Source organism: Saccharothrix sp. CB00851 (assembly GCF_001905065.1).
Classification (GTDB): Bacteria; Actinomycetota; Actinomycetes; order Mycobacteriales; family Pseudonocardiaceae; genus Actinosynnema.
Genome location: NZ_LWLC01000010.1, coordinates 115344 through 171914 on the forward strand (window position 1 = coordinate 115344; position 56571 = coordinate 171914).

Below are 56571 nucleotides of genomic sequence, written 5' to 3' on the forward strand. Positions count from 1 at the left end.
CGTCGGCGTCGAGAACCGATCGAACGGCCTCGTGGTTCAGCACGCACACGACGGTCAGCGGGCTCGCGGCGATCGCGCCGGCGGCGGTGTCGGCGATGGTGGCGTCGAGGTCGTCCCCCTTGCCCGGAGTGCGGTTCCACACGGTGGTGGGGTGGCCGGCGGCGGCGAACGCGGTCGCCAGCGCCCGGCCCATCGGGCCCAGTCCGAGGACGGTTACGGGTGTCATGCCGGCTAAGCTAAACCTTGACGTTGACGTCAGAGTCAAGCCTGGAGTCGGGATGCGCATCGGGGAACTGTCGCGACGGACCGGCGTCAGCGAGCGCGCGCTGCGGTACTACGAGGAACAAGGCTTGCTGCGCCCGCAACGGCGGCCGAGCGGCTATCGCGTGTACGGCGACGCGGACGTGGCGGCCGTGCGGCGGATCCGGGTCCTGCTCGCGGCGGGCCTCACCCTCGCGCAGATCGTGGCGGCCCTGCCCTGCATGGTGGACGACGAGGGCCTGCTGCTGCCCAGCTGCCCGGAACTGGTCGACGAGCTCGTCAAGCACCGGGACCGGATCGGTGAGGCCATCCGCGAACTGGAAGCCACCCGCGCCAACCTGGACACCATCATCGCCGCCGGACGGCGAACGGGCTGACCGGGTGGGCGAGCCGTCCGCCGGCGGGACCCCGTAGGCGCGCGAGGCGAGATCCGCACGAGTCCGCAGGTGCCCGTTCGGTCGTCACGCGCGCGAACGTCGATTCGGGGTGGTTCGGCCCGGATGCGGGTAACGGTCGACCTCCATGCCGGTGCCGGGCGTGCCGGAGGCTCACCCGTCCGGCACCAGCGCGTTCGGACGTCCGAACGCGACGAGTTCGCGTCGTGGCGTTGGACGCGACCCGGTCGGCCGGTCGCCCTATAGCCGTGGTCGCGCGCGACCGGGCAGGCTGCGGAGGCGCAACGTCCTGGGGGGACATGGCATGTGTCGTTTGCGTCCTTCTTCGGTGGCGGTGCGCCGATCCGTTCGTCGAAAGGAAACCGCAGTGCCGTCATCACCGCTCTCACCGTCACGTCGTACGCCGTTGCGCCGGGCGGCCGTCGCGCTGCTCGCCGCCGGCGCGCTCCTGGTGCCCACCGTGCCCGTGTCGGCCTCCGCGGCGGAGCAGTCGGCCCCGGTCGCGCAGCCGACGCCCGACTCGCCGATCAGCGGCGAACGCGTGCCCGCGCTGCGCGGTGACGCGGCCAGAGCCGCGGCCGGCGGGAAGCTCAGCGAGCAGGTCCTCAAGCGGGGCGAGGCGTTCCAGGCCGACCACGAGCGGCAGCGGGAGGCCGCCGTGACGCTGCCGCCGTGGAGCGGTTCCCTGCACACCGTCTGGGGCGCGTTCCCGACCGTCGTCTCTGACGGTGCGCAGGCGACCCACACCATCAACCCCGGCATCAGCATCCCGCCGGGCAACCCCGACGTGGTGTACGCGCCGACGCTCGTGCCGAGCGGCAAGACGTGCATCGAGGTCACCACGTTCTACTGGCAGGGCGGCAACGGCGTCGGCGCGTGGGACTGGTGCGCGGCCTCGCCCGGCTTCGCCGCGGTGGCCTGGATCGACGCCACCTTCCTGAGCACCTACACCACGACGTTCCAGGGCCTGCCCGCGTACACGGTGCTCGACGTGCAGACCGACGCCACGACCAACTCGTGGACCGCCTACCTGTACAACTACACGACCTCCACCTGGGACGCGCTGTTCACCAGCGCCGACACGAGCAAGCTCGTGGACCCGCACGGCGGCTGGAGCATGTTCGAGGTCTACACCGAGTACAACCCGGCCACCGGGGAGGGCTACTACTGCACCGAGACCTACGGCACCCAGTTCCACGCCGCCAACCTCCAGATCAAGGTCAACGGCACGTGGACGACGTTGACCACCGGTAACTCGTCGGTGACGCCGCCGGGCAGCGTGTCCAGCACCGACTTCGGCTGCTACGGGCTGTCGTTCACGCTGCAGACGGCGAACAGCCACTGGCAGGTGTCGCACTGATCCGACCCGGACCGCCGGCGGTGCGGACGGCGGTGACCGCCCGCACCGCCTCCCGGACGGCAACCGCAAGGCGATCGTCAGGTTCGCCGCGCCCTCCGCGCGCGATCCTGGGACGTGTGCTTCGAGCTTCCACCCGATGACCCGGCGACCCTCCGGTCGGACGCACCGGAGGGTCGTCGGTGAGCGCGGGCCACGACACCGTCGCCCTGGTCATGGACGACCACGACGCCCCGTCACGGGCCGAGGTCGAGTCGTGGTTGCGCGACCGGGTCGAGGGGTGGCCCGGTCCCGACGCCCTGCTGATCGGTGTGGTCGTCGGTGAGCTGCTGGACAACGCCTGGCGCTACGGCGAGCCGCCGTACGTGCTGGAACTCACCATGGACGAGTGGACCGACACGCTGACGATCCGCGTCCGCAACCACGCGCCACGGCACAGCGGGCGGTGGTCTCCCGGTGGTGGGTTGCTGATCGTGGACGGCCTGACCCAGCAGTGGGGTGTCGTGTCGGCAGCGGCCAACACGACCGTGTGGGCCAAGCTGCGGTTCGAGGACTGACCGGATCCCGTGGCCACTCGATCGGGTCCGCCGCGGCGGTTGTCAGACTCACGTCCATGGCACGAACCAGGCGGGCGCCCTCCACGCCCGAGCACGGGGTGAACCCGTTCGCGGACGTAGCGGACATGGCCAGCCGTGACGCGCACGGCGTACCCGGCGACCTCCTCGAGGGCTACCTCGAGGAACTGGACGAGGTCAGCACGACGGGGCGGCCGTTGCGGCCGGACCAGTTGCGGGCCCGTCGTGAGGTCGGTGCGCTGGCGGCGGAGCGCGGAGTTTCCCTGCACGGGGTGATCGACCTGCACCTGAGCGCCACCTGGCTGGCGTGGCGGTCGTTGTCCGGCGTGCGGCAGGCGACCGGTGCCGACGCGGTCCGCGCCGCGGGCGAGGCGGTGTTCAAGGCGGCCGACGTGGCCGTCACGGCGATCGCCGAGGGGTACGGAGAGGCGCAGCGCTGGGCCGTGCGCCAAGAGGAGTCGTTCCGCCGGGAGTTCGTCGACGACCTGCTCGACGGGCGCAACCTCGGGCACCTGGCCGAACGCGCGGAGCGGTTCGGCCTCCGGTTGGCCGGCAGCAACGTGGTGGCGGCCGTCCGCACGACGCGGCCGGTGGTCGACGGCGGTGAGGTGGCCCGGGCGGTCGAGACGTCGCTCGGCCTGCGCGTGGACTCCCGCGACGTGCTGGTCACCACCAAGGACGGCCTGCTGATCTGCGTCGCACCCGACGCGCGGACCGACGTGCCGGACGAGTTCATGCGCCAGGTGTCCGCGGCGCTGGGGCCGGACACCACCTGGCGGGTCGGCCTCGGCCGGGCGCACTCCGGTCCCGGCGGCGTGGTGCGCTCGTTCGAGCAGGCCAGGTCCGCCTTGGACCTGGCCGAACGGCTCGGTCTGCGCGGACGCCTCCACAAAGCCGTCGACCTGCTGGTCTACCAGGTGCTGCTCAGGGACAGCGCCGCCTTGCAGGACCTGGTGTCGGTCGTCCTCCAGCCCTTGCGCACCGCGCGCGGCGGGCCGGAGCCGTTGCTGGAGACGCTGTCGGCCTACTTCGCCAACGGTCACGTGGCGGCGGCGTGCGCACGTGAGCTGCACCTGGGCGTCCGCACGGTGACCTATCGCCTGCAACGCGTCGCGGAACTGACCGGGTACTCCGTGGACGATCCCGCCCAGGCGCTGTCGCTCCAGGTCGCGGTGCTCGGCGCGAAACTGCTCGACTGGCCCGCCTGACCGGGTCCCGAACCACCCTCCCGAGAGGACGCGTGGGCAACCGGGCGCCCCGCGATTCGGCGGGCGCCCGGTCGTGCGCGTCCTCAGGCGGCCGCGGGACCCCGGTAGGTGGCGCTGCCGAAGGCGAGGATCGGGTAGCCGATGAAGCCGAACAGCCAGAGGCCGACGACGCCGAATCCGCTGCCCTTGCCGAACGACTTCGCCAGGTCGATCGCGATGATCAGGCTGATGACGATGTTGACGAACGGGATCAGCAGCAGGATCAGCCACCAGCCGGGACGGCCCACGATCTTGAGCTGCACGTAGAAGTTGTAGAACGGGACGATCGCCGCCCACCCGGGCTTGCCCGCCTTCGTGAAGACCTTCCACATGGTGGCGATCACGAAGATCCCGACCGCCAGGGCGATGAGCGCGGGGATGAGGGCGACGGACGAGTCGGTCTGGTTCACCGCAGGGTTCCTTCCGGCAACCGGTGGAGGTGCGTGCGCTGGTCGCACGCGACGGGATTCCCCCGACCGGTCGTGGCGCGGGACTTTCCCAGCTCGACGAGTCGCGGGCAGCGGCGGTGATCGATTCGTGAGCCGTTCGAAACCAATTCAGTGGTCGACGCGTGCCCCTCGGACGGTTGCCGGTACCCAGAACACGTCCACATCGGACGGAACCGGGTGGCGTGAGCCCGGCGCGCCACCCCGTGCACGGCCGTCCGAGCCGGTGGGGCACCCTGTCCTTCGGCCCTGTCGTGTCCGCGCGGGGATTGCCCACGCCCACGACCGAGGATCCACCCGTGACACTGCCCTACGAGTCCGACGACGACCAAGCCGCCGACCGCTACATCAACGCCGCGCTGCGCAGCCGTGACGCCGAGGCCTGGCGGTTGCTGGCCTCCGACGCCCGCGTCGAGCAGACCGACCGGGTGCTGCGGGCGATGCTCGACCGGATCGCGGTGGCCCGCACGCACCGCACGGCCGAGCGCGCCACGGCTCGCGCGCGGGCGTTGGACGGCGAGATCAGCCAGGCCGAGTACCAGCGTGACGCGGCCGAGGACGCCACCCGCGCCACGAAGGCCGCCCACTTCGAGACGTTGGTGCGCGAACACCACCGGCTGATCGCGGCCGCGGCCCGCAAGCTGCGCGGTGACGACGTCCGCGACGAGCTGACGGACCTGGTGCTCGCCCTGGGCACGGCCATCGACGCCCACCGGGCCGCCGTGCTGGCGTCCGGTGCCGAGCCGAGCCCGGCCGACCGCGCACTGTGGGCGCGGCTGACCACGCTCGACGTGCCGGCCACCGCCGACGGCGAGGGGCGCACGTCCGTGGAGGAGCTGGTCGGGCGCCACGCGGCGAAGCAGGACGACTTCGGGCGCGTGCTGGCCGAGATCATCCTCGACACGGCGGGCGACGAGACCTCGGTACCGCGCGCCGCCCTGCTGACCGCGTGGAAGAAGGCGGTCGGACCCACCCTGGCCGCCGAGGAGAAGACGGAGTTCGCGGCCAAGGGCAAGGGTTCCCTGGCGACCGAGAAGCTCCGCAAGACGATGGGCCACCTGGAACGCAAGGGCCTGGTCAAGCGCACCGGCCCGCAGGACGGGCAGCGCCTCGACGTGCTCGACCGGCAAGGCCTGGAAGAACTGGCGGGTCGGGCGCGGTGAGCACGGGAACGGCTACCGGCGGCCACCGGAGCTGACGAAGGCGACCACGGCGAGCACCACCAGGCACCCGGCCAGCTGCGGCACGCTCGGCCGCTCGTGCAGCAGCACGACACCCATGAGGATCGCGCCCACCGGTTGCAGCAGCATCATCGTCGCGCCGGTGGCGCTCGACAGTCGGGGCAGCGCCGTGGAGATCAGCAGCCAGCCCGCGATCTGGCCGATCAGCGCCAACGCCACGAGCCAGCCCAGCGCGGGCCACCCCGGCGACAGGTCGAGCCGGTCCGCGGGCACGCCGATCGCCACCGCCACCACCCCGGCCGACACCGTGGCCAGGAACAAGGTGTGGTCCCGGGCACCGGGGCCGGCGCTGTGCCGCATCAGCACCAGGTAGGCCGCGAAACCGACGCCCGCGCCCAACGCGAGCACCGCGCCCAGCACCGGATCCGGCCCGAACGCGGGCGTGCCCGCCAGACCTCCCGCGAGCACGATCCCGCCCAGCAGCACCGGGGCGGCGAACACGAACCGGTTCGAGGGCCGTTCCCGGAACACCAGGTACGCCACCGCCGGCACGATCACCACCTGCACGGACAGCAGCACGGTCGCGATACCCGCACCCACCAGCGCGATGGCGTCGCCCCACAGCACGAAGTCCACGCCGAGCCCCACGCCCGCGAGCAACGGCAGCAGCACGCGCCGCCGTGACGTGCCCCGCCGCCGTTCCCGCCACACCAGGACGGCCAGCACCGGCAGCGAGAACAGGCACCGCCAGAACGCGCTGGTGCTGCCGCTGGTCTCGGACACCTTGATGAAGACCGACGACAACGCGATGCAGAAGCTGCCCGCGAGCGCCAACAGCACCGGGTTCACCTTCGTGGGCGGCGGCGTCACGGTCGCGGGACGGGCTTCGGTCGTGGTCACAGGTCCACCCTGCGGTGCCCCACCGTCAAGGACAAGCGAATTGTCGTGAGCGGAACTCGGTAGCATCTCTACCGTGTTCAGTCTGGAGCGGATGCGGGCCCTGCACGCCGTGGCGACCCACGGGACGGTCGCGGCGGCGGCGACGGCGCTGCACGTGACCCCGTCCGGCGTGTCCCAGCAGCTGGCGAAGCTGGAACGCGAAGCCGGGCAGCGGCTGCTCGAACCGCACGGCCGCACCGTCCGCCTCACCACCGCCGGGCACGTGCTGGCGGGCCACGCGGCGGCCATCCTGGCGCAGGTCGAGAAGGCGCGGACGGACCTGGAGCTGCTGCGCGACGACATCACCGGCCCGCTGCGCATCGGCGCCATCCCCACCACCGTGCACGCCCTCCTGCCACCCGTGCTGGCGACGTTGCGCGCCCAGCACCCCGGCCTGGAGGTGACCCTGCACGAGGGCGAAGCCGAGGAGACCATGCCGCTGGTGGTCGACGGCAGGCTGGACGTGGCGATCCTGGAGAGCTGGGAACACCGCCCCACCACCGTGCCGCCGTCGACCTCGTGCACCACGCTGCTGTCCGACGTGGCCGACCTCGCCCTGCCCGCGAGCCACCGGCTGGCGCACCGCAAGGTGGTCGACCTGGCCGAGGTCGACGACATACCGTGGATCGCCTGGAGCGCGGGGTCGAGCTGCCACGCCTGGCTCGCGCGGGTGCTGCGGCAGCAGGGCATGGCCGGGCGGATCAGCTGCACCGTGGGCAGCTACCCGACCCAGCTGGCGCTGGTGGCGGGCAACGTGGGCGTGGCCGCCGTCCCGCGCCTGGGTCGTGACGCGGTGCCCGAGGGGGTGCGGTTCGTGACCACCCGCCCCGCCCTGAACCGCACCATCTACGCGATCAACCGCGCCGAGGACGACGACCGCGGTGCGATCAGGGCGTGCGTGGACGCGCTGACGGCGGAGGCGGCCGGTTTCCACCACCTCGCCTGGTGACCGCCCGTCGGGCGGGACCTACCGGTGGGCCTGCTCGGGCAGCGGTCGCGGTGCGGGCGGGCCGACGTAGCGGGCCGCCGGACGGATGACCTTGCCGCCCGCCGCCTGCTCCAGCACGTTGGCCGACCAGCCGATGACCCGGCCGACGGTGAACGTGGGCGTGAACATCGACCTGGGGATGCCGCACTGCTCCATCACGACACCGGCGTAGAACTCCACGTTGGCGTACAGCTCGCGACCCGGCTTCAGCTCGGCGAGCACCTCGACCACGCGCCGTTCGACGGTGGTGGCGAACTCGGCCAGTTCCGGGCGGAAACCCCGGCGGCCGAGGTCGAGCGCGATGTCGCGCAGCATCCGGGCGCGCGGGTCCTCGGTGCGGTACACGGCGTGCCCGAAGCCCATGATCCGGTCGCCGGACCGCACCTTGTCCCGCACCCACGCGTCGACGCGGTCGGGTGAGCCGATCTCGTCCACACCGTCCAGCGCGCGATCCGGCGCGCCGCCGTGCAGCGGGCCGACGAACGCGCCGATGGCGGCGGCGACGGCGGAGACGACGTCGGAACCGGTGGACGTGACGACCCGCGCGGTGAAGGTCGAGGCGTTGAACCCGTGGTCGACGGTGGCGACGAGGTAGCTCTGGACGGCGGCGACCCGCGCCTCGTCGGGCACTTCGCCGGTGATCAGGTAGAGCCAGTTCGCCGCCGCGGACAGGTCCGGGCGCGGCTCCAGAGGCTCCAGCCCGGCGCGCAACCGGTGCAGCGCCGCGAGGATGGTCGGCGTGACGGCGCTGACCAGCACCGCGTCGGCACGGCGGCGGGCGGGCGTGGCGTCCCAGACCGGCGGCAGGCCGCGGGCGGCGGCGAGCAGCGACAGGGCGGTGCGCAGACCGGCCAGCGGGGTGAACCGGTCCCCGGCGCGGGCGATGGCGGGCAGCACCTCGCGCACCTCGTCCGGCAGGTGCCGCAGGGCGGCGACGTCCTCGGTGAAGCGGGCGCGTTCGGCCGGGTCGGGCAGCCGCCCTTCGAGGAACAGCGACCACACGTCCTCCACCGTCCGGGTCCGGGCCAGCTCGATCGCCGAGTAGCCGCGGTAGTGGTAGAAGCCCTCGCCGCCGCGCACGTCACCCAGTTCGGTGGTGGTGACCACGACATCGCGCAGGCCCGCCGGTACGTCCATGACAACCTCCTTGTCGACCGGCTCCACTGTCGATTCGGCAATCAACTATTGTCAACGTTGATGCAGTCAACCTGGACCGAGGAGCCGCAGGTCGTGCCGACCGGGAGTGACGAGCGTTACCTGACGACCGCAGAGGTGGCGCTGCGGCTCGGGGTGAAGACCCAGACCGTCTACGCCTACGCCAGCCGCGGCATGCTGCGCAGCGTGCGCCTGCCGGGACGGCGGGGGAGCTTCTTCGCGCAGTCCGAGGTCGACGCGTTCGTGGCACGCGGCCGCGACGAACGGCAACCGTCCGGGGCCGTCGAGCGGATCCGCACCGAACTGACCCTGCTCGACGACGACGAGCTGCGCTATCGAGGCCACCGCGCCACCGACCTCGCGTCGTCGCACACGTTCGAGTCGGTCGCCTCGCTGTTGTGGACCGGCGAACCGGCCGGCGAGCCGTTCCCCACCGACGAAGCCCTGGTGCGCACGGTGCGCACCGCCCTGACCGCCTTGCCGGACGCCGCGCGCACGACGGACCGGTTCAAGGTCGCCGCCGCCGTGCTGGGCGCCACCGACCCGCTGCGGTTCGACCTGTCGCCGGGCGCAGTCGTCCGGGTGGGCAGTCGGCTCATCGGCGTGTTCGCCGACGCCCTGCCCGGCACGGCGGGCGACGGCGACCTCATCGCCCAGCGGCTGGCGGGCAAGCTCGGCGACCGGCCCGTCGACCCCGCGTTGCTCGACCTGGCGCTCGTCCTGCTCGCCGACCACGACCTCGCCGTGTCCACGGTAGCCGTGCGCGTGGCCGCCAGCGCCCGCGCGCACCCGTATTCCGTCGTGTCCGCCGGTCTGGGCGCGGTCGACGGCCAGTACCACGGTGTCGCGAGCACCCTGGCGTACCGGTTCCTGCGTGACGCCGCGGACGACCCGTTCGGCGCCCTGGCCGAACGGCAGCGCACCGGCGGCGTCCCCGGCTTCGGGCATCGGGTCTACCAGCGCCGCGATCCGCGGGCCGAGGCGCTGTTCACCGCACTGCGCCGGCACGAGGCCGCGCGGGAGGTCATGGCCACCGTCGACGCCGTCACCCCGGGCGTCGGCACGTTCCCGAACGTCGACCTGGCGTTGGCGGCGCTGATGCACACCTTCGGCCTGCGCCCGGACGCCGGCGAGGCGATCTTCGCGCTGGCGCGCTGCGCGGGCTGGCTCGCGCACGCGATCGAGGAGTACCGCGAACCGGGGCTGAGGTTCCGCCCGATCGGCGTCTACACCGGCGAGCGCCCGCAACGGTGACCGGGGCCGGGCGTCACACGGCGGCGAGGACCGCGTCGAGCGGACGGGGCAGGGTGTCCCAGGCGAGGGCCGCGCCGGGACCGGTGCGGCCGCTGCGGCGTTCGTGGACGACCTCCAGCAGCCCTTCGGCGACCAGTCGGTCGAGGTGGAACGCGACCGTGGTGCGCGGCACGCCCACGGCCTCGGCGGCTTCGTCGCGGCTCACCGGCGCGTGCCGGCGCACGACGAAGTCGTACAACCGGCGTCGGGTCGGCTCGTCCAGCGCCGCGACGGCGGAGATGTGCGGCGAGGAGTCATGGCCACCGAGGTGTCCGGAGTACCGCCGGCTGTCCGATCCGACCCGGCCTACCAGGCGTTCCTGCTGCTGCGCACTGTGTTCACGGTGGCGCCGGTGCTGTTCGGGCTCGACAAGTTCGCCAACCTGCTCGTGGACTGGCCCCGGTACTGGGCGCGCTGCGTGACGACGCCCGGACGCGGCAGGAGTTCTTCGCCCCGACGGGCGTGCCGGGGTAGTCCCCGCTCCGGGTTCGACCGATCCGGCCGCCCTGGATTCGATCAGGGCGGCCGAAGCGGTGCGGTCAGGCGCCGTTCATGGTGTCGGCTACCTCCTTGAGGAACTTCCGCTCCAACCCGGTCGGCAGCATGACCACGATGCGGTCGACACCGGCCGCCTGGTAGTCGTCCAGCCGGTCGAGGTGGGCGAGGAAGACGGTGACCTCCATGTGCCCGCGACCGGCCGCGGCGGCACGTTCGCGCAATTCGGTGACCCGCGCCTTGAACAGGCCCGCGTCGGCGTGGTGACCGGGCATCCACCCGTCACCGAGCGCCAGCACGCGGTCGAGCACGGTGGGGCCGTCACCGCCGAGGAACACCGGCGGCCGCGGCCGCTGCGCCGGCTTCGGCCACGAGTAGATCGGGTCGAAGTCCACGAACTTGCCGTGGTACTCGGCCTTGTCGTTGGTCCAGATCCGCTGCATCGCCTCCATCCGCTCGGCCATCAGCGACATCCGGGTGCGGTACTCGGTGCCGTGGTTGCGGATCTCCTCGTGGTTCCACGGCGAGCCGACGCCGACACCGAAGATCAACCGCCCGTTGGACAGCTGGTCCAGGGTGGCGACCTGCTTGGCCAGCCAGATGGGATCCCGTTGCACGACCAGGCAGATGCCGGTGCCGATGCGCAACGTCGAGGTGACCGCGGCCATCGCGGTCAGCGTCACGAACTGCTCGCGGTTGCGGTAGAAGTCGCGGGGCATGTCGCTGCCCGCTTCCTCGAACCCGTCGCTGAGGTCCTTGCGCTCCGCGATGTTGACCGTCTTCTCGTTGCCCGTGCCGAACCGCAGCGAACGGGTCACCGGCACGTGGCTGTGGTCGGGGACGAACACCGACTCGATCCCGAGCCCCTCGGCCTCACGGGCGAGTTCGAGGGGGTCGAGGCCCTCGTCGGAGTTCATCGAGAACACACCGAACTTCATTGTTCCCACCTCAGAGGAGTGCCTTGCCGGGCTCGTAGTCACCGGCGTGCGGCAGCTGTGCGATGACGTTCACGCGGTTGAAGGCGTTGATGATGGCGATGAGCGCCACCATGGCGGCGAGCTGCTCCTCGTCGTAGTGCTTGGCGGCGTTGGCCCAAACCTCGTCCGGGACACCACCGGCCGCGTCGGCGATCCGGGTGCCCTGCTCGGCCAGCTCCAGGGCGGCGCGCTCGGCCTCGGTGAACACCGTGGCCTCCCGCCAGGCCGCGACCAGGCTGAGCCGCACCGGGTCCTCCCCGGCGTGCAGGGCCTCCTTGGTGTGCATGTCGACGCAGAACGCGCAGCCGTTGACCTGGCTGGCGCGCAGCCTCATCAACTCCGCCGTCGTGGCCGGCAGCTTGGTGCCCACGACCACGTTGTGCGCCGAAGTGAGGTACTTCAGGACCTTGACCGCAACCGGGTTGCCGAAGAGGTCCAGGCGAGCTTCCACGGTGATGCTCCTCTACAGGTGCTGGTGTGTGCACATCTCCGACGGAGCAGCCCGACGGGATGTGAGGAGCGAGTGGACGGTCAGGCGGCTTTCCGCGCGGACAGCACGGCCTGCAGCGGCAGCGCGTCCGCCGGGATGGCGGCCGGGTCCTCGACGGTCACCTTGGTCACCTCGAACCCGCACTCCTGCAGCCAGGCGCTCCACGTCGACAGCTTCTGCGGCCCGCCCTGGCCCATCGCGCAGCCGAGGAAGAACGCGGGGTAGAAGTCGACCGAGCGGGAGTCGTGCTCGCGGACGTCGTCCTGGTACACCGGGACCAGCACGTTCACCTGCCCGCCGACGTCCAGCGACTTGTTGACGTTGCGCAGGATCCTGAGCACCTCGCTCTTGTCGAACAGGGTGAAGAAGTGCCTGATCAGCACGATGTCGAACCCCGTCGGCACCTCTTCGAAGACGTCACCGCCGAGGAACGAGCAGTGCTCGGCCACGCCGTGGGTGCGGAAGTTCTCCAGGCACTCCCGCTCCTTCTCCGGCAGGTCGAACGTCGTCACGCGCAGCCCGGGGGAGGCCTTCAGCCGGTAGGTGTTGATCGCGCCGAGACCCGTGTTGCCGGCGAGGTCGAGCACGCGCGCGCCGACCGGGATGTCGACGTTGTCGAAGAACCAGGGGTCGACGCGGGCGGTGCCGGCGTCCATCGCCGTCGCCCACGACTCGCGCAGGTCCTTGTGCTCGGCCACGGCGCCGAACAGGTTCCCGTCGTAGCCGTAGAACTCCTTCAGGCCGACGACGGTGCCCTCCCGCACGCTCTCGGTGAGGTGGAACAGCTGCCTGAGCATGGTGACCTTGACCAGGTCCAGGAAGACGAGCACCCGCTGGAGGTCGGCCTCCGGCAGGCGGGCGAGGGCGTCGAGGGAGTAACCGCCCGTCGCCGCGTCGTAGGCGACGAAACCCTCCTTGACCGGCAGGTGCAGGAGCTGTTCCACGGCGTCCGGCTTGGCGCCGACGGCGTTGCCGAGCGCCACCGCGTCCAGGCCGGGCTGCTCCCGAAGCGCGTCGATCAGGCCGAGCTCGAAGCAGGACAGCAGGTTCATGAACCGCGCGGGTCCCACCATGTAGTCGCGGAATCGGGCGAGCGTGGCTTCAGGCGTCATTCGACCAATCCTTCGAGTTTGTCGTCTCCACCGCCGCGCCGGGCGTCGCTCGCTCGGCGGGTGCGGGAGGGCCCGCGACGGTTGCCGGCACGACGGCTGCCCGGCAACCGCTCCGCCGCCGAACCGGGCCGTGGCACCCGCGCACCGCCTCGGGCGCGGCAGCAGCATCGGCCACCGGACTTGGCCCGGACTGGTCAGCGGCTTGGCGACGGCTTGGCGGCTCCCGGCCAGGGGCGGAGCTTCTCGGGGTTGCGCACGGCCCAGATGTGCTTGATCCGGTCACCCGCCACGTCGAACGCCATCACCGTCACGGTGACGCCCTCGTGCTGCGTGACGAGTCCGGGCTGGCCGTTGACCGTGCGCTCCAGGACCGTCAGGCCGGGCACCCGGTCGAAGAGGTCCGCGAAGTAGCGCGCGACCCGCTCGCCGCCCGCGACGGGGTGTGGTTCGGCGCTGGCCAGGCCGCCGCCGTCGGCGACCGTCGTGACGTCGGGGTCGAGCAGGCCGATGAGGGCGTCGATGTCCTTGGCCTCCCACGCCTGCTTGAAGTCCCGGACGACGCCGGCACGCCGGACCGCCGCGCCGGCGGGTGCCTGGGCCGCGCGCACGCGTCGCCGGGCGGAGGTGGCGAGCTGGCGGCAGGCGGCGGGCGTGCGTCCGACGATCTCGGCCACTTCGGTGAACGGGTAGCGGAACACGTCGTGGAGGATGAACGCGACCCGCTCCGCCGGCGTCATCGACTCCAGCACCACCAGCAGCGCCATGTTGATCGACTCGTCCAGGGTGACGCGGTCCGCCGGGTCGACGGTGGCACCGCCCGGCCGCCCGCCGACCCACTCGGTGTGGTCGGGCAGCGGCTCCGGGATCCACTCGCCGACGTAGCGCTCCCGGCGGGACCGCGCCGACCGGAGCTGGTCCAGGCAGATCCGGCTGGCGACCCTGGTCAGCCAGGCGCCGGGGGAGTCGATGGCGTCCTGCTGCGACGGTGACATGGCGTACCAGCGGGCGTAGGTCTCCTGCACTACGTCCTCGGCGTCGGCCAGCGAGCCCAGGAGCCGGTACGCGAGGTTGATCAGCAGGCGGCGCTCGCTCATGATCGCGCTCAGGCCCGGGTCGGTCGTGCCGTCACCGTGCTCGGCCCGCGTGCTCATGTCGAACCCCCTCGCCTCGCGCCTCCGCCTGGACGACGAGGCAACGTACTGGAGTGAGCCGCGTCACCTCACACTACGGGGGATCGCGTCGTCGTACTGGTGGAGACCGGTCGTGCCCCGGGGTCGGAAGTCCCTCCCGCTCGGCCGGCCGCACCCTCCGGCACCGCCCACACGATCAACCCGTGAAGGACGAAAACCGATCATGGATTCCGTGAACGTCGCCATCATCTACTACAGCGCCACCGGCACCGTACACGCCTTGGCGCAGGCAGCGGCCGAGGGCGCGGAGAAGGCCGGCGCCCGGGTGCGACTCCGCAGGGTGGCCGAGACGGCCCCTGAGCAGGCGATCGCCGCCAACCCGGCGTGGGCGCAGCACGTGCAGGACACCGCGGACGTCGTCCAGGCGCAGCACGACGACCTCGACTGGGCCGACGCGGTGCTGCTCGGCACCCCGACCCGGTTCGGCAACCCCAGCAGCCAGCTCCGGGCGTTCATCGACACGACCGGTCCGCTGTGGTTCGCGGGCAAGCTCGCGAACAAGGTGTACTCGGCGTTCACCGCCTCCAACACCGCCCACGGCGGTCAGGAGTCCACCCTGTTGGCGCTGTCGAACACCTTCTACCACTGGGGCGGCATCATCGTGCCCCCCGGCTACACCGACCCGATCCAGTTCCAGTCGGGCAACCCCTACGGCGCGTCCCACGTCGGCGGCGCCGAGGCGCCCAACGACGTGGCCCTGCAGGCGGTGGCCTACCAGGCCCGCCGGGTCGCCGAGACGGCCGCGGCACTGAAGGCCGGCCGCGCCGCCTGAGCCTCCGCACCTCGCGGCGGCGACCCACCCGGGTCGCCGCCGCGAGGTGCTGCCCACACGGCACCACCTCCACCGCCCGAACCGCCCCCGGGGCGCCGCCGTCATCCCGTGCGCCAAGTCGACCCCAAGCCGGTGGCAAGCCCGATGAGCGACGGTACGGGCGCACGGCCCCACCGGACCCAGGAAGGCGGCATGGACGACACCCAACCGACGCCGGATCGGATATTGCAGCTCATCAACGGCTACTGGGCCACCGGCATCCTCGGCGCGGCGGCGAGCCACTCGCTGTTCACCCACCTCGACGCGGGCACCGACACCGCGGACCGACTGGCCGCCGCGGCCGGGATCTCCGAGCGGGGCGCGCGAACCCTGCTCGATGGCCTGGTCAGCCTCGGATTGGTGGACCTGAGCGGCGGGCGGTACCGCAACACCCCTGAAGCGGCCGCGTTCCTGGTCGAGGGGCGGCCCGCCTCGCTGAGCGAGTTCGCCAAGCTCAAGCTGGGCCACATGGGTGCCCTGACGGCCCTGCCCGACGTGGTGCGGGCCGGTGGACCGGTGACCGACGCGACGGTCGAGGTGGCCGACAACCCGCACTGGGAGAGGGTGGTCACCGCCATCGCCGCGCAGTCCGTCCCGGTGGCGAAGATCGCCGCCGAGGTGCTCGGGCTGGCCGACCGCGGCGAGATCTCGATCCTGGACGTGGGCGGCGGGTCGGGCGTCTACTCGGCGAGCTGGCTCGCGCTCAACCCGGCCGCGCGCTCGACCCAGCTCGACTGGGGCCCGATCAACGCGATCGCCCGCCGACTGCTCGCCGAGAAGGGCGTGGCGGACCGGTTCACCTGCGTCGACGGCGACCTGCACACCACCGACTTCGGCCTCGCCGAGTACGACATCGCGGTGTACTCCCACATCGCGCACCAGGAAGGCCCGGAGGACAACACCGCGACCTTCACCAGGCTGCGGGACGCCCTCAAGCCCGGCGGCACGCTGGTCGTCAACGACTACGTGGTCGACGACGACCGGAGTGGCCCGCCGTTCGCCCTGCTGTTCGCCTCCGAAATGCTGCTCAAGAGCAAGCAGGGCGGCACCTGGCGGCGGGCGGACTACGAGGCGTGGCTCACCAAGGCGGGCTTCGAGGACATCACGTTCCAGCCCACCGGGTCGCCCGCCACCCTGATCTTCGCCCGATAAACCCGACAACGCCGAACGCGGCCGTCCCACCGGGGGACGGCCGCGTTCGGCGTTCGGCTCAGGGGTTCTTCGTCGCGGACAGGATGCCCGGTACGGGGATGACGTCCTTCGGGATCTCCGCCGGGTCCTTGGCGATCGCCTGCGTGACGGTGAACCCGCGCTCCTCCAGCCAGCGCCGGTAGGTCGACAGCTTCTGCGGCCCGCCCTGGCCCATCGTGGCGCCGAGGAAGAACGCGGGGAAGAAGTCCACGTTGTAGTTGTCGGTGTCCGTGATGTCCTCGGGGTAGACCGGCACCATCACGTGGACCTGCCCGCCGTCGTTGAGCGACCGGTGCACGCCGTCGAGGATGCGGAACACGTCGTCCTGGTCGAACATGTCCAGGAAGTGCTTGATCAGCACCACGTCGTAGCCCCGCGGGATGCTCTCGAAGACGTTGCCGCCGATGAACGAGCAGTGCTCGGCCACGCCGTTGGCCCGGAAGTTCTCCAGGCACTCCTGCTCCTTCTCGGGCAGGTCGAACGTGGTCACGTGCAGCCCCGGCGACGCCTTGTGCCGGTAGGTGTGGATCGCGCCGAGCCCGGTGTTCCCGGCGAGGTCCAGCACCCGCGCACCGGCCGGGATGTCGACGCTGTCGAAGAACCACGGGTCGATGCGCTCGGTCACCTTGTCCATCAGCGTCGACCACGCGTCGCGCAGGTCCCGGTGCTGTTCCACGGCGCCGTACAGGGTGCCCTCGTAGCCGTACAGCTCCTTGAGGCCCACGACCGTGCCGGTCCGCACGCTGTCGGTCAGGTAGTACAGCTGCCGCAACGCCACGACCTTGATCAGGTTCATGTACGCGAGCGCCCGTTTGAGGTCGGGCACGGGCACGTCGGCGAGCGCGTCGAGGGTGTAGCCGCCGGACTCGCCGTCGTAGGCGATGAAGCCCTCCTTGACCGGCAGGTGCAGCAGCTGCTCCACCGCGTCCGGCTTGGCGCCGACGGCCTTGCCGAGGTCGACGGCGGTCCGGCCCGGCTGCTCCCGCAGCGCGTCGACGATGCCGAGCTCGAAGCAGGACAGCAGGTTCATGAACCGCGCGGGTCCCACCATGTAGTCACGAAGTCGCGCCAGCGTTGCGTCCGGTGTCATCGCGCCGATCTCCTCGGTTGGTCGTGTGTCGCGTAGTTCGGCCGGGTCACGCGCGGTGCCCCAGCTGGTCCTGCAGCCGGCGGGACAGCTCGATCCGCTGGACCTTCATCGTGGCGGTGCGGGGCAGCTCGGCCAGTGGGATCTGGATCGGGTCGGCCAGCCGCGGGAAGTCGGCGGCGGCCGCGCGCCAGCGGTCGCGGTCCAGCGGCCGGTCGTCGTGGGTGCACACCACCGGGATCGCCTCGCCCTTCGGGCCGGTGACCACGACCAGCTCGTTCAGCTCGCTGATCCTGCCCAGCAGGACGTCCTCGACCTCCAGGCTGCTCTGCACGCCCGGGATCATGTCCACCTCGCGGTCGAGCATGTGCAGGCAGCCGAGCTTGGTGAAGTAGCCGACGTCACCGGTGCGCCACCACTTGCCGCGCAGGTTCTCGTCGAACCGCTCCTGCTCGCCGAAGTAGGTCTTGGCGTTGCCCTTCCAGCGGACCTCGATGAAGCCGGGGTTGTCCTTGGACGGCCGCTTGCCGTTCCGGCTCACCACGCGGACCCGCGCGCAGCCCGGCATGGCCCAGCCGACGCAGCGCCCGTCGGCCTTGTGCGCCGACCGCGGGAAGTACGGCCTGCCGACGGCCGGGCCGACCTCGCTCTGCCCGTAGATCTGGAAGAACAGCGGCGAGCGCCGTTCGGACGACTTGAGCAGCCTGCTGATCGTGCGCGGGTGGATCGCGTCGAACGTGGTGCTGAAGTACTTGATCGACGCGAACGGCTTACGCTCGTCCTCGGCGAGGTCCTCCCACTCCATCAACGAGTTGGGCAGCACCTCCAGGAACCCGGGCCGGTGCTCGCGGAACAGGTCGGTGACGGCGTCCGGGTCGGACTGCTTGACCAGCAGCACGGGCATCGCCCGCACCAGCGCCAACGCCATCGCGGCGAACATCCGCGAGTGCACGAACGGGATGTGGATCGCGACCGTCTCCCGGTTGCGCATCAACGCCAGCAGCACCTGCTGCGGCCGCAGCCGCAGGCGCATGCTCTGCGGCGTGTGCACGACGAGCTTGGGCAGACCGGTGGTGCCGGAGGTGTGCGTGATGAGCGCGGGTTCCTCCGGGACGCGGAACACCGGTCGCACGCGCGGCGACCCGGCCAGCTCGGACAGCGACTCCGTGCCCGGCCTGCTCCCGGCGACGATGATGACGCTCGCGGTGCGCTCCGCCGGCGCCACCTCGGCCAGGGGTCCGTCGAGCTTGGGCACGTCGGTGAGCAGGTGCGGCCGTTCCAGCCGGTCGAGCAGAGCGCCCACGGTCGGGCCCTTCAGGGCGGGCGACAGCATCACCGGTACCGCCCCGATCCGGGACGCAGCGGTGGCGAGCACCCAGGCGTCGAAGTTGGCGGTCTTGTAGATCGCGACGTGCTCCGCGGGCCGGACACCGGCCGCCCACAGGCGCCCGGCCAGGTCGTCCACGTGACCGGCCAGCTCGGCCACGGTCATCCGCCGACCGGCCTCGGGCAGCACGTCCAGGTCGTGGTCGAGGGTGAGCGGCGTCGAACCGTTCGCGGCGGCGGCCACCTCCGGCACGAGGCCGGGGTAGAGACCGCGCTTCCACATCGAGTCGTGGATCATGGACCCCTTCATCCAGACTTGCTCCTTCCGGGTGTTCGACGAGGAGTCGGGCCGTCACCGGCTCGGCGGAGCGCGAGGGCACGCGCGGGCGAGCGCCGAGGTGCGGCCGCACACCGTTCGCCGAGGACCGGGCACGACGTGATCGCGGCGACCCGGCGGCACCACCCCGCGCACGGCAACAGCATCGACACCCGGACTTGGCCGGGACTGTCGAACGGGTTGGCCCCGACTTGGCGGCACCTTGGCGTACCGGCCGCGACCGGCCGAACAGCTCACCGCGCACGGTGCCCGGCGGCCTTGCCGCGCACCGGAAAGCCTTGGCGGCACGAGAAGCCCGCGCCAAGTCGATCACAAGCGCCATGGTGGACAGTCAGGGCGTATGCCCGAGCCGACCCTCGAACCGCGCCGTCGCAGCCACACGCTGTCCGCAGACGGTGGCGTCGGGGTTTCGAGGACCACTCTTACGTGCAGGGGGTTGCGGCCAGACATGCCCATCTTGTGCAAGCCGTCGGTGCGCGTGCCGGAACACGTCATCACCATGGAACAGACCCTGGAGTTCGCCGAGAGGGTGCACGCCGGGAAGCCGCAGCTCCCGCTGGCGCTGAGGTTGATCCAGAACACGGGCGTGCTGAAGCGGCACATCGTGCAGCCCATCGAGGAGACCCTGCGCCACCCCGGTTTCGAGGAGCGCAACCGCATCTACGAGATCGAGTCCAAGAAGCGCTGCCCCGAGGTCATCGAGGAGGCCCTGGCGAACGCGGGCATCGTGGCGCACGACGTGGACGCCATCATCTACGTGTCGTGCACCGGTTTCCTGATGCCGTCGCTGACCGCGTGGCTGATCAACACCATGGGCTTCCGGTCCAACACCCGCCAGATCCCCATCGCGCAGCTGGGTTGCGCGGCCGGTGGCGCGGCGATCGGCCGGGCCCACGACTTCTGCACGGCCTACCCCGAGGCCAACGTGCTGATCGTCTCCTGCGAGCTGTGCTCCCTGTGCTACCAGCCCGATGACGACGGCGTGGGTTCGCTGCTGTCCGACGGGTTGTTCGGCGACGCGGTCGCGGCGGCCGTGGTGCGGGGCAGCGGCGGCACCGGCGTGTCGCTGGAGCGCAACGCCTCGTACCTCATCCCGAACACCGAGGAGTGGATCTCGTACGCGGTGCGGTCCACCGGCTTCCACTTCCAGCTCGACCGCCGCGTGCCCGGGACGATGGAACCGCTCGCGCCCGTGCTGCGCGAGCTGGCCTCCGACCACGGCTGGGACGTCGCCGACCTCGACTTCTACATCATCCACGCGGGCGGCCCGCGGATCCTGGACGACTTGAGCAAGTTCCTCGGCGTCGACCGCACCGCGTTCCGGCACAGCTGGGCGACGTTGACCGAGCACGGGAACATCGCCAGCGCGGTCGTCCTGGACGCGCTGCGCAGGCTGTTCGAGGAAGACCTGGTCACGCCGGGGGCGACCGGCGTGATCGCGGGGTTCGGGCCGGGCATCACCGCGGAGATGGCGGTGGGCCGGTGGGCCGTCGACATCCCGGGCCGACGCGGCGCGTCGGCATTCCACTCCGAGCGGGACTTCGCGCACGAAGCAGGGAGGCAAGCCACATGGACGGCCTGATCGTCCCACCAGGTCAAGGTCGGAGGCTGACCACGAAGGCGCAGGACGTCACCTTCAAGGTCACCGGGGCGGACGGCTCCGCCATGTCGACGTTCGAGGTGGTGGTGCCGCCCGGGTTCGACGTCGGCGCGCACGTCCACGAGCGCACGGGCGAGTTCTTCTACATCCTCGACGGTGAGCTCGAACTCCTGGCGTTCGAACCGGTCGAGCGCAAGGGGGACCGTTGGCAGGACTGGGAGTCGCCGAACGGCGACCGGGTCGTCCGGGCGGGCGCGGGCAGCTGCATGTTCGTCCCGACCAACACGCCGCACGCGTTCCGCAACCCCACCGACAAGCCGACGCGCATGCTGTTCCAGAGCTACCCGGCGCCCGACCACGAGCGGTACTTCGAAGAGATCTGCGAGATCTTCGCGGCCGGTGACGACGTGGACCCCGAGGCGGTGCAGCGGCTGCGCGACCGTTACGACGTCAAGCAGATCACGCCGCTGCGCTTCGAACCGCCCGTGCTCCAGCACGTCGGCACGCCACTGGCGAGCGAGAGGTGACCGCGGTGGACCCGATCCCCCTGGTCAAGGCGAGCCTGGGCGAGCAGGAACTGGCGGCCGTGGCGGAGGTGTTCGCCTCCGGCTGGCAGGCAGGTCAGGGCCCGAAGGGCAAGGCGCTGGAGGCCGCGCTGATCGAGCGCTACGGCGTCGGTGACGCGGTCGCGCTGAACAACTGCGGCTCCGCGCTCCACCTGGCGCTGCTCGAACTCGGCGTCAAGCCGGGCGACGAGGTGATCGTCGCCGACTACTCGTTCCCGGCTCCGGCCCACGCGGTGCACTACGTCGGCGGGGTCCCCGTCTTCGCCGACGTGCGCGCCGACACCGGCACGGTGGACCCGGCGGCGGTGGAGGCCCTGATCACCCCGCGCACGGTGGGCGTGATCGCGGTGGACACCGTGGGCCTGCCCGCCGACTACGCGGAGCTGACCGCGATCACGGACCGGCACGGGCTGTTCCTCGTGGAGGACGCCGCCTGCGCGGTCGGCGCGACGTACCGGGGACAGGAGGCGGGTGCGCTGGCGCCGGTGGCCTGCCTGTCGTTCCACGGGCGCAAGGGCATCACCAGCGGCGAGGGCGGTGCGCTGCTCACGGCCGACCCGGCACTCGCGGCCGGTGCGAGGCTGCGGTCGTCGTTCGGCATCGGCAGCATCTTCGACCAGGCACGGGTGGTCGGCCTGCCGATCCCCGAGTTCACCGCGCTCGGCTACAACTACAAGCTGTCCGACATCGCCGCCGCGATCCTGCTGGTGCAGCTGGGCCGCATCGGCGAGCTGCTGGAGCGCAGGCGCGCGGTCGCGGCCCGGTACGCCGAACTGCTCGCCGACGAGGAGCTCGTCACGCTGCCGCACGTGCCGTCGGACCGCACCCACGCCTGGCAGTCCTTCCTGCTGACGCTCGACCCGGACGTGGACCGCGCCGGGGTCGCCGCCGACCTGCGCGCCCAGGGGATCGGCTGCGGGCACGGCACGTGGGCCAGTCACCTGCAGCCCGTGTACGAGGCCAAGCAGGACTGCCCGACCTCGGCGGACCTCTTCCGCCGCCAGTTCGCCGTCCCGATGCACGCCGAGCTGACCCTGGACCAGGTGGACCGCGTCGTGGCGAGCCTGCGCGTCGCGCTCCGCGCCCACGCCTCGACCCGGGTGTAGTGCCCCGCGGCCGGTGACCGTGCCGAGCACGGTCACCGGCCGCGGTCAGCAGGGTGCGGAGACCGCCTCGAACCGGTGGGCCAGCTCGACCGCGCCGCGCACCCTGGCCAGCCACGGCACCGCGCCGATCCGCCGGATCGTGTCGGTGGCGACGGCGAGGTCGGCCAGGGCCGCGTCCGGGTCACCGAGCGCCAGGGCCGCCTCGGCGGTGAAGTAGGCCACCGACCCGCTGATCACCAGATCGGGCGCCGAGCACGTCAGGTGGCGGTACGGCAGCAGCTGGGCCCGCCACCGGGCCACCAGTTCGGTCTCGCCGAGCCGTGCCGCGGCCAGCAGGGCCCAGCACCGGCCGTAGAGCCACAAGTGGTCCTCTTCCGGCCCGCGCGGGAAGCGGTGCAGGGCGATGCGGGCATCACGCATCCGGCCCGCCTCGACCAGCGCCATCACCAGCACCGCCTGCAACGCGGGCCGACCGGACGATTCCGCGGTGGAGCGCAGCTCGTCGACCAGGTGCCGCCCGTCGCCGGTCAGGTACGCGGCCTCCCAGCGCTGGATCGCGCGGTTGAACCGGGCGTCGGCCCACGACGTCCGGGCGCACCGGTCGTAGGTCGCCAGGCTCAACTCGTCGGCTTCCGCCCAACGACCGCCGAGCAGCAGCAAACCGGCCCGGGACCAGCGCAGCCGGGTCGCCAGGGCCGGATTCCGCCGCTCCGCGTACTCGGCCGCGAGGTCCAGTTCGGTGGCGGCCTCGCCGACCCGGCCGAGGGTGACGAGCACCTGCGCCCGGATCCGCCTGGCCCGCGCCGCGGTCGACGGCGGCAGGTCCGGCAGCGCCAGCAGCTCGGTGGCCGCCTGGAGGCGCTGGTCGAGGTGGTCGGGCCCGTCGAGCGCCACGGCGCGCAGGTGCAGCAGGTGGGCGAGTTCCGCGTTCTCGGTCGAGAGCCACGCGATGGCCAGCGCCTCGTCCGACAGCGCGGCCCGGCCCGCCGCGTCACCGTCGGGGCGGCGGGCGACGGCCAGGCAGGACAGCAGGAGCGCGTGCTGGACGGGGTCCGTGACGTGCGGCCGGGCGCGGTGCAGGACGTCGACGAGCCGTCGGTCGACCTCACCCCGGTCGGTGGACCCCAGGTCGAGCTCGCCCACGGCCGCGAGCGCCGTGGTGACCAGCCGGGACGTGTCCGGTGCGCCGGGCGCCGCGAGGAGCGCCTCCATCGCCTGGACGAACACCGCCAGCCCGTCGCGGAAGTTCTCCGTCCGGTACAGGGCCGTGCCCAGGCCGACGAGCAGCGGGTGCCGGTCCACGTCCTCCCGGTCGGCCAGGTCGGCGGCGGCCACGGCCTGCCGCCACAGCCGTGCCGCGTCCTCGGGTGCGAGCTCGGTGTCGGCGACGCGGGCCGCGGTGGCGGCGTGGGCGGCGGCCTGCGCGGCGGCGGTCGGGTCGAGTTCGGCGGCGGGCAGCCAGTGCCGGGCGATCTCGGCGGCCCGCTCGGTGCTGTCGGTCCACACCTTGGCCGCCGCCGCGCCGATCCGCCGGTGCACCAGTGCACGGCGCAGCCGGCCGGTCGTCTCGTAGAGCACCTCGGCGGTCAGGGCATGGGTGAAGCGGAACCAGCCCAGCCGTTCGTGCTCCTCGACCACCAGGCCCGCCGCGACCGCCGTGTCGAGGGCTTCCAGTGCCGCCTCGATGTCGACCGAGGCGACCTCGGCGACGACCTCGATGTCGAACTGGCGACCGGCGATGGCCGCCACCCTCAACAGCTCGGCCGCCGTCCGGGGCAGCCGGGCGACGCGCCGCAGCACCACTTCGCGCACCGGCACGGGCACTGGCACCGGTTGGTCCTGGCGCTGCTCGCTGGTCGACAGCTTGACGAGTTCCCGCAGGAAGAACGGGTTGCCCTCGGTGCGTGCCCACAGCTCCTGCGCGGTGCGCCCGTCGACCTCGCGGCCGAGGACGGCGCACGCCAGGCTCCGGGTCTGGCGCAGGTCGAGGCCGGTGAGCTCGATCCGGGTCATCTCCGCGCGGGCCAGCGCGGCCAACGTCCGGGACAGGACCGCCGCCTCCTCCGACCGGTAGGACACGACCAGCAGGAGCCGGCTCGCCGGCACGGACTCCGCCAGGTGCGCCAGCAACCGCAGCGAGCACGGATCGGCCCGGTGCAGGTGGTCGAGCACCACCGCGAACGGCGCCTCGTCCGACGCGGAGGTCAGGTAGTGGACGATCGCCTCGAACCGGCGCAGCTCGGCGCCGGCCACGTCCGCGTCGTCCGCCGGCCGCCGGTTGTCACCGTCCAGCAGCCGTGCGACCGGCTCCGGCGTCGGGGCCAGGGGGAAGCGGGTGACCGCGGCGCGCAGCACCTGCTCCCAGGGCCACAGCGGCGGAGCGTCGACGTGCTCCGGGCAGGTGCCCCAGAGCACCGGCACGCCCACCCGTTCGGCGAACCGCCGCAGCAGGCTGGTCTTGCCGATCTCCGGCTCGCCGGACACCGTGACCACCCGACCGCTTCCGGTCGACGCCGCGGCCAGCGCGTCGGCCAGTTGCCGCAGTTCCGCCTCACGGCCGACGAAGACCTCGCCGTCCGCGACCGGCGGCGAGGGCGCGCTGGTCGTGACGATCGTGACCGGCGCCGGCGGCGTGGGCCGCGCGACCGGCGCGTCGTTGTGTGCGACCACGGGCTCGTCGGCGGCGACGAGGGTCGGGGTCGGCCTCCAGTCCAGCGCGGGCGACTGGTTCAGGATCTCGTGTTCGAGCTGCTTCAGCGCGGGCCGGGGATCGACGCCCAGCTCCTCCGCCAGCCGCGTCTGGATGGTCCGCAGCACCTTCAGCGCGTCGGCCTGCCGGCCGGCCCGGTACAACGCCAGGGTGAGCAGTTCACAGCCGTATTCGCGCAGCGGGTGCGCCTGCACGAAGGCTTCCAATTCGGCCACCGCGACTTCGTGCGCACCCACCGCGAGCAGTGCCGCGCAACGCGCTTCGACCACCGATAATCGCAATTCGTCCAGGCGCGCCACTTCGGGTGCGACCCACGTGGTACTGGCGACTTCCGAGTAGGGCCGCCCACGCCACAGCGCCAACCCGGTCTCGAACTCGCGCAACGCCTGCCCGGATTCACCCCGTTCCAATGCCTGCCAGCCGGCCGTGGCGTGTTCACCGAACCGGTGGACGTCGACGTCCACCGCGTTGGCGTCGAGCAGATAGCCCTGGGCGCAGGTGCGCAAAACGGTCGCCGGTGTCCGCGGCGCCCGCTGCGGTTCCAGCACCTTGCGCAGATTCGCCACGTACGCCTGCAGCGAGGTGATGGCCGAGGGCGGCGGGTGCCCCGCCCACAGCGCCTCCAGCATCACGTCCACCGCTACCGGTTGGCCGACCCGGCTCACCAGCAGCGCGAGGAGCGCGCGTTGCTTGGGCGTGCCCAGGTCCACCAGTTGTTCGGCGACCACCGCTTCGAGCGGGCCCAACGCGTACAGCTCCACTGCGGCGCGCGCGGCACCGCGTCGGCTCGGCGGCTGCGCCTCGGTCCACCGGACGGAGCCGGGCAGCGTGCCGCGGGTCGTCCCGGCCACTGTCACGTCGGTCGTGCGTCGGGTCCTCATCCAAATTCCGGGGCGTTTTGGCAGAGCGGTCGGGGTGTCGCGTCGCGGGTTTGCCGGCAAGTGCGGAACCGGTGACGGTAATCGGTGCCCGCGTGGTCTGAGTGCACGGAATTGGTCCTACCTTTCCCATGACTCCACAACTCGTCGTCAACGACTCGGCCGGGGCGACCGCGGCAAGGAGCGAGTCGCCCGTTTTCGCCTCACCTACATCTATAGCATCACATCGGCCTGGGCGGATACGACGTGCCGAACCTGACCGAACCTCGACAATGCCGATACGGGCGCCATTCGACGATTCGAATGGGGTCATCGGTGCGACCGGGACCGGATCACCCGCCGATTGGCGTGGGAATGTGCACGTCGCGCACGAATCACCCGCGATCGGCCGGTTCGGCGCACCCGTCAATGCGGGGTTCGCCGCGCCACTCGCGGGTTCGGTTCGAGTTCGGACGTGCCTCGGGTCAGCGCCCCGCCGGGTGCCCTACCACCGCCCGGTCAGGCACGTCGGTCTGCCGGCACGGGTGCGATACGCCCGGTGGCCCAGGGCGCACCCGCCCGTGTCAACCGCTTCGCCCGTCCGCTTGGCTGTCACCAGGACCTACCCCCAGCAGGTTGTTCACAGAGCCGAAACGTGCGGGCCAAGGATTTCAACTCGGTAACCGGATCGCAAGCCCCGGCACTGCGCACGGCCAAGGTTCGGGTACGGGCGGTAATCGGGACGCGGCGGATGGGCGGTCGGGCGGGCGCGGCGGATGGGGCGGATGGGCGGGCGTGGCGGGCGGGCGCGTGCGGGAGTTGGGGCGGTCGGTTGGGTGTGCCGAGGGGCTGGTGCGGTCGGTCGGGTGGGGCGGTAGCGGGGTTGGTGTGGGTTCGGCTGGCCTGGGGCGGTCGAGCGGGTGATGCTGGAGGCGATGGCAGTCCAGCGGGATCCGACCGGTTCGGCGCTGGCCGACCTCGTCGCCCGCCAGCGCGACGAGATCGACCGGCTGAGGGCGGCTGCCCGCAGCCAGGCCGTGGTCGAGCAGGCGAAGGGCGTGCTGGCCGAGCGGCTCTCCTGCCGTCCCGACGAGGCGTTCGAGGACATGGTCCGGCTCGCCCAGGCGACGGGCAGCGACCTGGCCGTCATCGCGGCGGGGGTGCTCGGCGTGCCCGCACCACCCGGGCCGCCGTCCAACTCACCCGCCGAGCCCAACGACGGCCTCTTCGTCCCGGACCGGTCCCTGCGGCCGGTCGACATCCCGAAACCCTCGCCGGCGCCCCTGGGCGAACGCACGCCGCAGCCGGTGGCGCTCGCGGCGATCGGCACCGCGGCCGACCCCGAGGAGTTGGCCGAACTCGTCCGCGAGCACGTCGGCTGCGACGGCGTGCTCGTCTACCTGGTGGAACCCGACGGCGGGCTGCGGTTGGAAGCCGCCGCGCACGTGCCCGCCAAGGTGCGGCTGGAGTGGGAGCGCGTGCCGCTGCAGCTCGAAACGGGCGCGCTCGCCTCCATCCGCAGCGGCCTGCCGCAGTGGTTGCCGGACCTGGACGACGCCCGGCGGCGGTACGCCCTGATCGGCGACCCGGCCACGGTGTGGAGGTCGCGCGCGTGGCTGCCGTTCCAGGACCAGACGCGCGTCGCCGGCGTCATGGGGCTGCTGTGGTCGCAGGACCACGACTTCTCGGCGGAGGAGCGGTGGGAGCTGGAGGTGATGGTCCGCGCCGCCGGGTGCACGCTGCTGGCGCAGCTGAGCGCGCAGGCCGCCAGGCAGGGCCGCAACTGGACGCTCTGGGTCCAGCACCTGCTCGACGTGCTGCCCGGCTCGGTGGCGTTGCTCGGCGCGGTGCACGGCGCGGACGGCGAGGTGGTCGACTTCCGGTTCGAGGCCGCCAGCCCCGACGCCACGGACTTCTCCGGCCGCCGGTACCGGCAGCTGGTCGGGCGGACCATCCTCACCAGCTACCCGACCGTCGCGGGCACCGAGCTGTGGGACGCCTACCACCGCGTCCTGCGCACCGGGGTCCGCGAGGTGGTCAGCATCTTCGACTACGAGGAGAACACGCCCGGCCTGCCGCAGCACGGCCGCTACACGTTGACCATCGGCAAGTTCGGCGACGGCCTGATCCTGGCCTGGCACGAGCACGAGGACCCGTTGCAGCTCGAACGGCTGCGCAGCGTCCAACGCCTGGGCAACATCGGCTGGGGCGAGTGGAACCTGGTGACCGACGAGATCGACTGGTCCGACCAGCTCTACGTCATCTTCGACCGCGACCCGGCGCTGGGTCCCATGTCGCTGGACGAGATCCGCGCGTCCGTCATCCGCGAGGACCTGCCGATCCTGCAGAACGCCGTGCGGCGGATGCTGGAGCGCGGCGAGGGCGCCGACTCCGAGCTGCGGCTGAAGGCGGGCGACCAGATCAGGTGCGGCCGGTTCATCGGCGAACCGGTGCTGGACGTCGAGGGCCGTCCCGTGCGGCTGGACGTGGTGCTGCAGGACGTGACCGCGATGCGGCGGGCGGAGAAGCGGGTCTTCGACCTCAGCGAGCAGTTCGCGCAGGAGCACCAGGTCGCGGACCACCTCCGCTCCGCCGTGCTGCCGCTGCCGAGCCGCCCGCTCGACCTGCCGGGGATGAAGGTCGCCGTGCGCTACCTCGCGGCCGAGCAGTGGGCCGAGGTCGGCGGCGACTGGTACCACGCGTTCCCGATCGACGACGGCAGCACGCTGCTGGCCATCGGTGACGTCGCCGGTCACGGCCTGGCGACCGCGGCGGCGATGGCGAAGCTGCGGTACGCGGCCACCGGTGCGGCGCTGACCAACCCCGACCCGGCGGGTGTCCTCGACGTGCTGAACCGCATGCTGACCGGCGGCGGGGGAGTGACCCTGGCCTCGGCGGTCGTCGGCAGGTTCGAGCCGACCACCCGCCGGCTGTCGTGGGCCCAGGCGGGACACCCCGCGCCGCTGCTGCTGCGGGCGCACGAGGTGCACCGGCTGGACCGTCCCGACGGGCCGATCCTGGGCGCCGTGCGGGGAGCGGTGTACGCGACGGCGCGGATGCTGCTGGCGCCCGGTGACACGGTGCTGATGTTCACCGACGGCCTGATCGAGCGCCGTCCCTCCGCGGGCGCCCGGGGCGACGACCTGGAACGCCTGATGGACGAGATCCGGGGGTTCATCGCGGACCTGGACCCGGACGAGATGCCCGAGGCGCTGACTTCGCGCCTGGTGCCCGCGACCCCGCTGGACGACACGTGCATCGTGGCCGCGACGATCATGGCCTGATGGTGCGGCCGATTGCGGTCGGCCGGAACGGGTACACGTCCTGGTATGAGCACGGAGGACCTGAACTCATACTCGGAACCGCAGGCCACCGGGTCGCCCGACGCGGTCGAAACCGATCCGGCCGGCCTGAGCAGCGCCGAGGACCTGGACGAGGACCGGATCAGGAAGGACCCGCTGGAATCGGGGATGGACCCGCCGGAGGGCTGGTCCGGGGCCACGAAGTACGGCATGACGCCGTGGGAGGAGTCCCACCCCCGGCCGCTGGCGGACCGGCTCGCCGAGGAACAGCCCGACGTGCAGGTGGACCGGCCGGCCGGCGAACCGGTCGACCAGGGCGAGGACGTCGTCAGCCGCGACGCCGCCGACCAGCCGGAAGCGGAGATCCGCAGCGAGGCCGAACAGCGCGGTCAGGCGGCCGATGACAGCTGAGCCCCGGTGGGGCGCGGAGTCCCGGTGCCGCTGCGGGGTGCCGGGGCTCCACCGTGCCGGTGGCTCACTGGTGCGCTACGCGTCGTTCCCGGGGCAGGTCGTCCGCCCGCACCGCCGCGATCGCGTCGGCCAGGGTCGGGTGGACGTCCAGCACCTCGCGCACAAGGGTGATTTCCAGGGGACGCAGCACTGCGCGCCGGTCGGTGGCGACGGCCAGCGTCACACCGCGCAGCTTCGCCCGTTCGATGGCCTCCACCAGCAGCTGGATACCGGCCGAACCGAAGAAGTCGATCCCGGTCAGGTCCACCACCAGCCCGGCGGGCCGCTGGTCCAGCTGTGCGGCGAGCACGGTGCCGACCGGCGATTCGCAGGCCATGTCGATCTCGCCGACGACCTCGACCACGACGATGCCTTCGTGGTGGTGAACGCGGGTGGTCGTGGCAGGGGTTTCGGTGCGGGTGTCGCCCACGGGGCACTCCTCGGTTGGTACGAGAACCAACAACCGAGCTTCTGCTCAACCCGAATCGTCGCTCCGCGCAGCTGATTGTGGCGGCTGGGCTACCTCAACCGTACGGCGCTCGCAGCGGATGCACAACCACGGTCGCCGTCCGCGACGTCACGCCTGGTGAGGAGGCCGGAGCGCCGGCCGGACGAGCACCGCCGGGCGAACGGGGCGCGATCCGCACTCGCTGGTGCGAACCGGGGCCCGCCGTCACCGCCGCAGGCGTTCGGCGGCGAGCCTGCCGGACAGGAGCACCGGCGGGATGCCCACGCCGGGCGTGGTGCCACTGCCGGCGAGCACGACGTTGCCCTCGCGGAACGGCAGGTTGCGCGGTCGGAACGGGCCGGTCTGGGTGAACGTGTGCGCCGCCGAGAACGGGGTGCCCGCCGCCTGTCCGGACCTGGCCCAGTCGTCGGGCGTGACGACGGCCAGCACCTCGACGCCTGCGTCGAGCAGCTTCCGGGACACGAGTTCACCGACGACCTCCTCGGCGTACCGCGGGCCGACCCGGTCCCACCGGATCGGCCCGACGTCCAGGTTCGGGCACGGCGCCAGCGCGTACTGCAGGTGCCGCCCCGCGGGCGCGAGCCCGGGATCGGTGAGGGACGGGGTGGTGAGCAGCAGGGACGGGTCGCTCATCAGCCTGCCCCGGCGGATGATCTCGTCGAACGTGCCCTCCCACGCCGAGCCGAACGAGAGGGTGTGGTGGCCCAGGCCGGCCACCACTCGTGGAGCGCTGAGGTGCACCACCACGGCGGACGGCGACCACCGCAGCGGACGCGGTCGACGCGGCGCGCCGCCGAGCAGGCGCGTGCCGCGCGCCGGACCCGCGGCGAGCACGACCGCGTCGCACGGGAAGCGGCCGGTCGCGGTGCGGACGGCGGTCACCCGTGCGCCGGCGCGTTCCAGCGAGACCACCTCGGTGTCGTAGTGGAACCGCACGCCCGCGGCGGTCGCGGCGTCGGCGAGCGCCCGGGGCACGGCACGCATGCCGCCGCGCGGGAACCACACCCCGGCGACGGTGTCCATGTAGGCGATCACGGCGTAGGCGGCGAGCGCGTCGGCGGGCGCCACCCCGGCGTACAGGGCCTGGAAGGTGAACACCCGCCGGAGCCGGTCGTCGCGCAGGAACCGGCCGACCGCCCGCGCCAGCGAGCCGAAGCCGCCGAGCCGCGCGAGGGTGACCAGGTCCCGTCCCAGCAGGTCCAGCGGCGAGTCGAAGCTCGTGCCGAGGAACCGGTCGCGCTCGACTTCGTGCAGCCGGGTCAGCCAGGCGCGCAGCGCGAGGTAGCCGTCGGCTTCGCGGCGGCCCGCGAACTCCGCCACCTCCCGCTCCATCGCGGCGGCGTCGGTGTGCACGTCGAGCCCGCTGCCGTCGGCGAACTCGGCGCGGTAGGCCGGGTGCAGCGGCACGAGGTCCAAGTGGTCGGCGAGCCGCGCGCCCACCGCCGCGAACGCGTCCTCCAGCAGTTCCGGCATGGTGAGCACGGTCGGCCCGGTGTCGACGAGGTGCCCGGCGACGTCGAGCCTGCCCGCCAGGCCACCGGGGTGCGCCTGCTGCTCCAGCACCGTCACCTCGTGCCCGGCCCCGCGCAGGTGCAGCGCGGCGGACAGCCCGGCCAAGCCCGCTCCGACCACGACGACCGAGTCGGTTCGGCCCTTCACGACGCGCGCCACGGTGGTCCCCTCGTCAGTCGCGGCGGTGGACGGCCTTGGCCGCCAACCGCTTCAGGTGCGTGCGGGCGACCTCGTCGACGGCCGCGCGGTCCAGCGCGGCGAGCCCGCTCGCGGTCAGCGTGCCGATGTGCCGCTCGACGGCCTCGACCGCGCCGAGGTCGACCAGCAGCGCCCGCACGGCGGTGACGGTCTCGTCCGTGACGGGCACGCCGGTGAAGCAGCGCAGCAGCGTCCGCCGCGCGGCGTGGTCGCCCGCCGCGGTGGCGCGGGCGATCGCGATCGCCATCAACGGGGTGCGCTTGCCCTCGCGCAGGTCCTCGCCGACGGGCTTGCCCGTCACCGCGCCGTCGCCGAACACGCCGATCAGATCGTCGCGGAGCTGGAACGCCACCCCGATGTCACGGCCGAACTCGCGCAGGCCCTCGACCAGGTCGGCCGGCGCGTCGGCGAGCGCGGCGCCCAGGTGCAGCGGGCGTTCGACGGTGTACGCGGCGGTCTTCAGCGACGCGACGCGCAACGCGGCTTCCAGCGACCCCTCGCGGCGTGCCGTCGCGAGCAGGTCGAGGTGCTGACCGGCCATCATCTCCGTCCGCATCTCCTGCCAGGGCCGCCACGCGCGGCGCAGCGCCTCGGCGGGCAACCCGGCCGTGACGAGCGCGTCGTCGGCCCACGCCAGGGCGAGGTCGCCGACCAGGATCGCGGCGCAGTCGCCGTGGTGGCGCGCGCTGCCCGACCACCGGTGCCGCCGGTGCCGCGCGGCGAACGCCTCGTGTACGGCAGGTCTGCCGCGCCGGGTCGCCGAGCGGTCCATCACGTCGTCGTGCACCAGCGCGCAGCACTGCAGCAGTTCCAACGACACCAGCGCCCGCACGGTGGCCTCCGCCGCGTCCCCGTGCGCCGCCCCACCCGCCGCGCGCCAGCCCCACCACGCGAACGCGGGCCGCATCCGCTTGCCACCGGCCAGGACCAGCGCGCGGACCTCCGCGACGAGTTCCCGTGCGGCGTCGACGTCCGGGCGCGTGAGGAAGAAGTCGTCCAGCGCGACGCCGAACCGGGCCGCGAACTCCTCCGTCGCCGGCGGAGCGGGTGTATGGGTGTCCGTGCCGGCCAACAGCGACATCGTCGCCCCCTCGCGTGTCGTCGGACCTCCGGTGGATCGAGCTAAGCAGCGCCGCCGGCGCCCCGCATGACGAGTGGCGCTGGTTGTGCGGAGCCCGGCGGGCCGACTTAGCGTTGGTGCACAGCCGTCGCCGGAAGGATCCCCACGACATGTCCGCAGACCGGGAGCTGGATGCCGCGGGCATCACCGGGCAACCGCTGCGCGAGGCGTATCGCCGGTGCCGCGCGCTCAATGCCGAACACGGCCGCACGTACTTCCTCGCGACGAGGATGCTCAGCCCGGAGCAACGGCCCGCGGTGCACGCGCTGTACGGGTTCGCCCGGTGGGTCGACGACATCGTGGACGACGTGCACGGCGACCCGGGGCGGAAGGCGGAACGGCTGGCGGCGGTCGAGGTCGCCCTCGCGTCCGCACTGGGCCGGGGCACCACCTCCGACCCCGTCCTGACCGCGCTGCTGGACACCGCGCGGCGGTACGCCATCCCCGACGTCCACTTCCGCGACTTCATGGCCTCGATGCGGATGGACCTGACCGTCACGGACTACGCGACGCGCGCCGAGCTGCTGCGGTACGTGCACGGTTCGGCGGCCGTCATCGGCTTGCAGGTGCTCCCGGTGCTCGGGACCGTCGTGCCCGCGGACGAGGCGGAGCCGGCCGCCGCCGCGCTCGGCATCGCCTTCCAGCTCACCAACTTCATCCGCGACGTGAGCGAGGACCTCGACCGCGGCCGGGTGTACCTGCCGGCCGACGAACTCGCGGCGTTCGGCGTCGACCGCGACCGACTGGTGCGGGCGCGGGCGGCGGGTCGGGCCGACGTCCGCGTCCGGGCGGCGCTGCGCGACCAGGTCGGGCACGCCCGCCGCGTGTACGCCCAAGCGCGGCCGGGCATCGCGATGCTGGCGCCGCGGTCGCGGCCCTGCGTCGCCACCGCGTACCGGCTCTACGGCCGGATCCTCGACCTGGTCGAGGAAGCGGGCTGCGACGTGCTGTCCCGGCGCGTCGCGGTGTCGAACGGCAGGCGGCTCGCCGTCGCGCTGCCCGCGTTCGCCAAGGCCGTGCTCGCCCGCACGGCCTGACCTCGAAGGAGAAAGATGCCGAACCGCCTGCCGCTGCGGAAGTTCACCGGACCGCCGTGGTCCCAGCAGGAACCGACGTGGCGGGACGCGAAGCCCGCGCTCATCGAGGCGGCGCTGAAACGCGCCACCGCTCGGCCGTCGGGCAACTGGTTCGTGGTCGGTGCGAGCCGAGACGTGGTGCGCGGCAAGCCGTTCGGCCGCACGGTCGCCGGCCACGAGGTGGTGCTGTGGCGCGGGCGGGGTGACGAGCTCGAGGCCGGTCCCGGCTCGTGCCCGCACTTGGGCGCGCCGCTGTGCGACGGCGCGGTCTCCGACGGGAAGCTGGTCTGCCGCTGGCACGGGCTCGCGCTGGGCGGTCAGCGGTTCGGCGCGTGGAGCCCGTTCCCCGCGCACGACGACGGCGTGCTCGTGTGGGTGCGCCTGGACGACGTGGGCGGTGAGCGGCCGCTGCCCGCGCCGGTGGTGCCCCGGCGCCCGCCCGCGGGGTCGCTCGACGCGGTCGCGACGCTGATCGGCCGGTGCGAACCCGAAGACGTGGTCGCGAACCGGCTCGACCCGTGGCACGGCGCGTGGTTCCACCCGTACTCGTTCGCGAACCTGCGCGTGTTGGAGACGCCCACCGAGGACCGGGACCGCTTCCTGGTGGAGGTGACGTTCCGGGTGACCGGTCGGCTCGGCGTGCCGGTCACCGCCGAGTTCAGCTGTCCCGAGCCGCGGACGGTGGTGATGCGCATCGTGTCCGGCGAGGGGGAGGGCAGCGTGGTCGAGACGCACGCCACACCGCTGGACAGCGGGCGGACCGCGGTGGTCGAGGCCACCGTCGCGCGGTCGGATCGGCCGGGGTTCGCGCTGGTCAGGCGGCTGGGGCCGGTGATCAGGCCGGTCATGCGCCGGGCCGCCGCACGGCTCTGGCGTGACGACTTGGCCTACGCCGAGCGCCGGTACGCGCTCCGGTCGAAGGGCGCGTTCCCCGACTGACGGCCGCCAAGTTGCATCGGTTCTGAGTCGATTTTAGGGTGGAGCCCGTCACCGCTCCGACTCGCCGAGGACGTGCGCCATGCCCGAGCTCTCCCGCCTGCCTCGCCCGGTCACCGAGTCCTGGGACTGGCAGCTGTCCGGTCTGTGCCGCGGCATGGACAGCGCCTACTTCTTCCACACGCCCAACGAGCGCGGCGCGGCCCGTGAGCGGCGCGAGGCGACGGCGAAGGCCATCTGCCGGCGGTGCCCGGTCATGCGGCAGTGCCGGGAGCACGCGTTGGAGGTGCACGAGACGTTCGGCGTCTGGGGAGGGCTCGGCGAGAGCGAGTTGCGGTCTATGCTCTCCGAACGCGCCAGGAAGTGAGAGCCGGGAGTCGATGAGCTGGACACCCCGCGCGGTCGCGGCGATGCTCGGCATCTCGCCCACCACGCTGCGCACGTGGGACCAGCGCTACGGGCTGGGACCGACCGGCCGCACCGCGGGCGGTCACCGCCGTTACCGCGACGACGAGGTCGACCGGTTGCGGCGCATGGTCGCGCTGACCGCGCGGGGCTTGGCACCGGCGGAGGCCGCCCGGCAGGCGGTCGACCCCGCGCCGGACCGCCCGCGGCGGGTCGGGGACGCGCTGACGGCGGACGCCGCGCGGGCCGCCCGGCGGGGGTTTCTCACCGCCGCCGACCGGCTCGACGAGCCGCGGGTGCGCCGGCTCGCGGCCGACCTGATCGCCGGGCACGGCGTCGTGGCGTCGTGGCAGTCGGTGCTGGCGCCGTTCCTGATCGAGCTCGGCGACCGGGTGTCCCGGCGCGGCGCGGGCGTGGAGGTGGAGCACCTGGCCAGCGCCGGGCTGCTGCACGCGCTGCGCGGTGTGCCGTACCCCGACGGCGACGGCGCGCCGGCCGCGTTGTTGTCGTGCGCGCCGGACGAGCAGCACACGCTGGCGCTGGAAGCCCTCGGCGCCGCGCTGTCCGAAGAGGACTGCCGGTGGCGCGGCCTCGGCGCGCGCGTGCCCGCGGCGGCGCTGTGCGACGCGCTGGACCGACTGCGGCCCGCCGTGGTCGTGGTCTGGGCGCATCGCGCCGACCTCGCCGACGCCGTGCCGATCGGGGACCTGCGCCGCCGTGCCGACACCGTCGTGGTGGCCGCCGGACCGGGCTGGGACGGGCTCGCGCTGCCCGACGCCGTGCGGCGGCCCGCCACGCTGCCCGACGCCGTGCGGCTGATCGTGGACCAGGTCCGCGCCTAGGCACCGCCTAGGGTGTCCGACCCCAGCAGCGGGCCACGGCGCGCAGCAGCGGTCCCCGGCCCGTCATGGGCACGGACCACAGGTCGGTTCCCGCCACGCCCCACCGGCTCAGCAGCCGGTTCGCCGCGGCGAACCCCGTGGTGGCCGCGCGTTCCATCAGCGCGACCGGCAGGTCGATCCGCACCAGGTCGCCCGCCAGCACGAGGAAGTCGTCCGGGGTGCGCACGGGCGGTCGGCCGGCGAACCCTCCCGACGGGAACAGCGGGCAGTCCGACCGCAGTTCGTGGCGCTCGTCCACGACACCGGCACGCTTGGTCTCCGGGTAGACCTCGGTCAGCTGCTCCCACAGCCGCGCGCGGGCGTCGGGCTCGTCGGACGGCAGCGCGTACCCGTGCAGCTCCACCACCGAACCGCCGGTGCGCGCGGCCCACGCCCGCGCCTCGTGCTCGTAGTGGTCGAGCACGGTCACGTTGTCGAGCAGGCCGTACCCGCTGGTGCCGAGGAAACCGGGGCGGTCCGGGTCCACCGGCCGGTCCAGCCAGTACCGCGACACCAGGAACGGCGGCGCGGTCCGCAGGTCCGCGATCCGCGCGCGCCACGCCGCGTCACCCAGGCGCGGTGACGCGGCCACCAGCCGGCGCAACCCGGGCACGTCGGCGGCCAGCACGACGGCGTCCGCGTCGAGCACGTCGTCGGCGACGCTCACCGCGAACCGCTTGGCCCCGCCGGGCTCCACCGACCGCACCTCGACGCCCCGCCGCACGACCGCGCCCAGCTCGCCGAGGTGACGCGCGAGCGGCTCCCACAGACCGTGCGGGAACGGGTCGGCGGCCACGTCGAACAGCAGCCCTTCCGCCGAGCCCAGGAAGTAGATGTGGAACATGAGCGCGAGCTCGGCCGCCGACATCCGGCTCGGGTGGGCGAAGAAGCTGCGGGAGAACACCTCGAACGCCAGCGCGTGCGCGGGCCGGGGGAAGCGGATGCGCTCCAGGTACGTGGCCGCGTCGAGGTGGTCCAGCTCCCGGTAGACGGCGGGCACGGACACGTCCAGCAGCGGCAACGCGGCCCGCGCGTCCACCGAGGGCAGGTCGGCCCAGCGGAACGTCGGGCTGCGGCGCAGGAAGGCCAGCGCGTTCCACGGCAACGCCCCGGGCAGCCCGGCGAACCCGTCCCGGTGCCCGTCGCCGTGCCACAGCGGGTAGTCCGGCAGGCCGACCAGCGCCCTGCCGCCGGGGTCGACGCGGCGCAGCAACGCGCGCAGGTTGTAGTACTGCCGGAAGAACGCGTGGAAGCCGCGGGTCATCGTGACCTCGCTGCCGTCGGCGAGCCGGGTCGACCACCCGCCCACCCGGCCGCCGAGGTGGTGCTCGCGCTCGCACACCACGACCCGCGCGCCGCGTTCGGCGAGGATCGTCGCGGCGGCCAGCCCGGCGATGCCGGCGCCGACCACGACCACGGTCGGTTCGTCGTCGAACCGCGCGCGCCCGCCGGGTCCGGCGATGCGCACCGCCTTGCGGTCACGGGGCTTCACCGGTGCTCCTGCCGTGGCGCCCGGCCGGTGAACGTGTGCACGACGCCGAGCTGCGGTCCCCGTGCGGGACGGCTCCGCACCGCGACGAAACCGTTGTACCGCATGCGGTCGCGCAGCGCGCTCGCGCCGTCGAATCGCATCACGCTGCGCCACAGGTAGGTGTAGAGCGCGCGGTCCCCGGTGAGCAGCCACCCGGCCGGCACGACCACCAGCCCGCACATCGCCGTCCAGATCGCCGTGCGGAGCACCGAGTCGCGCACCGAGTACTCGTGCAGGACCAGGGGCGCACCGGGTTCCAAAAGCGCGCGGGCGGCCCGCAGACCGGCATCGGGATCGGGCAGGTTGCGCACCAGGAAGGCGGCGAACACCGCGTCGAACGGCCCGCGCACGTCCAGGTCCTCGACGCGGCCGCGCACGAACGTGACGGTGTCCGGCCACGGCTTGGCCCGTGCCCGAGCGAGCATCCCGGCGGACGCGTCCACCGCGACGACCTCGGCCTCCGGCGCGACGTCCAGCAGCGCCGCGGTCGACGCGCCCGTGCCGCAGCCCAAATCGAGCACGCGCAGCCCGGCACCGCGCCGCGGCAGGCCGAGCGCCCGCGCGGAGGTCCGCAACGCGCGGTGGTAACCGGGGTTCAGGCCGACCAGCAGGTCGTAGGCCTGTGCCGCCCGGTCGAACGACCCCGGCACCTCAGCGGCGGTCAACCGCGCCATGCGCGTTCCTCCTCCGCTCCCACAACAACAGCACCGCGGTCACCATCGCGAAGCCGTACAGGAAGTCCTCGACCGGGATGTCCCACGGGACGCGCACGCCGCTGATCGCCCAGTCCGCGTACCGCACGACGGGCGCGTCGAGCTTGGTCAGCCACCCGTCCACCGGCACCTGGAAGCCGAGCACGATCGCCATCGTGATCCAGTAGGCGGGACGGCGGAACAGCCCCGTGCGCAGGGCGAGGAGTTCCAGCAGCACCACCAGGACCGCCGCGGTCACCGCGGCCAGCAGGTATTCCCTAACCATCGCGCAACATCCGGCGGACGGTCTCGTAGGTCAGCAACGCGCACAGCGGGATGGCCACGAAGAACAGCACCTCTTCGACCGGCAGGACACCGCCCAGCACCACGCCGGTCGTGCTCTCCTCGTGGAAGCTCCAGTGCCCGCGCACGATCGCCACCACGTCCCACACCACCAGCACCGCCAGCACCGGCAGGACGGCGCGGGCGACGTCGGGGGCCCGGCGGTACACGCCGTGGCCGAGCCACTCCAGGGGCGCGGTGACGAGCAAGCAGGCGAACAACACGGCCAGGTACTCGTACTGGCTCCTCATGACACCTCCGCGCCGTCTCGCCTCGACCGTAGAAGCGCGCGGGCGGGTTCGCATGACAAGCGGTCCGGGCCGAACCCGGCCGACCGGGGTCGGCGGGAGCCCGGCCACTTCCCCGGATACCGGGACGGGGTAGGTCACGAGGCGTCGGGCGGCTGCCGGACACCTCCCGCGGCGGCGTTTGGGCTGAACGGCGGCTGGGCGGCGGTCGACGCGGCTGCCTATAGTCCGGGCGAGATGTTCTGGGAGCGCTCCCAGAACGTCCGACGGAAGAGGGATTCTCGATGAGGAGAGTTCTCGCCGGTGTGCTCGCGACCTCGGTCGTGGCCGGCCTGGTCACGTTGGCGGCGCACGCGAGCCCACAGGCCGCCGCCGACGAACCCGTGGTCGTCGTCTCCAGCACGTTCGACGACGGCACGGCGCAGGGCTGGACGCCCCGCGCGAGCGAAGCGGTCGCGCCCAGCACCGCGGTGGCCCGCAGCGGCACCCACAGCCTCGCGGTCACCGGTCGTGACCAGTCCTGGCAGGGGCCGACGCTGAACCTGCTGGACCAGGCGCAGAAGGGCATCCGCTACGACCTGTCGGTGTGGGTGCGCCTGGCGGCGGGCGAGGCGGCGACGCAGGCCCGGCTGTCCGTCGAACGCCGCACCGCGGGCACGCCCAGCTACGACCAGGTCGTCGGCGACACCGCGGTCACCGCCGACGGCTGGGTCAACCTGCGCGGCAGCTACACGCTGGCCGCCGACGTCGACTTCCTCAGCACCTACGTCGAGCTGGGCAGCGCCACCGCGTCCCTGCACATCGACGACTTCTCCCTCTCCTACACGCCGTTGCCGCCGATCCAGACCGACATCCCGTCGGTCAAGGACGTGCTGGCCGACCACTTCGCGGTGGGCGCGGCGGTCGGGACCGCGGAACTGCTCAACAACCACGGCCAGTTGCTCGCCAAGCACTTCAACTCGATCACGCCCGGCAACACGCTGAAGTGGGACGCGACCGAGCCGACCGAGGGCACGTTCCGCTTCACCGACGCGGAGGCCCTGGTCGCCTGGGCGAAGGCGAACGGCGCGGCCGTGCGCGGTCACACGTTGGTGTGGCACCAGCAGACCCCGGCGTGGGTGTTCAAGGACGCGGCGGGCAACGACATGACCGCGACGCCGGAGAACAAGGCCCTGCTGCTGTCCCGCCTGGAAGCGCACATCCGCGGCGTGGTCGGTCACTTCGGCGCCGACATCGGAGTGTGGGACGTGGTGAACGAGGTCATCGACGAGAACCAGGCCGACGGCCTGCGCCGCAGCAAGTGGTTCGAGATCACCGGGCTGGACTACCTGCGCACGGCGTTCCGGGTGGCCCGCGAGGTCGCGCCGAACGCTGATGAGGAGCGGACGGTGCTTCTCGAACGCTGTCGCGCTGCGGACATGATCGTTGTGTTGGTAGCTGTTCCCGAGCTACTGGGTTGGGGAGTCGGCAGCTGGTGATGCGAGTCACCGACCAGTGGACCATGGCCTCGTGGTCGTTGGTAGTCGCACGCAGCGGCGATGTCCGGTGATCCAGGCCACGGTCCGTTCCACCACTCCACCTCATGGGCAGCACGGTGAGGTAGAGCAGATCGGGACGCTGGACGATTCCCGCCACCAGGCCGAGCGTGCAGGGGCCAATTCAGGAGTGGGTCGCTCCAGATTCTTGACCAATGCCAAATAAGGTCGTCCCGATGGGTGAACCCGCCGAACCGACGGCAAACAACACCGTTGGGGTGAACCGCTTCCAAGATGCGCCGTACGTCCTGGGCCGGCGCTGACCTGCCGATACGGTCGCCGGATCGCCTGTGCCGACGCGAACGGACGCAGACTGCGGATCAGAGGGCATCAGCGATCGTCGCAGTGGCGACCGCACGGCGATGAAGCACAGCAGTAGGACATCGGTTCGTTCGACTGCGCCGCCGGATCATCCGGCGACGACGTCCACGTCGCCGCCGGATCGGCGAGGGGTGCCGCATGTCGAAGGGCTGCGCAGGTTCGAACCGCGGCGGGGACTGCGTCGTCCCACTCGGGTGTGGGCGGCGGTTCTCCTCAGGCGGGCTGGTCGTTGTGCGGGTCGAGGTCGATCCTTATAGTGGTGGTTTCTGGTGGCCGGGCAGGTCTCATCGGGAATGGCGGGTGGGTCGGTGATCCGCACGGGGCGGTAAGTCACGGTGATCATCGGTGTAGTCGTCGGGTTGCCCTTCGGGTTCAGCTCCGGGACCGTGGTGAGTGCGGCGCTGGGGATGAGCGTGCCGCTCTGGGCTGCGGACTGGAACCGGTGGCACCTGCTCCCGCTTGTCGAACGGTGGGGATGCCGCTGTCCTGCCTGCTCTCGTAGAGGTCAGCCTGGTTCGGGGTCAGCGGCCGGGGCGAGCGGATGGGCTTCCCCGGTCAATGCGGCGAGAGCTTCGGCGACTTCGCTGATGCCGGCGCGTACATAGGTGGCGGTCACGCCGAAACGGGTGCTGGAGGCGGCGTGACCCGCGTAGGCCCGGGCCACGGCATAGCCGAAGCTGCGTTCCACCCAGGTGAGCGTGGTGTGCCGCAGCCAGTGGGTCGATATGCCGAGCGCTCTTACGGTGTCCACGTGTTGGCCGATGCGTTCCCAGAGGTAGTCGTAGCGTCGCGTCGTGATCGACTTTCCGTTCCGATAGCGGAGGACCGGGCTGTCGTCGTCGTGGTCGCCGCGGGTTTCCGTAAGGTGTAGTAGGTGTTTCATCAGGGTGGGGGAAACCGGTTGCCAGCGTGTGATGTCGCCCTTCTCGCAGAGGTTGATCAGTGATCGTTCGGGGTCGAGGTCCCGCCTTCGTAGGCCCAGTGTTCCGGCTCGGCGTGCGGCGGTCTCCAGGTGCAGGCGGATGATGATCGCGTCGAGTGCGGGGTCGTCGCCGGTGGTCGAGGCGACTTCCGCGATCTCGCCGAGCAGGGTGTTGTCGATCGCGTGCCGGTTGGATTTGACATGTTTCGGTCTGGCTACCATGGCGGTGGGGTCGTTTCGCTGGTCGATCACTCTGTTCCCTATCGCGTACCTGTAGACACACCGCAGTGCGCGGTAACCGTGTTCGGCGGCGCTGTGTCCGCCCCGGCTCGATCGCCGTACGGTTGCGGTCTTTCTGGTGTGTTCGATGAACCAGTTGACGTCTGTGGCGACGATTTCGTCTATGCGCAGCGCGCCCCAGGCTTTGATCAGCTTCCCCCAGTAGGGCTTGTAGACCCGGCGAGTTCCCACTGGTACCGCGTTGCTGACGATCGGTATGAACTCTGCGAACGTCGGCGCCGCTGGCGGCGGGGCGGCATTGGTTAGGTCTTCCAGGGAGATGCCCAGGCGCTCGAGGAACAAGTGCGCCATGGCCAGTTCCTCAGCGGTGGTCACCGGAAACCCTCCCGTGCACGTTCCGTTGGAACTGTGTCTCGTGGAACCCGCGCACCATCTCCGCGATGTTCTGTTGTGGATGGACGACGAGCATGTCGTGGTCTGCTGCGGCGATCAACAGGGTCTGTCGGTGGGTGCCGATCCCGCAGTAGTGCAGAAGGTTGGACGGCAACAGAAGTCGTCCGCGCTCGCCGACGGTGAGCTCGCCGTCGGGGGCGGGACGGAGCAGGAGATAGTTGCGCCCAAACGTGCCTACAAGGGCTTTCCCGGGGTGCCACTGCAGGTGGCCGAAGGTTTGCCGACTGGTCAGTCGCCCGCGATGGTCCACAGAGGACAGTGCGAAGTGTAGTGTGGTGTTGTTGACCCTAGCGTACAGGTCTCCGACGTCGAGTTTCCTTGAGCGCGCACGAGTTCGGTCGGGCGCGACCGCTGGTAGGGACAATGCGCGGATGACCACGTTGTCCGAGTCGGAGGTCGGCGGTGTCGACGGCGCCATCCGATCGTGGTGCGGGTGCTGACCCGACTGTCGGTGTTCATGCGTTCCCCCATGTCGCTCGAACGTGAAGCGTCGGACTTCGTCGGCACTGCGACTGATGTGCGGACGCGTCCAAGCACGACTGGCTGTCGGCTGTCCCCTCGGAGGGTCTGCGGTCCGTCCCGGAGCGTCGCCCTCGCCTTGCACCTTAAGAAGAAATCTGACGCTCCGTCACGATCAAGGGTGCAGGAGGCGCAAAAGTTCACTCGAATGGACTAACTTACGCTACTTTGTGTTACTATCGGCTGGTTGTTGCGTCATCAAGGGGCGAGCGTTGCGACGGATCGTCCGGACAGTCGCGCGCGTCGTCTGGATGTCCTCGGAGACGTTCGCCGGGTGTCCTGGGCTCGACCGGATCACAGATCCACGCGACCGGGAACCCATCCGCACTCCTCGGGGGTGCAGAAGCGCAACGCGGAGGTGAGCAACGCGCCGGCCGTCGTCAGTGCGGTGTGGATCTCGCCCTCCATCAGCTCCCACAGCTGGATACCGGCGGCGTCGTCCACCGCGACGACGGCGACGGTTCCGTCGGAGACCTCGACGGTGACCGTGGCGGCCGTGGGGAACGGGACCGCGACGGCGCGCGCGGCGGCGGACATGCACGCCGCGGCGTGTTGGCGGCCGGCCTCGCGGGCCTGCCGCTCGGCCTCGGCGATCCGCGCATCGGGGGAGTCTGGCGTGGCCGGGGTTTCCAATGGCCGCACGTCGAGCACCGTGTGCTTCAGCACGCGTCGCTGCACGCCGGTGCCGGCGCGCACCGCGTTCACGGCGGCTTCGTCCAGGTCGGCGTCCGCCGGTGCCCAGAAGACGACCCGCAGTTGCGTCTGCTCTTCCAGGTCGGCGACGTGCCGGTGCTCGCCGGGTGGCTGCGCGAGGTCGAGAGGGGGCAGTTCACGGCGGCCGGTGACGCCGGCACGGAAGGCCGCCCTGGTGACGACGTCGTGCTCGTAGCCGCGCGTCGCGTCCAGCAGTGCCGCCAGCACGGACGTGGTGAGCGGTACGTCGCGGAGCGCCCTGGTGCGCTCCTGGTCGATCCGTCGGGCCTCGGCGTGCTGGTGTTCCCGGCGGTTCGGGAACCCGTCACCGGGCAGGATCGGCTGCATGGTGAGGAGGTTGACCAGGTAGTAGACGGCGAGGTGGGGTCGTGGTCGGTCCTTGCGCGGGTGCGCCGGGCAGATCGCGTTCTGGTTCTCCAGTTCGGCGGGGACCGGGAAGGTGTGGTCGCCGGGACCGGTGGGCTCCATCTCGATGCCGCAGTAGGCGCACCAGGCCAGGTAGTTCTCGTGCTGGTGCAGGTCGGTGACCTCGGCGGGCAGGTACAGGGCGGGGTCGTACAGGGCGATCCGGCCGGCCGGAACCTGCACCGGCTCGCGGCGGTTGTAGCCGCGCACCGCGAACACGGTGACGGAATGGTCGGCGGGCAGCAGTTCGACGTCGGTCGGGGCGAGTACGAAGGGCTCGGCGTCGGTCCCGTTGGGGCGGCTGACCAGAGCGGGCCGCCAGTCCGCCGGGACGGTGGTGACCCGCTCCGTGGTGGCGGGCTCGGTCGTGGCCTGCTTGGTGGTGCACATGGTGGGGCACTCCTCGATGGTGTCTTCAGGTGGGCGCGGCGCACCGGGCGTCACTCCGGATGCGCCGCGCGGGAGGTGCGGAGCAAGGTGTCGGGGCTGCGGTCGGGCGTCCCGGGCCGACGGTTCCGTCCGGCGTTGCGGGCGCCGGACGGAACCATCGGAGCCGGAGGTCAGCGGCCGTTCGGCTTGGTGGTGCCGTTGGTGTGCGACAGCAGTACGTGGCGGCGATTCAGCACGGCCTGGCACTCCAGCAGGAGCAGCCGCAGTTGCCATTCGCGGTGCAGCAGGCGCGCGGCCACCCACTCGCAGTTGTCCAGCGCCTCACGTACCTGGCCGCGGCCGGCCTGCGTCTGCGGAGCCAAAGCCGCCAGGATGGTCCGAAACGCGTCGCGTTCCCTGTCGGCGGTCTCGGCGTTGCCCGCGTGCTCCTCCAACAGCAGCCGCAGACGGGCGACGTGCTCGGCGTCCTCCAACAACGCGACGTCGCGGGGGAGGCAGGCCGACGGCCGTCCGGTGTCCACGTGGGAGACCACCACCTTCATCCCGCCCTGTCCGGGAGCCTCGTAGCCGGTGATGCGGCCGATGCCCGGCCGGCCGAGGTCGTCGGTGAAGATCACGGCGTCGTCCGGGCCACCCACGAACACCAACCGTTCGTAGGGCTCGACCACGATGTGGTCCTCGCCTGCCGAGTCCGAGACCTCGACCCGCATCGTCAGCATGTACTTGTCGGCGTGCGACACGTAGTCGAAGTAGGCGCCGACCACGGTTCCGGCCGCTGGACCGCGCCCCTCCTCGATGTGGTCCGCGATGGTCACGGTGGATCCGATCAGCGGATGGTCGTCCGCCTCGATCGCGGGGTGGCCGGTGACCTTCCGGTTGGCCAGCATCGCCGTGCGCAGCGTCTCGACGGCGGCGCGGGCGGCACGGTACCGGCGGGCCTCGCCGTCGTCAGCCGGGAACAGCTCGTCGTCCAGGACCTCGCGGAATACGGCGGTCTCGCGCACTGCCGCACGAAGCCGTTGTCGGGTGACGGGTTCACTGGGATCGGCGCACTCCTGGAAGCGCCGGTGACCGCCGTCGGGCAGCAGCGTCTCGAAACAGTGCACGCAGTAGCGCTGCTGCTCGGGCACCAACGTCAATGACCACTCGGCCCTCACCACAGGTTGACCGTCCTCGGCGGAGTCGTCCAGGGCCACGGACAACTCGACGTCGGTATCGAGGAGTTGGGTTCCCGGCCGCACCAGCCTGAAGGCCCCGGTGACCGTGCCGGTGCCGAGGTCGGCGGCCGAGTTCACGCGGCTGCCGATCAGGGGGTGGAAGGGCAGCGGTGCCGGTGGCAGCGCGGTGGCTCCGCTTGCGGTGGTGAACCGGTGCAAGCCTGCGGTGGTGATGGTGAACGAGTCCTTCAGCAGCCCGAAGTAGCCGCTGGTACCGGGTGCGCCTTCCGTGTACTGGATGACGAGACGGTTACCGTAGCCGGCCCATCGCCACACGATCACCGGCACCGGCGGACGGTCGGCCCACACGTAGACCAGGGCCGTGCCCATCGGCTCGTCGGGCATGACACGTCGCTGATCGCCGCACACCGACAGGATGCGGTCGATCCTGGCGAGCAGGACACGCAGTTCGCCCTTGCTGCGCACCACCACCTCGGCTTCCCGCTGCCAGTCCGGACGCGAAGGTGTGCGGTCGTACCAGGAATCCGCGACGCGCCGCTCGGCCCGAACGGCGTCGGCCAGTTCCCCCAACCCCCGGAACATCAACTCGTTGTCGATCGCGTGGATCTGGTCGCGGAGCCCGACCGTCGCGGGACGCTCGCCGGTGTGGCGCTCCACGGACAATCTCGACCGCAGCACGCGGAGCGTGGAGACCAGGTGCCGGGTTGTGCGCTGCTCCAACGGGTCGACGTCCACGGTCACCGCTCCGGCGGGCACCCACTGCTCGCGTCGCCCGAAGTCGGGGAAGATCATGACCCTTCCGTCCGCGTCGTCTTCCTCGACGACGACGCCTTGAATACGGTGGTCTTCGGAATCGGTCAGATCGGTCACGACCCTTTTTCCGATCAGTGATCGGGCACTCTTGTCCATGCGGACGCTCTCCTCCGATGTCTTCAGGATTCGGCCGGGAGTCAGGGCGTCACCCCTGCCTCCGGTAAGGGCAACAATACCGTGGAGGGAATGCCGCAACGACTGGAAAAGCGGCGGTGGTGGAACGGTTCCGTCCTTCTCCGTCGCTGCCGGAGAAGGACGCTGTCACAGCAGCACGCCTTGGTGCGCGTGCATGCCCGAAACCCGGTCGAGGCCCCATCCCAGATGCGTGTCACGCCACTGGTCGAATCCCGTGCCGTCGATGCTGTCCACGAAGTCCAGACCCAGTAGATAGTCGATGCGGCGTCGGGAGTTCACCCGCCCGGCGTGGATGTGCAAACCACGCCGTTTGCCTTCCCGACAGATGGCCGCCATCTCGACGGATTCCTTGTAGTCGTCCGATCCGGCCATGAACAGGCATCGCAGGTTCGGCCAACCCCAGGGAATTCCGGTCTTCTCGGCACCGTCCTGGACGCACAGCGCCAGTGGCAGATGCGACATCCATGGCGTCCACTGCGCCCACAGGCGGGCGGTGCCCTCGGCGTCGAACGGCACGTCCGGGACCACGACGAACAGCAGGTTCTCGTGCCAGGCGGGCAGCAGCGGCAGCATCGGCAGGTCGCCGGGGATCTCCCAGCCCAGGGGCGCGATGCGCTCTGAGTGCCTGAGCACGCGGCCGTACAGCGCCTGTTCGATGCGGATGAGCTGGGCGAGGAACTTGGCCTGGTCGAAACCGACGAACGCCTCGCAGTCCACGCCGACCTTGAACCCGGCTTCGAGTGTGTCGCGGAGCCTGCTGATGTGTCGCGGGCGGGCGAGCCTGCCCAGGTGGTCCGGAGCTGCGGGGTGACGTTCGCGCCATTTCAGCAGAGTGGGCAGGGCGCCGCCATTGAGGATGAGCACGGTGAACACGTCCCTCGGTGATCGGGGCGGGTGCGGCGATTTCCGGCCGCGACTCGGCGCAACGCGCCATCGGCATCTGCGGCGCGGCGTTTTCCGTCCCGTTTGATGTCTTCAGGATTTGTCGCACTCGGGGCGTCACCCCCGATTCCCGACGTGTTCAAACCTACCGTGTCCGCGAATGTGAAAATGGGTGCGTTCTCCGCATCCGATCGGCGAACGCACCCATTTTCAGATGTTGTTTGTTCAGTTCAGGCGGTGGCGGCCGGCCCGTGCGGTGTCCGGGCCGGCGGCGGCCTCGGCCCGTGTCCGCAGCCGGCCCAGCGGTAGGTGGCAGTCGACACAGGTGCCGTGCTCGTCGGCGTCGTGGGTGTCGTCGTTGCGCACGTCGTGCGCACCGGGGCATCCGGACGTGATCAGGGCGGCGATGCCGTCCGAGTCGGTGGGACGGCAGTCGTCGCAGCGACCGAGGGTCTCGGCGACCTCCCCGGCGACGGGGGCACCGCAGTTCCGGCACAACAACCCTGCTTCGTAGAGCGCTCGGCGCACGTCGACGGCCGAGCCGTGGGAGTCCGGTCCGCCGCCGACCACACCGTCCAGCCGCAGGGAACGGGCGCGGCCCAACAGGCGCCACCGGCGCTCGGTCAACTCGATCCCCTCGGGACGCAGCGTGATCGTCAGTCCGCTGTGCAGCAGGACGGTCACCTGGGGACCACCGTCGCGGTAGTCCAGCGCGGTGACGGTGCCGTAGGCGTCCATCAGGCCCGGCGGCAGGTCGAAAGCGAACGTCATCGTCTCGCCGGAGGCGAGGCAGGCGGTGGTGGTGGGCACGGTCGTGACCTCCTGGATCGGAGTGGGCGATGGCCTGGGGTGGCGCGGGCCGGGGGTGGCTGCGTCCCGCTGGTCCGCGCCGTCGCGGTCAGGTGATGGACAGCCGGTCGACCCAGACATTGGAGGTCGCGGTGCGGGCGCGTCGGAGCGCGTCCGTGGCGGCCGGGCCGTGCGGGTCGGCGTCCACGGGTACGGGAAAGGCGCCGAACACCACTTTCCGGCCGTCCTTACGCAACCGCCGGACCGCGCGGGTCATGTGGTGGTGCAGGCCGGGGCACGTGCCGAGGACGCCGAAGGCGAGACAGTGCACGCATGCCTGGCCCGGCTGCGCTTCGACGCCGTGCCAGACGAGTTCCGGGGATGGACCGTAGAGCCCGCCCGGGATCCTGGGAATGGCGGCCACCGCCCAGTGCAGTCGGTCACCGCGCTCGGACGGTTCGGTCAACTCGGGCATCGTGGTCTTCAGGCGCGCCGCGATCATGCTGGGATCGCCCGGTGCGTGCAGGGTCCACTCGGCTCAGGCGCTCGTCACCTAAAGTGACAAGGAAGGGAACTCGATTGGGGCCGCGGTGGTGTCGGCGGCGATGCGCGGTTCACGCGGGTCACGAATTGCAGACGTGGTCGTGCCTGACTGGAGCCGTTCGCACCGCCAGGCACACGAACGATCCGGCAGTAGGTCTGGAAGCGTGACACTGACGGGTTCGCTCTGACCGGCGGAGGCCCAGTGATCTACGTGACCACTGGGCTCCTCGCTCCCGGTCTCCACCAAGCGGTCAAACGACTGCACAAGCGCTGACGGCGGATTAGCGTCGATCGTGGGTAAGGGTGTCCAGGCGTGGCGGCTGCGGCGCAGGGCGGTGGAAGTTGTTGCGGATTTCGATATCGGACTCCCGGCCCGACACGCCGGTGAACGCCAGGAACGTGCCCGTCATGAAGCACCCGAACCCCAGGCCGGCCAGCACACCCAGCAGCGGCTCCAATGTCGGGTGGAAGCGGCCGGTGACGAAGGTGGCGTGCGCCAGGCCAGCCGCGTACACGAGCGGCCACGCCGCACTCGGTCCCAACGTCAAGGCCAGCAGCCATCGAAACCGTACCCGCCGCCGGGTCGGGCCGAGGATGGTGACGTCGGGCAACTCACTGCGGATCTTCAGATAACATGGTCCGTCGAGCAACACCGTATAGAGCAGAGCGTGCCGGCGGGCCAGCAGCGCCGGTCCGACGCGCAAGGTGGTGTCGGTCACGGTGAGCGCGGGGTCGGGTACACCATCGCGCCCCGGCTCGCTCAGGGCGGACAGCACCGCCACCACGGGCACGCCGAACTCCAACTCCAACGGCCGCTCGTCAAAGGCCGACCGGGCGATGTCACGAGCACCGGAGGCCACCACCGTCACCGTCGCCACGTGCGGATCGCGCACCACCCGGCGCGTCAGCCTCGCGGCCTCGGCCGCCTCCCGTTCCCAGTTCGTCCCCGCTGGCTGCATCTGCCAGGCCAACGCAACGTGCAGAGCGCGACGCGGCCGGGCCGATCGGAACGCCGCCCAGACTCCCAGCGCCCCGACCACCGCACCCACGATCGCCCAGAACACCTCCGAGCCGTACCAGGAGTCACCGGGACCGGCTGACAGCAGCAGTGCGCGCACGCCCGGCATTCAACCAGCACACCACCGGATGCAATGCCGCCGTCACCACACCGGGGGACGGGCGCACACGGAAGAGCCCGTACGGTGCCTCGAGCTCGGTTAGGGTGCGGCCGTGGCCCGCACCAGCGTGGCGGCGTTCGACCCGCCCGACCCACGCGACATCGTCGCGGCCGTCTCCCCGTACGCCGAGCTGTCCGTCCTGGACGTCGGCGTTCTGCGGGGAACCTGTCCGTTCTGCGGCTCCACCGCCTTCCGGGTGCGCCCAGGTCACGGCACGTTCTGCTGCTATGGCTGTGGTGAAGGCGGCGACGCCCGCGCCTTTCGCGCCGCCGTCGAGCGGCACGGCTGACCTGCCGCGACATCGCAGCACTGCATCGTCCCGCTCCCGCCGACGGTCCCGGCGATCGCCCGGTCCTGACGGCGGGCGGGAGCGCGACGTTGTCCGAGGTTCGTTACACGACTTTCCGAGGTTGTCCTACGCCCCGCGACAGTCAGCCGGAGGTGACGCGGCGGTTCACCCTGTGGCTACGGACGCCACCGGGCCCCGCGTAGTCGAGCAACTCCGCCCAGCCGAGGCAGAAGTGGTCCGAGCAGTAGACGTCGTCGTGGTCGACCATCCGCTGGAACGTTACGCCAGCGTGCGGGCCACTGACGATTTCGACCCAGCCGCCGACACGTGGTCTACGAGAACTGGCTGACATCGCGTGACCTCCTGGCATCGGCGCGGCGCCGGAAGCAGGCCCGTCGCGTCCCGACCATCCTATGGTGCGGCTCACTGCGGCTGCCGTTCAGGAGCCGGGGTACGTGCTGGTCGCTTCTACCCTCCCGATCACGTTGGTCCGCAACCGGTCGTGGGTGGGACGGCCGAGGGAGTCGGTGACCATGGCACCGTCGGCGTCGAACTCCACGGTGCAGTGGAAGGCAGGGTTGCCCTCGACCTGAGCCCAGGTGAGCCGAGCGGGCTGCATCCCGGGCCGGCGGGCACCGGTGGCGGGATCGCACCGGTCGCGCAGCAGGGTGGTCAGCGTGGATTCGCCGTGAGCGTCGAGCAGCGCGGCGAGTTGGCCGGACAGTCCTTGGTTGTTGATCGCGCTCGCGGTGCGGTCCGCCTCGTCGTGCAGCCGGTCGAAGGCTTCGTCGAAGTCCGGGTCGGGCTCGACGTCGTGGTTGTTGACCTGTGCAGAGGCCCTGGAGTGCGTCACCTCGTCCACCAACTCGTCGAGGTCCGTCTCTGCGAGGCCGAGCTCTTCGGCGAGTCGCGCGAGACGGTCGAGCGCCTGGTCGTCGGAGCGTCCGGTGTGGACGTGGTTGTCGGCGGGGGAGCGGTCGGGGAGTAGTCGGTCGGTCGTCATTGGTCCGTTCCGTATCGACGTGGGCAGGTCAGGCAGGGACACGGGCCGGGCTGAGTTGCGCGATCAGCGCACGCAGCCGTTCGGGGTCGTGCCCGCCGGTGGTCGGCAGTCCGGCGACCAGGGCGACCTGGTGGATGCCGTCGGACTCGGTGTCGGGCTCGGGAGCGGTCGGCCGCCATCCGGGCTCCCCGATCGGGTTGGGGGTCAGCGCGCACTCGAGGCCGCGTCGCAGGTCCGGCAGCAGGTCCTCCCAGCGGCCGGTGCCTGCGGGCATGCGGGGCGTTGGCCCGTCGGCCGCACGCCACAGCTCGACTCCGTCATCGTCGCGGACGGCGAGCAGCCGCAGCTCGTCCTGGCCGTGCAGGTAGTCGCTGGTGTCGACCAGCAGTAGCGCCGCGCCGGGCAGTGCGGCGCGCAGTCTGCGCTGGGTGCGGGTGGTGTGCAGGCGAGCCAGATGCGCCCGGGCTGTTTCGGTCACCAAGGCGGTGGCGGAAAGCACGGCTTGGTCGTGGCTGTCGAAGGGATCGGTGGCGGTCACGTGGTCCTTCTTCCAAGGGGCCGGTGATGGCCTGGGGTGGGCCGGCCGGCGGGCTGTAACCCGCCGGCCGGTGATGCGAGGGAGTGGAGATCAGGCGGCCAGGGCGGGCTCGTCGTACTCCAGCGGCGGGTAGCCCAGGGATTCGGCGACGCGGCCGACCAGCCACTCGGCCGCCGGCGGGGTGACGGCGTTGCCCAGCTGCCTGATGCGCTCGCGACGATTGCCCTCCAGGCGGTAGCCGTCGGCGAACGCCATCGCGGCGCGGATTTCGTCGGGCTCCAACATGCGGAACGTGCAGTCGGCGATGGCGGGCGGCAGGTCGCCTCGATCCTCGACGTCACCGGTGGAGGAGGTTTCGAACCGGGCGAAGTCGAGGGGGCCGGGCTCCCAGCCGACCAGCGACTGGTGGCCGGTGGTGGTGATGGTGCGCAAGGGCTCGGTGGCCGGAGTGCACATCATGCCGTCGCGGGCGCCGCGCGTACCGTTGTTGCGCATCACCATGAGCCGCTGGACCTCGGGCATGATCGCCAGGCCGAACCGCTCGGTGGCGGTGACCGTGCGCAGCGGCCGGTCGACCCGGTCGGCCTTGGCCTCGCTGCCGTAGTAGGCGGTGATCAACGCCTGCTGCGTGGCGGTGACCGGGCCGTCGGGCATCGCGGGAAGCCCGAGCAGGCCCTCGGTCTCGCGGGTGGTCCGTGTGCGCATCGGCTCGGTGACCGGGGTGGTGTCCTCGTTCCACCCGCCTCCGGCGGGCACCAGCTGCGCCACGCCGTAGCGGAGCAGACCCGCACGGATGCGGTTGAGCGTCGCCGGCTGAAGCGGCCTGTCGCGGTCGCCGATGCGCTGGCCGGGGCGGGACAGGTCGATCGCGGAGATCGCCGGTTCGGCGAACGGGGTGACCTCGGCGTGTCGGCAACCGGAGTTGGGGCAGCGGTAGACGTACTGGGCGCGGTAGCGGCCCCAGCGCTTCGCGGGCCAGGTCTTGCCCGGCTGCTTGAACACCTGCATCGCACGCACCACGGTGTCGCACCGCGCACAGTAGGCGGCGGGACGCAATTCCAGGTCGGGAGCCGCGTTGCCCTCTTTCGTGAAGACGACATAAATACGGTCGCGCGACTGCGGTGCCCGCCGCGTGTTGACGACGGGAAAGTGCATGGAGCTGGCGTAGAGAACGTGATGGCGGTAGCCGAGGCATGTCATTGCCTGCAGCCATGCGGGCCACATCCTCCACGCGACCGCGTCCACGACGTTTTCCACGACAATGGCCTCGTAGTCGTGCACCTCCGCGAAACGCGCGACGTCCCACATCGTGGCGCGCGAGCGCTCGGCGGCGTCGGGGGACAGCGTCTCGCCGAACAGGTCGGGCTGGGCGTTGTCGCGTTTGATGCCTTTGGCCTGGCTGTGGTTCGTGCACTCGGGGCTGACCCAGAGCAGGTCTGTGCGGCGGAAGAACCGGGGGTTGATCTGTGAGAGGTTGACCACCGAGTGGTCGGCGTGCGGGAAGTTGGCCTGGTGCCTGAGAACGGCCACCTCCCAGTGATTGGCGGCGTGGTCCAACTGGACCGACGGAACCGCCTCCGCACCCTGGGAACTTCCGCCCGCACCACAGAAAAGGTCAGTGATGGTGAGCATGGGTATCCTCGCTTGAATGTCTCCAGGTGGTGCCGGATTCGGGGCGTCACCCCCGTTTTCGGCACTGGAAACATTACAGCGAGAGCGTGCAGGGAATTCACAGAAAAGCGGCGGTCGGAACCGGTCGTGTCGAGGCGGGAATCAGTCCTCGGAGACTTCGATCGGCAGGGCGGCGAAGTCGGCGCGCGTGGGCAGTCTGCCCACTTCGACCACCAGTTGGTTCCACGCGGCCACCGCGGGGCCGTAGGGGCCGGTGAAGGTGAGCGTGACCCTCATCCTCGGCCGACGCAGGAAGGCTCGGGCGGTGGTGATCCCCACGTCGCTGAGGCGCGCCAGCTCGGCGGCCGAGGGCACCTCGCCGGCGGCCAGGGCCGCGGTGAGGTGGGCGCGCATCCGCTGCCGAGGCAGCGGCCGGGTGCCGTCACCGCGTGGTCTCCCGGCGCCCGCGCCCTTGCCGGGGAAGACCAGCTGGTCCAGCGTCGACCGGTGCCAGTGCTTCACACCGCACGGTCGGGCGTCGGGTGCGGGGAACCACGCGCTGCCTTCGGCCGCGCGGAACGCCACGATGGTCTTGCCGAGGCGGTCGGCGGCTTCGCGTTCGGTGAGCAGGTCGAGCGGGTGGTCCTCGACGGGCAGGTCGGGCACCGTCAGGCCCTGGACGTAGGCGGTGACCTGCGCGTGGTCGTAGAGCCGGGTCCGCGGTGGCGAGTCCGGGTGCAGGTTGACCGGCGCGGGGAAGTCCGGTTCCCGCCACGGCGCGGGCCGCCGTCGTTTGCCGGTGAACGCCGCGAGCGTGACCCCGCAGGCGCGGGCGACCCCTCTGCGGTCGACCACGCTGCGTCCGTACCGGATCATCCCCGCCTCCTCGAGGTCGTCAGGGCCGTGCGGTGGCACCCGCCGCCGAGAGCCGGTCCGCCGGCCGAACCGGCCCGGTCGACGTGCGGGCGCAGCGCATCGGAAGGTGCGGTCGGGCGCGATGCCCGGATCGTGCCCTGGGTGTCATGCGGTCGCTACGTGCACGCGGGCGGGCCGCACCGGCAGGCGGTGGTCGATCAGCGCCTGGTGGACCGTTTCGTCGACTTCGGCCACGACGACGCCGACCAGGGTGAGGGTGGCGCGCACTCGCAGCATGCGGGTTCGACCGCTGCCGTCGAGCTCGTCGATCCGTTCGACGGAGTGGGTGTGGCGACGGACGCCGAGGGGCTTGAGGATCGCGCCCAGAGGCAGGATCCCCTCGTCGAGGGCATCACCGGCGCTTTTCGGCAGGCGCTGCTTGGCGATGGTGGAGGCCACCTCGGCGAGCACCAGCGTCCGGCCCCGAGCGGTCAACTGCAGGACGCTGTTGCGGCGCCGCACCCAGGCAGACGGGTCCATACCCAACGCCGTCGCGTAGGAGTGGTCCAGCGTCGACAGTCGTACGCGGCCTTGCTCCAGCAGCCGGTACTCGGCTGGAGTCCGCACCCACCTGCTGATGACGTCGGTGAAGTTGTCGCTGTCCCGGATCCAGGCGGTCAGCGTGCGCAGGGCCTCGTCGAGGTCGCCTCGTGAAGCGGTGTCGAGCCGATGTGTGATCATGATCAACGGGTCCTCTCGAACTTGACGGCGCGGTTTCCTCGAACCGCGCGGAGCCGGGCCCGGTGATCGACCCGGTGCGGTTCCTCGTTCGTTCCCGGTGCCGCACGCGACGCATGCCTCGGCAGCCGGTTCACCGAACCGGTCGGCGATGAGCGGATACCGCATTCCCGAGGCGCGCCCGGTCGTCGACGAGGACCGGGCTCGCGAGGGCCGGCCGGCACAGCGGCACGGCGGCCTCGACCGGAGCAACGAAAACCGTCGGACCGCTGCAGTACGGTGATCCCGTTCGCGGTGATGGACTGGCGAAGGGAGTGCTCGGTGATGTCGGCCAAGGACCAGGCATACGCCGTCGCGTGGCACGAGGCCGTGGCCGCACGCCGGCACCTGTCGACCGGTGGCGTCCTGGCTGCGTACTCGGGTGCGCTCCCACCCGGAGTCACGCTTCCCGAGCAGGGTGAGCACCCGCTCGGCGTGTTCTCCGCTGCGGACCTCAACCACTACGCGCGTCACACCGCGGAGCAGGTCGAGCACCACGGCGGTGGATCGACGATGGTGGTCGGTCCGCCGTCGGTCGTCGCCGGATTCGTGATCGGCTCGGTCGTGCGGAACGCCGCCGCGCGCCGTCGCGCCCACCGCCAGGCGGCGCCGCAGTGGCGGCCGGCGCCGCTGCTGTGGACCGCGGTGACCAGCCGCAGGCTGTGGTGCCAGAGCGCCGGATCCGATCAGCCCCGATGGTTCAACTTCGACATGATCACCGGTGTCTGGCTGGAGAGAGACCTGCTCACCGTGCGGTTCCGGCAGGGCGCGCCGTTGCAATTGGGAGGACCCAGGGCACCGTGGCTCGCGGCGGTCGTTGCCGCTACAGCCTCGGCCCAGCGGCGGTGCACACCCTGCACGAGCTGGACAGCGCCGCACTGGCGGGCTGAAGGACCACGGGTTACGGCATGGGACGGAGCGCAAGCGCCGCACCCGAAGCGCGGCCTCGCTCGACCAGGTCGAGCGACTTTGACATTGCCTGTCGCCCCGCCCCATGCCACCTGAAGACATCCACGAGGAGCAGGACCGCCGAAGCAGGTCACCGGCCATCGCGAACGCCCGTGCCCCCGATGGTAATGCCCGGCAGGTGGCCACGGCACCGGGCCCCCTGGCAACCTGCGGCCGCCGCGGCGATCCGGGTCGGGCGTCGGCCGGCGGGCGGCTCGCACCGTGTTCCTCGCGAGGGCAGAGCCGATCCGCGGACCGGATCTCGTCCGTAGTCCCGTCCACTCCGTAGGTGTCGGACGTGGGCGGTTCATCGCAGCAGCACCGCCGATCCGGCGGGCACCTCGTGCAGGGCTTCGCGCACGGCCTCGGGGGTGGCCACGCACCCGGTGCCGTCCAATGCGCCGAGCCCGGACGTCGCAGGCAGGCCGGGCACCGCCACGCCGCCGAGCGGGCCCGCGCACAGCCGGGCGGGGTCCACCGCGAACGGCCACAGCAACCGCAGGAACCACGGGGCGCCCAGGACGCGGTCGCCGATCGCGACGAACGTGCGCCCGACCACCCGGCCCGCCACGGCGGTCGTGGCGGGCCGGGTGGTCGTGTCGCCGTCGGGGTGCGCGCCGTCGGCGCGCGCCAGTTCGGCCAGGACGGTGACCGCGCCGGTGGCGGTGTCGATCTCCAC

At 71.8% G+C, this 56571-nt stretch carries 55 protein-coding genes (2 of these 55 running past the window's edge); 22 read left to right on the forward strand and 33 right to left on the reverse strand.

Going from position 1 to position 56571, the window contains the following annotated elements:
- Nucleotides 1–226, reverse strand: partial view of an NAD(P)-dependent oxidoreductase gene (locus tag A6A25_RS11560; protein ID WP_073888360.1) — the beginning only. 605 nt of this gene lie to the left of the window's left edge; only the first 226 of its 831 coding nucleotides appear in the window; the start codon lies at nt 224–226; the stop codon falls past the left edge of the window.
- 52 nt (nt 227–278) lie between these two features.
- On the opposite strand from A6A25_RS11560, the gene A6A25_RS11565 reads away from it, so the two are divergent.
- The 4 genes from A6A25_RS11565 (at nt 279) to A6A25_RS11580 (ending at nt 3796) form a co-directional block, all read left to right on the forward strand.
- Nucleotides 279–638: a MerR family transcriptional regulator gene (locus tag A6A25_RS11565; protein WP_073888363.1), complete on the forward strand. Its 360-nt coding sequence runs from the start codon at nt 279–281 to the stop codon at nt 636–638.
- Between the two features lie 385 nt (nt 639–1023).
- Nucleotides 1024–2016 carry a carbohydrate-binding protein gene (locus tag A6A25_RS11570; protein ID WP_143193100.1) on the forward strand — a complete coding sequence of 331 codons (993 nt, stop codon included), beginning with the start codon at nt 1024–1026 and terminating at the stop codon, nt 2014–2016.
- Nucleotides 2017–2195: 179 nt separating this feature from the next.
- Nucleotides 2196–2570: an ATP-binding protein gene (locus A6A25_RS11575; RefSeq protein WP_073888366.1), complete on the forward strand. Its 375-nt coding sequence runs from the start codon at nt 2196–2198 to the stop codon at nt 2568–2570.
- A 56-nt stretch (nt 2571–2626) separates the two neighbouring features.
- Complete coding sequence (locus A6A25_RS11580) at nt 2627–3796, forward strand: PucR family transcriptional regulator (RefSeq protein ID WP_198932668.1); 1170 nt, start codon at nt 2627–2629, stop codon at nt 3794–3796.
- 83 nt (nt 3797–3879) lie between these two features.
- Here A6A25_RS11580 and A6A25_RS11585 read toward each other — a convergent pair whose 3' ends face one another.
- Nucleotides 3880–4245, reverse strand: a complete 366-nt coding sequence (locus A6A25_RS11585; RefSeq protein ID WP_073888369.1) for a DUF5684 domain-containing protein — start codon at nt 4243–4245, stop codon at nt 3880–3882.
- Between the two features lie 335 nt (nt 4246–4580).
- Between A6A25_RS11585 and A6A25_RS11590 the strand changes: the two genes are divergently transcribed.
- Nucleotides 4581–5444: a hypothetical protein gene (locus A6A25_RS11590; protein ID WP_073888372.1), complete on the forward strand. Its 864-nt coding sequence runs from the start codon at nt 4581–4583 to the stop codon at nt 5442–5444.
- 12 nt (nt 5445–5456) lie between these two features.
- Here A6A25_RS11590 and A6A25_RS11595 read toward each other — a convergent pair whose 3' ends face one another.
- Nucleotides 5457–6362 carry a DMT family transporter gene (locus A6A25_RS11595; RefSeq protein ID WP_073888375.1) on the reverse strand — a complete coding sequence of 302 codons (906 nt, stop codon included), beginning with the start codon at nt 6360–6362 and terminating at the stop codon, nt 5457–5459.
- Nucleotides 6363–6435: 73 nt separating this feature from the next.
- On the opposite strand from A6A25_RS11595, the gene A6A25_RS11600 reads away from it, so the two are divergent.
- Nucleotides 6436–7350, forward strand: coding sequence for a LysR family transcriptional regulator (locus A6A25_RS11600; protein ID WP_073888378.1), 915 nt, complete (start codon nt 6436–6438; stop codon nt 7348–7350).
- A gap of 18 nt (nt 7351–7368) precedes the next feature.
- On the opposite strand, the gene A6A25_RS11605 is transcribed toward A6A25_RS11600, so the two are convergent.
- On the reverse strand, nt 7369–8526 hold the full coding sequence (locus tag A6A25_RS11605; protein ID WP_073888501.1) for a citrate/2-methylcitrate synthase: 1158 nt from the start codon (nt 8524–8526) through the stop codon (nt 7369–7371).
- Between the two features lie 60 nt (nt 8527–8586).
- Between A6A25_RS11605 and A6A25_RS11610 the strand changes: the two genes are divergently transcribed.
- The gene (locus tag A6A25_RS11610; RefSeq protein ID WP_073888381.1) at nt 8587–9798 is read left to right on the forward strand and encodes a citrate synthase; all 1212 of its coding nucleotides are present in this window, start codon (nt 8587–8589) and stop codon (nt 9796–9798) included.
- 13 nt (nt 9799–9811) lie between these two features.
- On the opposite strand, the gene A6A25_RS46615 is transcribed toward A6A25_RS11610, so the two are convergent.
- The 5 genes from A6A25_RS46615 to sigJ all read right to left on the reverse strand — a co-directional run bounded on the left by A6A25_RS46615 (nt 9812) and on the right by sigJ (nt 14062).
- Nucleotides 9812–10357, reverse strand: a complete 546-nt coding sequence (locus tag A6A25_RS46615; protein ID WP_338013202.1) for a helix-turn-helix domain-containing protein — start codon at nt 10355–10357, stop codon at nt 9812–9814.
- 19 nt (nt 10358–10376) lie between these two features.
- Nucleotides 10377–11270 (reverse strand): LLM class F420-dependent oxidoreductase, encoded by an 894-nt coding sequence (locus A6A25_RS11625; RefSeq protein ID WP_073888386.1) that lies wholly within the window; start codon nt 11268–11270, stop codon nt 10377–10379.
- A 10-nt stretch (nt 11271–11280) separates the two neighbouring features.
- Nucleotides 11281–11760, reverse strand: a complete 480-nt coding sequence (locus tag A6A25_RS11630; RefSeq protein ID WP_073888388.1) for a carboxymuconolactone decarboxylase family protein — start codon at nt 11758–11760, stop codon at nt 11281–11283.
- 80 nt (nt 11761–11840) lie between these two features.
- Entirely contained in the window at nt 11841–12911 is a 1071-nt protein-coding gene (locus A6A25_RS11635) for a class I SAM-dependent methyltransferase (protein WP_241828598.1), read from the reverse strand.
- 194 nt (nt 12912–13105) lie between these two features.
- On the reverse strand, nt 13106–14062 hold the full coding sequence (gene sigJ, locus A6A25_RS11640; RefSeq protein ID WP_073888390.1) for an RNA polymerase sigma factor SigJ: 957 nt from the start codon (nt 14060–14062) through the stop codon (nt 13106–13108).
- Nucleotides 14063–14264: 202 nt separating this feature from the next.
- Here sigJ and wrbA point away from each other — a divergent pair, with 202 nt between their 5' ends.
- A complete protein-coding gene (wrbA, locus tag A6A25_RS11645) occupies nt 14265–14873 on the forward strand; it encodes an NAD(P)H:quinone oxidoreductase (protein ID WP_073888392.1) in 609 nt (202 codons plus the stop codon).
- A 192-nt stretch (nt 14874–15065) separates the two neighbouring features.
- The gene (locus tag A6A25_RS11650; RefSeq protein WP_073888394.1) at nt 15066–16064 is read left to right on the forward strand and encodes a class I SAM-dependent methyltransferase; all 999 of its coding nucleotides are present in this window, start codon (nt 15066–15068) and stop codon (nt 16062–16064) included.
- A gap of 58 nt (nt 16065–16122) precedes the next feature.
- Here A6A25_RS11650 and A6A25_RS11655 read toward each other — a convergent pair whose 3' ends face one another.
- Together A6A25_RS11655 and A6A25_RS11660 are read right to left on the reverse strand one after the other, a co-directional pair.
- Complete coding sequence (locus tag A6A25_RS11655) at nt 16123–17193, reverse strand: methyltransferase (RefSeq protein ID WP_241828599.1); 1071 nt, start codon at nt 17191–17193, stop codon at nt 16123–16125.
- A gap of 46 nt (nt 17194–17239) precedes the next feature.
- A complete protein-coding gene (locus tag A6A25_RS11660) occupies nt 17240–18826 on the reverse strand; it encodes a class I adenylate-forming enzyme family protein (protein ID WP_073888396.1) in 1587 nt (528 codons plus the stop codon).
- 475 nt (nt 18827–19301) lie between these two features.
- Between A6A25_RS11660 and A6A25_RS11665 the strand changes: the two genes are divergently transcribed.
- The 3 genes from A6A25_RS11665 to A6A25_RS11675 are packed head-to-tail and all read left to right on the forward strand — an operon-like array spanning nt 19302 to nt 22125.
- Nucleotides 19302–20435 (forward strand): type III polyketide synthase, encoded by a 1134-nt coding sequence (locus A6A25_RS11665; protein WP_083668259.1) that lies wholly within the window; start codon nt 19302–19304, stop codon nt 20433–20435.
- The gene (locus A6A25_RS11670) at nt 20423–20980 is read left to right on the forward strand and encodes a cupin domain-containing protein (protein WP_073888398.1); all 558 of its coding nucleotides are present in this window, start codon (nt 20423–20425) and stop codon (nt 20978–20980) included. The genes A6A25_RS11665 and A6A25_RS11670 overlap by 13 nt, the downstream gene beginning before the upstream one ends.
- Nucleotides 20981–20985: 5 nt before the next feature.
- Nucleotides 20986–22125 (forward strand): DegT/DnrJ/EryC1/StrS family aminotransferase, encoded by a 1140-nt coding sequence (locus A6A25_RS11675; RefSeq protein ID WP_073888507.1) that lies wholly within the window; start codon nt 20986–20988, stop codon nt 22123–22125.
- 45 nt (nt 22126–22170) lie between these two features.
- On the opposite strand, the gene A6A25_RS11680 is transcribed toward A6A25_RS11675, so the two are convergent.
- Nucleotides 22171–25716, reverse strand: a complete 3546-nt coding sequence (locus tag A6A25_RS11680; RefSeq protein WP_083668260.1) for a BTAD domain-containing putative transcriptional regulator — start codon at nt 25714–25716, stop codon at nt 22171–22173.
- Between the two features lie 911 nt (nt 25717–26627).
- On the opposite strand from A6A25_RS11680, the gene A6A25_RS11685 reads away from it, so the two are divergent.
- Together A6A25_RS11685 and A6A25_RS11690 are read left to right on the forward strand one after the other, a co-directional pair.
- Nucleotides 26628–28976, forward strand: coding sequence for a SpoIIE family protein phosphatase (locus A6A25_RS11685; RefSeq protein ID WP_158073716.1), 2349 nt, complete (start codon nt 26628–26630; stop codon nt 28974–28976).
- 45 nt (nt 28977–29021) lie between these two features.
- Complete coding sequence (locus A6A25_RS11690) at nt 29022–29405, forward strand: hypothetical protein (protein ID WP_073888404.1); 384 nt, start codon at nt 29022–29024, stop codon at nt 29403–29405.
- 64 nt (nt 29406–29469) lie between these two features.
- Here A6A25_RS11690 and A6A25_RS11695 read toward each other — a convergent pair whose 3' ends face one another.
- From A6A25_RS11695 to A6A25_RS11705, 3 genes are all read right to left on the reverse strand, one after another.
- The gene (locus A6A25_RS11695) at nt 29470–29874 is read right to left on the reverse strand and encodes an STAS domain-containing protein (RefSeq protein WP_073888407.1); all 405 of its coding nucleotides are present in this window, start codon (nt 29872–29874) and stop codon (nt 29470–29472) included.
- Between the two features lie 243 nt (nt 29875–30117).
- On the reverse strand, nt 30118–31584 hold the full coding sequence (gene crtI / locus A6A25_RS11700; RefSeq protein ID WP_073888409.1) for a phytoene desaturase family protein: 1467 nt from the start codon (nt 31582–31584) through the stop codon (nt 30118–30120).
- Nucleotides 31585–31597: 13 nt separating this feature from the next.
- Nucleotides 31598–32704, reverse strand: coding sequence for a polyprenyl synthetase family protein (locus A6A25_RS11705; protein WP_083668262.1), 1107 nt, complete (start codon nt 32702–32704; stop codon nt 31598–31600).
- Nucleotides 32705–32853: 149 nt separating this feature from the next.
- Between A6A25_RS11705 and A6A25_RS11710 the strand changes: the two genes are divergently transcribed.
- The 4 genes from A6A25_RS11710 to A6A25_RS11725 all read left to right on the forward strand — a co-directional run bounded on the left by A6A25_RS11710 (nt 32854) and on the right by A6A25_RS11725 (nt 36002).
- On the forward strand, nt 32854–33780 hold the full coding sequence (locus A6A25_RS11710) for a phytoene/squalene synthase family protein (RefSeq protein ID WP_073888411.1): 927 nt from the start codon (nt 32854–32856) through the stop codon (nt 33778–33780).
- A gap of 15 nt (nt 33781–33795) precedes the next feature.
- Entirely contained in the window at nt 33796–34758 is a 963-nt protein-coding gene (locus A6A25_RS11715; protein ID WP_073888413.1) for a DUF5914 domain-containing protein, read from the forward strand.
- Between the two features lie 79 nt (nt 34759–34837).
- Entirely contained in the window at nt 34838–35122 is a 285-nt protein-coding gene (locus tag A6A25_RS11720) for a WhiB family transcriptional regulator (RefSeq protein ID WP_073888415.1), read from the forward strand.
- A 13-nt stretch (nt 35123–35135) separates the two neighbouring features.
- Complete coding sequence (locus tag A6A25_RS11725) at nt 35136–36002, forward strand: MerR family transcriptional regulator (protein ID WP_073888417.1); 867 nt, start codon at nt 35136–35138, stop codon at nt 36000–36002.
- A gap of 7 nt (nt 36003–36009) precedes the next feature.
- On the opposite strand, the gene A6A25_RS11730 is transcribed toward A6A25_RS11725, so the two are convergent.
- From A6A25_RS11730 to A6A25_RS11745, 4 genes are read right to left on the reverse strand one after another with little or no spacing between them, the layout of a single operon-like run.
- Nucleotides 36010–37533: an FAD-dependent oxidoreductase gene (locus tag A6A25_RS11730; protein WP_073888419.1), complete on the reverse strand. Its 1524-nt coding sequence runs from the start codon at nt 37531–37533 to the stop codon at nt 36010–36012.
- Nucleotides 37530–38246 (reverse strand): class I SAM-dependent methyltransferase, encoded by a 717-nt coding sequence (locus A6A25_RS11735; RefSeq protein ID WP_073888421.1) that lies wholly within the window; start codon nt 38244–38246, stop codon nt 37530–37532. Before A6A25_RS11735 ends, A6A25_RS11730 begins: the two co-directional genes overlap by 4 nt.
- Nucleotides 38224–38550, reverse strand: a complete 327-nt coding sequence (locus tag A6A25_RS11740) for a lycopene cyclase domain-containing protein (RefSeq protein WP_073888423.1) — start codon at nt 38548–38550, stop codon at nt 38224–38226. Before A6A25_RS11740 ends, A6A25_RS11735 begins: the two co-directional genes overlap by 23 nt.
- Nucleotides 38543–38857 carry a lycopene cyclase domain-containing protein gene (locus A6A25_RS11745; RefSeq protein WP_073888425.1) on the reverse strand — a complete coding sequence of 105 codons (315 nt, stop codon included), beginning with the start codon at nt 38855–38857 and terminating at the stop codon, nt 38543–38545. The genes A6A25_RS11740 and A6A25_RS11745 overlap by 8 nt, the downstream gene beginning before the upstream one ends.
- Nucleotides 38858–39138: 281 nt before the next feature.
- Between A6A25_RS11745 and A6A25_RS11750 the strand changes: the two genes are divergently transcribed.
- The gene (locus A6A25_RS11750; RefSeq protein ID WP_083668263.1) at nt 39139–40332 is read left to right on the forward strand and encodes an endo-1,4-beta-xylanase; all 1194 of its coding nucleotides are present in this window, start codon (nt 39139–39141) and stop codon (nt 40330–40332) included.
- Nucleotides 40333–41215: 883 nt separating this feature from the next.
- Here A6A25_RS11750 and A6A25_RS11755 read toward each other — a convergent pair.
- On the reverse strand, nt 41216–42247 hold the full coding sequence (locus A6A25_RS11755) for a tyrosine-type recombinase/integrase (protein ID WP_241828600.1): 1032 nt from the start codon (nt 42245–42247) through the stop codon (nt 41216–41218).
- 79 nt (nt 42248–42326) lie between these two features.
- Here A6A25_RS11755 and A6A25_RS45165 point away from each other — a divergent pair, with 79 nt between their 5' ends.
- Nucleotides 42327–42596, forward strand: a complete 270-nt coding sequence (locus tag A6A25_RS45165) for a hypothetical protein (RefSeq protein ID WP_143193102.1) — start codon at nt 42327–42329, stop codon at nt 42594–42596.
- Between the two features lie 542 nt (nt 42597–43138).
- Here the strand turns inward: A6A25_RS45165 and A6A25_RS11765 are convergent.
- The 6 genes from A6A25_RS11765 to A6A25_RS11790 form a co-directional block, all read right to left on the reverse strand.
- Nucleotides 43139–44353: a hypothetical protein gene (locus A6A25_RS11765; RefSeq protein WP_073888431.1), complete on the reverse strand. Its 1215-nt coding sequence runs from the start codon at nt 44351–44353 to the stop codon at nt 43139–43141.
- 170 nt (nt 44354–44523) lie between these two features.
- Nucleotides 44524–46323 carry a hypothetical protein gene (locus tag A6A25_RS11770; protein ID WP_143193103.1) on the reverse strand — a complete coding sequence of 600 codons (1800 nt, stop codon included), beginning with the start codon at nt 46321–46323 and terminating at the stop codon, nt 44524–44526.
- Nucleotides 46324–46605: 282 nt separating this feature from the next.
- Entirely contained in the window at nt 46606–47352 is a 747-nt protein-coding gene (locus tag A6A25_RS11775) for a hypothetical protein (protein WP_241828601.1), read from the reverse strand.
- Nucleotides 47353–47586: 234 nt separating this feature from the next.
- A complete protein-coding gene (locus tag A6A25_RS11780) occupies nt 47587–48171 on the reverse strand; it encodes a hypothetical protein (protein WP_073888435.1) in 585 nt (194 codons plus the stop codon).
- Nucleotides 48172–48259: 88 nt separating this feature from the next.
- Nucleotides 48260–48652 carry a hypothetical protein gene (locus tag A6A25_RS43975; RefSeq protein WP_073888437.1) on the reverse strand — a complete coding sequence of 131 codons (393 nt, stop codon included), beginning with the start codon at nt 48650–48652 and terminating at the stop codon, nt 48260–48262.
- Between the two features lie 322 nt (nt 48653–48974).
- Nucleotides 48975–49811, reverse strand: a complete 837-nt coding sequence (locus A6A25_RS11790; RefSeq protein ID WP_143193105.1) for a hypothetical protein — start codon at nt 49809–49811, stop codon at nt 48975–48977.
- A gap of 112 nt (nt 49812–49923) precedes the next feature.
- On the opposite strand from A6A25_RS11790, the gene A6A25_RS46280 reads away from it, so the two are divergent.
- Nucleotides 49924–50160: a CHC2 zinc finger domain-containing protein gene (locus A6A25_RS46280; RefSeq protein WP_073888442.1), complete on the forward strand. Its 237-nt coding sequence runs from the start codon at nt 49924–49926 to the stop codon at nt 50158–50160.
- Nucleotides 50161–50302: 142 nt separating this feature from the next.
- Here the strand turns inward: A6A25_RS46280 and A6A25_RS46285 are convergent, their stop codons facing one another.
- The 6 genes from A6A25_RS46285 to A6A25_RS11820 form a co-directional block, all read right to left on the reverse strand.
- On the reverse strand, nt 50303–50428 hold the full coding sequence (locus A6A25_RS46285) for a hypothetical protein (RefSeq protein ID WP_274534305.1): 126 nt from the start codon (nt 50426–50428) through the stop codon (nt 50303–50305).
- Between the two features lie 171 nt (nt 50429–50599).
- On the reverse strand, nt 50600–51163 hold the full coding sequence (locus A6A25_RS11800; RefSeq protein ID WP_073888444.1) for a hypothetical protein: 564 nt from the start codon (nt 51161–51163) through the stop codon (nt 50600–50602).
- A 28-nt stretch (nt 51164–51191) separates the two neighbouring features.
- The gene (locus A6A25_RS11805) at nt 51192–51701 is read right to left on the reverse strand and encodes a hypothetical protein (protein ID WP_073888446.1); all 510 of its coding nucleotides are present in this window, start codon (nt 51699–51701) and stop codon (nt 51192–51194) included.
- Between the two features lie 90 nt (nt 51702–51791).
- The gene (locus A6A25_RS11810) at nt 51792–53333 is read right to left on the reverse strand and encodes a DNA cytosine methyltransferase (protein WP_073888448.1); all 1542 of its coding nucleotides are present in this window, start codon (nt 53331–53333) and stop codon (nt 51792–51794) included.
- Nucleotides 53334–53474: 141 nt separating this feature from the next.
- Nucleotides 53475–54188 (reverse strand): hypothetical protein, encoded by a 714-nt coding sequence (locus tag A6A25_RS11815; RefSeq protein WP_073888450.1) that lies wholly within the window; start codon nt 54186–54188, stop codon nt 53475–53477.
- A gap of 144 nt (nt 54189–54332) precedes the next feature.
- Nucleotides 54333–54908 carry a hypothetical protein gene (locus A6A25_RS11820; protein WP_073888452.1) on the reverse strand — a complete coding sequence of 192 codons (576 nt, stop codon included), beginning with the start codon at nt 54906–54908 and terminating at the stop codon, nt 54333–54335.
- 276 nt (nt 54909–55184) lie between these two features.
- Here A6A25_RS11820 and A6A25_RS11825 point away from each other — a divergent pair, with 276 nt between their 5' ends.
- The gene (locus tag A6A25_RS11825; RefSeq protein WP_073888454.1) at nt 55185–55949 is read left to right on the forward strand and encodes a hypothetical protein; all 765 of its coding nucleotides are present in this window, start codon (nt 55185–55187) and stop codon (nt 55947–55949) included.
- A gap of 250 nt (nt 55950–56199) precedes the next feature.
- Here A6A25_RS11825 and A6A25_RS11830 read toward each other — a convergent pair whose 3' ends face one another.
- On the reverse strand, nt 56200–56571 hold the 3' end of the coding sequence (locus A6A25_RS11830) for a hypothetical protein (RefSeq protein WP_143193106.1). Its footprint extends 708 nt past the window's final position; the window shows 372 of its 1080 coding nt (coding positions 709–1080); its start codon lies off the right edge, out of view; its stop codon occupies nt 56200–56202.

Bases quoted from the DNA above. Each gene is read 5' to 3' on its own strand.
- A6A25_RS11715 (WP_073888413.1), top strand. From the start codon at position 33,796: ATGCCGAACCGCCTGCCGCTGCGGAAGTTCACCGGACCGCCGTGGTCC.
- A6A25_RS11720 (WP_073888415.1), top strand. From the start codon at position 34,838: ATGCCCGAGCTCTCCCGCCTGCCTCGCCCGGTCACCGAGTCCTGGGAC.
- A6A25_RS11655 (WP_241828599.1), bottom strand. From the start codon at position 17,193: ATGACACCGGACGCAACGCTGGCGCGACTTCGTGACTACATGGTGGGA.
- wrbA (WP_073888392.1), top strand. From the start codon at position 14,265: ATGGATTCCGTGAACGTCGCCATCATCTACTACAGCGCCACCGGCACC.
- A6A25_RS11800 (WP_073888444.1), bottom strand. From the start codon at position 51,163: ATGACGACCGACCGACTACTCCCCGACCGCTCCCCCGCCGACAACCAC.
- A6A25_RS11650 (WP_073888394.1), top strand. From the start codon at position 15,066: ATGGACGACACCCAACCGACGCCGGATCGGATATTGCAGCTCATCAAC.
- A6A25_RS11685 (WP_158073716.1), top strand. From the start codon at position 26,628: ATGGCAGTCCAGCGGGATCCGACCGGTTCGGCGCTGGCCGACCTCGTC.
- A6A25_RS11660 (WP_073888396.1), bottom strand. From the start codon at position 18,826: ATGAAGGGGTCCATGATCCACGACTCGATGTGGAAGCGCGGTCTCTAC.
- A6A25_RS11735 (WP_073888421.1), bottom strand. From the start codon at position 38,246: ATGGCGCGGTTGACCGCCGCTGAGGTGCCGGGGTCGTTCGACCGGGCG.
- A6A25_RS11625 (WP_073888386.1), bottom strand. From the start codon at position 11,270: ATGAAGTTCGGTGTGTTCTCGATGAACTCCGACGAGGGCCTCGACCCC.
- A6A25_RS11765 (WP_073888431.1), bottom strand. From the start codon at position 44,353: ATGTGCACCACCAAGCAGGCCACGACCGAGCCCGCCACCACGGAGCGG.
- A6A25_RS45165 (WP_143193102.1), top strand. From the start codon at position 42,327: ATGGACGACGAGCATGTCGTGGTCTGCTGCGGCGATCAACAGGGTCTG.
- A6A25_RS11705 (WP_083668262.1), bottom strand. From the start codon at position 32,704: ATGTCGCTGTTGGCCGGCACGGACACCCATACACCCGCTCCGCCGGCG.
- A6A25_RS11665 (WP_083668259.1), top strand. From the start codon at position 19,302: ATGCCCATCTTGTGCAAGCCGTCGGTGCGCGTGCCGGAACACGTCATC.
- A6A25_RS11820 (WP_073888452.1), bottom strand. From the start codon at position 54,908: ATGATCACACATCGGCTCGACACCGCTTCACGAGGCGACCTCGACGAG.
- A6A25_RS43975 (WP_073888437.1), bottom strand. From the start codon at position 48,652: ATGATCGCGGCGCGCCTGAAGACCACGATGCCCGAGTTGACCGAACCG.
- A6A25_RS11680 (WP_083668260.1), bottom strand. From the start codon at position 25,716: ATGAGGACCCGACGCACGACCGACGTGACAGTGGCCGGGACGACCCGC.
- A6A25_RS11810 (WP_073888448.1), bottom strand. From the start codon at position 53,333: ATGCTCACCATCACTGACCTTTTCTGTGGTGCGGGCGGAAGTTCCCAG.
- A6A25_RS11565 (WP_073888363.1), top strand. From the start codon at position 279: ATGCGCATCGGGGAACTGTCGCGACGGACCGGCGTCAGCGAGCGCGCG.
- A6A25_RS46285 (WP_274534305.1), bottom strand. From the start codon at position 50,428: ATGGTCGACCACGACGACGTCTACTGCTCGGACCACTTCTGCCTCGGC.
- A6A25_RS11770 (WP_143193103.1), bottom strand. From the start codon at position 46,323: ATGATCTTCCCCGACTTCGGGCGACGCGAGCAGTGGGTGCCCGCCGGA.
- A6A25_RS11745 (WP_073888425.1), bottom strand. From the start codon at position 38,857: ATGAGGAGCCAGTACGAGTACCTGGCCGTGTTGTTCGCCTGCTTGCTC.
- A6A25_RS11580 (WP_198932668.1), top strand. From the start codon at position 2,627: ATGGCACGAACCAGGCGGGCGCCCTCCACGCCCGAGCACGGGGTGAAC.
- A6A25_RS11815 (WP_073888450.1), bottom strand. From the start codon at position 54,188: ATGATCCGGTACGGACGCAGCGTGGTCGACCGCAGAGGGGTCGCCCGC.
- A6A25_RS11750 (WP_083668263.1), top strand. From the start codon at position 39,139: ATGAGGAGAGTTCTCGCCGGTGTGCTCGCGACCTCGGTCGTGGCCGGC.
- A6A25_RS11670 (WP_073888398.1), top strand. From the start codon at position 20,423: ATGGACGGCCTGATCGTCCCACCAGGTCAAGGTCGGAGGCTGACCACG.
- A6A25_RS11635 (WP_241828598.1), bottom strand. From the start codon at position 12,911: ATGACGCCTGAAGCCACGCTCGCCCGATTCCGCGACTACATGGTGGGA.
- A6A25_RS11690 (WP_073888404.1), top strand. From the start codon at position 29,022: ATGAGCACGGAGGACCTGAACTCATACTCGGAACCGCAGGCCACCGGG.
- A6A25_RS11725 (WP_073888417.1), top strand. From the start codon at position 35,136: ATGAGCTGGACACCCCGCGCGGTCGCGGCGATGCTCGGCATCTCGCCC.
- A6A25_RS11710 (WP_073888411.1), top strand. From the start codon at position 32,854: ATGTCCGCAGACCGGGAGCTGGATGCCGCGGGCATCACCGGGCAACCG.
- A6A25_RS11740 (WP_073888423.1), bottom strand. From the start codon at position 38,550: ATGGTTAGGGAATACCTGCTGGCCGCGGTGACCGCGGCGGTCCTGGTG.
- A6A25_RS11605 (WP_073888501.1), bottom strand. From the start codon at position 8,526: ATGGACGTACCGGCGGGCCTGCGCGATGTCGTGGTCACCACCACCGAA.
- A6A25_RS11610 (WP_073888381.1), top strand. From the start codon at position 8,587: ATGCAGTCAACCTGGACCGAGGAGCCGCAGGTCGTGCCGACCGGGAGT.
- sigJ (WP_073888390.1), bottom strand. From the start codon at position 14,062: ATGAGCACGCGGGCCGAGCACGGTGACGGCACGACCGACCCGGGCCTG.